Below are 57,671 nucleotides of genomic sequence, written 5' to 3'. Positions count from 1 at the left end.
GGGCTCGCCGGCCTTCCATGGCGACTGTCACGCACGTGCCGGGCACCGGCTCGGCGTACCGCGTGAGGAACAGGCCGGAGGGGTCGGGGAGGCTGGCGATGCCGCCCTCGTGCATCTCGAAGCAGCCGACCTCGTCGGCGGCGCCGAACCGGTTCTTGACGCCGCGCACGAGGCGCAGCGACGAATGCTTGTCGCCCTCGAAGTGCAGCACCACGTCGACCAGGTGTTCCAGCACGCGGGGGCCGGCGACCTGGCCGTCCTTGGTGACGTGGCCGACCAGGACGGTGGCGATGCCGCGTTCCTTGGCCACGCCGACCAGGGCGGCGGTGACCGCGCGGACCTGGGTGACACCGCCGGGCACGCCCTCGGTGCCGGGAGCGGAGATGGTCTGCACCGAGTCGAGCACGAGGAGGCCGGGCTTGACCGCGTCGAGATGGCCCATGACCGCCGACAGGTCGCTCTCGGAGGCCAGGTAAAGCTTCTCGTGGAGCGCGCCGAGCCGTTCGGCCCGCAGCCGGACCTGGCTGACCGATTCCTCGCCGCTGACCACGAGGGACGCCGAACCCGAATGGGCGGCCCACTGCTGGGCCACGTCGAGCAGCAGTGTGGACTTGCCCACACCGGGCTCGCCGGCCAGCAGCACCACCGCACCGGGCACGAGGCCGCCGCCGAGCACCCGGTCGAGCTCGCCCACGTTCGTCGGCACGGCCTTGGCCGGGGCCGCGCTGATCTGGGCGATGGGGCGGGCCGGCTCGGCCGGCATGCGGGAGCTGACCACCCGGCCGGCGCCGAGCGGTGTGGTCACCGTGGACTCGATGACCGAGCCCCACTCGCCGCACTCCGGGCACCGGCCGAGCCATTTCGGCGGCTGGTGCCCGCAGGCGTCGCAGACGAAAGCCGGTCGAGCGGCCTTGGATGCCGAGCGGGTAGAGGAAGTCACCCCGCCAAGTTAGCTGGCGGGTATGACATTTACTCCTCGGTGTTCTCGTGCTCGGTCAGCGCCGGGCCCCGCGAGGCCGGCGACAGCGGCACCTGGAACGGCGCCTGCACCTGCAGCGGCTGCGAGACGCCGCTGACCTCGAAGGTCAGGGCCAGCGAGGTGCCCGGGGCGAGCTTGTCGCTGAGGCCGACGGCCAGCACCTTCTGCTCGTCCTCGGGGAGGAAGGTGGCGCTGCTGAGCGCCGGGATGGTGATCTGGGCCGGCTCGACCTGCTGCTGCTCCTGCTCGCTGGGCGCGCTCGGCACGGTGCCGGAGGCGGGCGACGGGGCGCTGGCGTCGGCCGACGGCACGCCGCCGGGCTGCTCGTCCTGCGACGGGCGGCTGCCGGAGGGCTCCGGGGCCGGGCCGGGCGAGGCCGCCGCGGCGCCGCCGGTCAGGCCGATCTGCCGCGCCGAGACGACGTTGTTCGTCGTGCCCTGCGCCGGCGCGCTGCTGATCGAGACCTGGATCGACGAGGTGGTGGTGTTGTACAGACTCAGCTCGAGCTGAGCCGTCTCACCGGCCGCGTAACCCTCGGGGCTTTTGTAGACCACCTGGAGATTGCGGATCTCCAGACGCCCGTCAGGGCTGGAAGTGTTGAGGCCCGAAATGGGCGTCTTCAGAATGGCGGTCTCGGCGACCTGGCCGGCCGAGCAGCCGGTCAGCGCCATCACGGCGACCGTGGCGACACCCGCGGCCAGTGCGACGCGGCGGGTTCCCAGCGAGCGCATCACGATCCTCCAAGAAAAGAACACCAAAGGGCGTAAGCCCCAGCCTAGAGGTCGGCGATCCGCCACGTGCGCCGACCCGTCCATTCACACCACCCGGCCGCTGAAGATCAGCAGCAGAACGTCGATCAGGGCGACCACGATGACCGCTCGGAACATGGCCACCGCGCGCCCGGAGGAGCGCGTCATGGCGTACCACCCAAGCGGCAGAACCACGACGGAAGCGCAGGCCGCCGCCCAGCCCGCCCACGACGGAGGCCCGGCGGGCCCGAAGACCAGCGTGAGAGTCGCGGCGAGAAGGAGCACCGCCGCCGCGATCGACGAACCGGTGGCGCCTAGCACATGTGGCAGCCCTCGCACCCCCGTTTCGGCGTCGTCGGCCAGATCGGGCAGCACGTTGGCGAAGTGCGCACCCCCGCCGAGCAGCGCTCCCGCCGCCACCAGCCAGGCCGGCGGCGCCGGATGGCCCGGCAGCGCGACCACCACGAAGGCCGGCAGCAGCCCGAACGCCACCAGATAGGGCACCACCGAGAACACCGTGGACTTCAGCGGCCAGTCGTACAGCAGCGCGAAGATCCCCACCAGCGAGATGAGGATCGCCGGCGCGAGCCCGAACGGCAGGCCCAGGAAGGGGATGGCCAGAGAGGCGATCAAACCCGCGGTTCCCACGGTACGGCGGCTGACCGCACCCGACGCCACCGGTTTGTCCCCCCGGCCGGCGCGCCGGTCCCGGTCGGCGTCGAGCCAGTCGTTCACCCAGCCGACGGAGAGCTGGGTGGCCCCCACCGCGAGGAACACGCCGAGGATCGCCCAGCCGCGATGACCAGCGCCGATCGCCAGCAGAGTCATGGCCACGGTGACGGCCCCGCCCGGTTCCGGATGGGACGATTTGATCAACGCGAGAGCGCGGGACATGAAAGCAGTGTGGTGGTTGTGCCGGATGCGTGCCACGCTCGATCACATGCCGCCGATGCCGCGTAACGATCCGCGTCAGTACGACGACCTCGCCGGCGAGTGGTGGCGGCCCGGCGGCGGCTTCGAGCTCCTGCACTGGCTGGCCGCGGCCCGAGCGTCCTTGATCCCGCCGGCCGTGAAGGAAGGCGCCGTCCTGGTCGACGCCGGCTGCGGCGGCGGGCTGCTCGCGCCTCATCTGGCCGGCAAGGGATACCGCCACGTCGGCGTGGACCTGCGCGTCTCGGGACTGGCCCTCGCGGCCGAGCGCGGAGTCACGCCGGTCCGCGGCGACGTGCTGGCCCTGCCGCTGGCCACCGGGTCGGCCGACGTGGTGGCCGCCGGCGAGATCCTCGAGCACGTCACCGACCTGCCGGCCGCCGTGGCCGAGCTGTCCCGGGTGCTGCGGCCGGGCGGGCTGCTGGTGCTCGACACGGTCAACTCCGGCGCGCTCAGCCGTTTCGTCACGGTCACCCTGGGCGAGTGGATCGGCGTGGCCCCGATCGGCCTGCACGATCCCGCCCTCTTCGTCGATCCGCGCCGGCTCACCGCCGAGTTCGCTTCGCATGGCGTACGCCTCGAGGTGCGCGGCCTGCGGCCCAGCGCGGCCGGCCTGTTCCGCTGGCTGGCGTTCGGCCAGGGCGCCGGCGGCCGCATCGTGCCCACCCGTTCGACCGCCGTGCTCTATCAGGGGCGCGGCCGCAAGGAGGCCACCCCGTGATCGAAGAGGCCCGGCGGCTGGCGCCCCGGTTCGCGGCCCGCGCGGCCGCGCACGACCGCGACGGTTCCTTCCCCGCCGACGACTTCGCCGACCTGCGCGCCGCCGGCTTCTTCGGCCTGATGGCGCCGAAGCGGCTCGGCGGGGCCGGCGCGAGCTTCGCCGACTACGCGGCCGTCGCGTACGAGCTGGCCCGCGGCAACGGCGCCACCGCCCTGATCTTCAACATGCACGCCTCGGTCACGGGCGCCCTGGCCGGGGTGAGCGACGAGCTGGCCGAGGCCCTGGGCCTGGCCGACGAGGCGCTGCGGGCCCGCGACGACCACCTTCGGGCGGCCGCCGCCGGCTCCTGGTACGCGGTGGCGATGAGCGAGCGCGGCGCCGGCTCCCGCCTCTCCAAGATCACCACGTCGTACGAGCACGTGAACGGCGGCTACCGGATCACCGGCGCCAAGACCTTCTGCTCCGGCGCCGGACACGCCGACGCCTACCTGGTCGCGGCCCGCAGCGCCGACGATCCCGACCAGGTGTCGCAGTTCCTGGTCCCGGCCGGCGCCGGCCTGCGGGTCGAGCCGACCTGGGACGCCCTCGGCATGCGCGCGACCGGCTCCCACGACCTGCACGTCGACGTGACAGTCCCGTCCGGCGCCCTGCTCGGCGGCGTCGAAGGCCTCGCGCTGGTGATCGCCCAGCTCGCCCCGCACTGGATGGTGGCCAGCTACGCCGCCGTCTACGTGGGCGTCGCCCGCGCCGCCGTCGACGCCGCGGTGGAGCACGTCAACCAGCGCAAGCTCGGCCACCTGCCGGCCGTGCGGGCCCGGATCGGCCGGGCCGACGCGGCGGTCGCCGCCGCCCACCTGGCGGTGATGGAAGCGGCCCGCCGGGTCGACGAGCAGCCCGGCGAGGCCGAGACCACGCGCTGGGTGTGGCGGGCCAAACTGCTCGCCGGCACCACCGCGGCCGAGGTGGCGGCGTCGATGCTCGAGGCCGCCGGCACGTCGGCCATGCGCCGCGGGCACCCGCTGGAACGCCTCTACCGCGACGCCCGGGCCGGATCACTCCAGCCGGCCACCAGCGACGTGTGCGCCGACTGGCTCGGCGTCGACGCGCTCGGCGGTGATCCCGACTCGGACGGATCGGCGCCACGTTGGTGACGGCGTTCGCGGGGTAAGAGTGGCCTGGGGAGGCGTAAGTGAATAACGACGCGACCATCGCCGGGGTAGGAATCTCTCTGCCGCCGTCCGTGGTGCAGGACGAACTGTGGGACGGCTACTTCGAACGGCACTACCCACCCGAGCGGCGGGCACTGGTGCGGCGGATCTTCGCGAACTCCGGGGTGCGTACCCGGCAGGCCGCGGTGAGTCCGCTGCTCGAGGACGTCTCGGACTGGTCCACCGAGCGGCGGATGCGCCGCTACCAGGCCGAGGCGATCCCGCTCGGCAAGGAAGCGGTGAGCCGGGCCCTGACCGACGCCGGGCTCGCCGCGGACGAGTTGGGGCTCTTCGCGGTCTGCTCCTGCACCGGGTACGCGACGCCCGGGCTGGACATCCTGCTCGCCCGCGACCTGGGCATGTCGCCGAGCGTGCGGCGGCTGTTCGTCGGGCACATGGGCTGCTACGCGGCGCTGCCCGGGCTGGGCTCGGTGGCCGACTACGTGGTCGCCCAGGGCAAGCCGGCCCTGCTGCTCTGCGCGGAGCTGACCAGCCTTCATCTCCAGCCTCCGGCGGCGCGGCTGGACATGCAGCAGATCGTGTCGCACGCGCTCTTCGCGGACGCGGCGGCTGCCGTCGTGGTCACTCCGGGTTCCCGGGGGTACGCCGTCCGGGAGGTGGCCGCCGTCACGGACACCACGACGGCCGACCACATGACGTGGGAGGTGACCGACCTCGGGTTCCGGATGGGGCTGTCCCCACGGGTGCCGGCGGTCCTGAAACTGCACGTCCGCGAGCTGGTCGACAGCATGCTGGCCCGGCACGGGCTGACCGTGGCCGAGGTGGACGGCTGGGCGGTCCACCCCGGCGGCCCCAAGATCCTCAACGTCGTCCAGGAGCAACTGGAACTCGACGACGAGGCCATGGCCGCCTCGCGGGAGGTGCTCGCCGCGTACGGGAACTGCTCCTCACCGACTGTGCTCCTGGTCCTGGACGCCCTCCGCCGTCGTGCGGCGCCACCCCGGCGGATCATGATGCTGGCGTTCGGGCCGGGTCTGACGCTCTACGGAACGCTGCTGGAGACCTCTACAGTCACAGGGTGACGTCCGAGCGGGTCCGGGGTGCGGTGCTGTACTCGATGGCGGCTGTACTGCTGGCCGCCGGCGCCACATGGTGGCTGGTGGCGGCGCCCGACGACACCGAGCCGACCAGCCCGGCCCAGCAGTGGCGGCAGGCGGCGGAGCGGTTGCTGCCCGATGTCGGCACCCAGGAGGACGGGGCCACGCTGACCTTGACGCCGGGCGCCGCGCAGCAGATCTCCACCGAGGTGCCGTCGGGCCAGTACTCGGTGGCGATGGTCTGCGTGGGCGGCTCGGGCAGCACGGTGCGGGTCTCCCTCGACAGCGCCGAGAGCGGCTTCGGCGACTTCAGCGGCGTCGGCGGCGACTCGGGCCTCGGCATGAGTTGTGAGCAGGAGCGTTCCCCGGAGACCTTCCCCGTGCAGCTGACCGACGCCCTCCGCATGACGGTCACCGCCGGCCAGGACAGCGAGGTGGTCTTCCGCTACTCCCTGGTCCACATCGGCTGACCCGCACCCCGCGGCGCGGTCTCGTCAGAGGCCGGCGAGGAAGGGGCGCATGTCCTCGACCGAGGCGATGCGGGGGAAGAGGCGCACGATCTTGGAAGCGTCGTCGACGAGCAGGGCGGCGGCGACGCCGTCGGGCGGCGGCAGCTTCAGGTGGGTGCGCAGGGTGCCGGTCGGATCGTGCAAGGGACGTACGGTCTTGCCCTGGGCCTGGGGTGTCGTGTTGGTCGGCGGGGTGAGCGCGGTGCTCGCGGTGGCGGCCGACGACACGGTGACCACGGCGATGTCGGGACGGACGGCGCCGATGGTGTCGGAAACCAGCCTCGCGCAGGCGCAGCCGTCGATGAGCAGGATGACAGCGGGTAGCTGTCTGTTCAGCGGCACCGTGTCGCCGTCGGCGCCGAGAAGCTCGAGCGCGGGCAGTGTGGTGGCGCTGTCGCTGGGGGTGGCGGCCGTGCGCTGGGCGGCGGGCTGGCGCGGCGGGCCCGGCCAGGCCGAGGCGAACAGGCTGGCCACGGTGACGAGCACGGCCATCGAAATGATCAGGACCGGGGCCCGCATGGCCTTGCCGCCGAGCCGGCGCAGGCGGCGGACCGCGGGGCGGCGGGCGAAACGCTGCCAGCGAGTGGGCGGGCCGGTGAGCCGCAGTTCCTCGCGAACCGCCTCGACCTCGTCGGACAGCTCCGAGAGATCGTCGGGGATGACGATGACGCCCCACTCCTCGGGCAGGTCGGGCAGGCCGTCCGGCGAACCGCCATCCGACGACCATCCGCCGTTGTCGCTCGCACCAGCCATGACTCACCCTCCCCTCAAGCCGAGGAGTATTTCTTCGGTACGGGGACCTTGCCTCCCACCCTTCCTCACCCGGCGCTCCACCGCCAGTAGTGCGTGCTTCCGGACCTTAGCGATAAGCTTGACCTCACAAACGCCATAGGTACGAAATATCCGACCCCTGGGTCAAAGCGGTCACCCTTTCGTCACTTTGAGTTACGAAGGCAGCTCGCGGCGCTTCTGTCAAGCCGTAGAAAGGCCCGTCACAGGGCCTCTGAGCTGCACTAACAGTCACCGGCAGGGTGGGACATCGCTGCGTGAGCGTGTTACCCTAGACACAGCGAAAGGGGCTTCGAACCTATGGTTTTCAGTGTCGGCGAGACCGTTGTTTACCCCCACCACGGGGCCGCACTCATCGAGGCAATCGAAACTAGGGTCATCAAGGGCGAGCCAAAGCAGTACTTGGTCCTGCGTGTCGCCCAGGGCGACCTGACTGTTCGGGTGCCCGCTGAGAATGCCGAAATCGTCGGCGTGCGCGAAGTGGTTGGCGAGGAAGGCCTGGGTAAGGTCTTCGACGTCCTCCGCGCTCCGCACACCGAGGAGCCGACCAACTGGTCGCGGCGTTACAAGGCCAATCTCGAGAAGCTTGCCTCCGGTAACCCCCTGAAGGTTGCCGAGGTCGTTCGCGACCTCTGGCGTCGTGAGCGTGAGCGCGGCCTCTCGGCCGGCGAGAAGCGCATGCTCGCGAAGGCTCGTGACATTCTGGTCGGTGAGGTCGCTCTTGCGGAGAAGAGCACCAAGGACGAGGCCGAGGTTCTCCTCGACAAGGTCCTCACCGAGGCCTGATCTACCCACAGACACAACATCAAAACTTGTGTTCTCAGGACCGCGACGTGACCGCGCAGCTTAGTGCTCGGGGTGACGTCGCGGTCCTGGTTCCGGCAGCAGGTGCCGGCCTGCGGCTCGGCCCGGGCGGGCCCAAGGCTTTGCGCCTGCTCGCCGGCGAGCCGCTACTCGTGCACGCGATCCGCCGCGTCGCGGCGGCGCCGTCGGTGCGCCTCATCGTGGTCGCCGCTCCAGCGGCCGAGGTCGAGGCGGTTCGAGAACTACTGGCGCCGGTCGCGCCGGTCACCGTGGTGGCCGGCGGGGCCGAGCGGCAGGAGTCGGTGGCCCGGGCACTGGCCGAGGTTCCATCCGACGTCGCCATCGTGCTCGTCCACGACGCCGCCCGCGCCCTCACCCCACCCGAGCTGATCGAGTCGGTGGCGGCCGCGGTCCGCGACGGCCATCCCGCGGTGATCCCCGCCCTTCCCGTGGTGGACACCATCAAGGAAGTCGACCCGGGCGAGACCGTCCTGGGCACTGTCGACCGCTCCGTGCTCCGCAGCGTGCAGACCCCGCAGGGCTTCCGCCACGACATCCTGGCCGCGGCCCACGCCTCCGCCGCCGACCACTTGACCGACGACGCCGGCCTGGTCGAAAAGGCGGGCCTCCCGGTGATCTGCGTACCCGGCTCCGAGCTGGCCATGAAAATCACCCGCCCCCTGGACCTGATCCTGGCCGAGGCGCTACTCAACCTCCCCTGACCCGGGCGGCTTGTCGCGGCTCAGCCCTGGCCTTCGGCTTTCTTCAGCGCGCGAGTGTCCTCCTGCGTCTCTTCCGCGCGCGACTGTCCTCCTGCGTCTCTTCCGCGCGCCGGTGTCCTCCTGACCCTCTCGGCGCGTTCGCTTTGCCCCCTACTGCCCGGACTTGGGTGGTTGCCGCGCTTCGCGGCCTCTCGGCGTGCCTGCTTTGCGTCGTCGGGCGTGAGGCTGTGGCGTCCTCCGGCCTGAAGTTTCGGTGGACGCACCCCTCGATGTTTGCCCACCCTGATCCGGCTGCCCCGGTGGTTCTGGCGCGCGCGGAGCTGCCATTGGGGCCTGAATTTGTGGCGGTTTCCTTGGCGGTGCTCGCCCGGGCGCCTCGCTCGGTGGCTGAGATCTTCGGCGGTGATGGGCTGGTGGGGAGGCGTTGTGCCCGGCGCGGCGTGGGGCGGGAAGGCGTCGGTAGCCTGAGCCGGTGATCAATCAGCGGGTCGGTATCGGGACGGATGTGCACGCCTTCGAGGCGGGGCGGCCCTGCTGGGTGGCGGGTCTGTTCTGGCCGGACGTCATCGGGCTGGCCGGGCACTCCGACGCTGACGTGGCCGCCCATGCCGCCTGCGACGCGCTCTTCGGTGCGGCCGGGCTGGGCGACCTGGGCAGCAATTTCGGCACTTCGCGGCCGGAATGGGCGGGCGCGTCCGGTTCGGCCCTGCTCGCCGAGACGGCGCGTCTGGTCCGGGAGGCGTCGTTCCAGGTGGTCAACGTGTCGATCCAGGTGATCGGCAACCATCCCAAGATCGGCAAGCGCCGGGCCGAGGCGCAGGAGGCCCTGTCCGCCGCGGTAGGCGCGCCGGTGACGGTCTCGGGCACCACCACCGACGGTTTGGGCCTGACCGGTCGCGGCGAGGGGCTGGCCGCCATGGCCGTCGCCCTGATCGCCTCCGTCTGACCGCTCGCCGGTCGCGCGTCTGACCGCTCGCCGCTCGCCGGTCGTGCGTCTCGCCGCTCGCCGCTCGCCGCTCGCCGGTCTCGAGTCTCGCCGCACGCCGCTCGGTGCTCGGCGGTCACCGGTCACCGGTCACCGGTCGCGAGTCTCGCCGCTCGGCGGTCGCAGGTCGCCGGTCGCCGGTCTCGCCGCTCGGGGCTGGGCTTCTCGCCGCTCGGTGGGCGGGTGTTTCGGCGGTTGTCGCGGTGGGTGGTGGTGGGTTGTCCGCGCAGCGTGCGACCCCACAGGGTGACGTTAGGTGGGAGCGCCTACCCTCGACTCGTGGCCGCGCCCCTAGATCCCGAGACCACGCCCGAGGAGTATCGGCAACGGGCTCTGCTTCTTGCTGACCTCGGCCGCTATGACGAAGCGGCCGGGGAGATCGCGGCCGGCCTCACCGTGGCGCCCGACGATGCCAGTCTGCTGGCCACCCTGGCGCGTGTTCATCTGGCCGCGGAGCAGCCGGCCGAGGCCCTGGTCGCCGCGGAGCGGGCGGCCACGGCGGCGCCCGAGGAGATCACCGCCCTGGTGGTGCGGGCCATGGCGTTGTCCGACAGCCGGAAGTTCGGGGAGGCGGCCCGGGTCGCGGGGGACATTCTGCGGCAGTGGCCCGCCGACGCGTACGCGCAGCGGACCGGGGCCGCGCTCCTCAGTGAGTCGCGTAACGGCCAGGAGGCGCTGAACGCCGCGTGGAACGCCGTGCGGGTCGCGCCGGCCGAGGCGGAGGCCCACCTGGTGCTGGCGGTGGTGGCCGCGCGGCTGCGGCTCTTCGATCTGGCGCAACGGGCGTACGCGCAAGCCTTGGATCTCGATCCGGCGATCGGTGAGGCGCAGCGCGACATGGGCATCGTGCGGTTCGAGCGGCGGCGCTGGGCGAAAGCGCTGGAGGAGCTGGCCGACGAGGCGACGCTGCCGGTGGCGCCGGACGCCGAGGGTGACTATCCGTCGCCGTTCCCGCGGGCCTATCAGGCGCCGGACCGGCCCGATGAGCCTGAGCCGGCGGGGACCACACACTGGACCGAGGTGCCGGCGGTGAGCCGGCCGGCGGGGCCCGTTCTCGACGTGTCGGGGAGTTCGGCCGGGCAGGTGCGGCGGTTCGCCCTCTACGGTGCGAACGCCACCCAGGTCGCGGCGGTGCTGGCGGGGCTGATGACCCTGGCCAGTGACGGCATTTCGCGGATGTGGGCGGGGCTGATCGGCCTGCTGATCTTCGTGGGTGTCATCGTCGCGCTCAACCGGAATGTTCCGGAGCCGCTCGCCGTCGCGTTGACCCGGCTGCGTGCCACCGATCGGCGGTTGGCCGCGGCGGCGTACGTGGGCTTCGTCGCTCCTCTGCTCTTGTTCGTCTATGCCCTGGCCGGCGGCATCGTGGCGCTGGTGTCGGCCATGGTGCTGGCCGCGGTCGCCGAGCTTTTGATCCTGACGAGGCGCTAGGCGGTGTCGTCACAGGACCATAGCCATTGCCGGAGTGCGGCGATGGTGACGGTATCGGTCTGCTTGTAGCGGCGAATCACGCCGTACCTCACCCACCGTCATGATCCTTTGAAGAGATCGAAGAGATCAGGCCTTCCCGTACGGCGGTGAGGCCGGCGTCGAGCGCGCCGAGCAGCACCGCGTCGTCGTCGATGGCGGTCAGGGCGATGGGGCTCTCCAGCGGCGCGGCCCGCCGCATCGCGCCGGTCACGGCGGAGAGCAGGACTTCGCCGCCGGCCTGGGCGATCGGGCCGGCCAGCACCACCAGGTACGGGTCGAGGACCGCGACGACCGCGGCCAGGCCGACCACGATGCGGTCGGCCAGTCCGGTCAGGAAGTCGCCCGAGGTGGCCGGGTCGTTCGCGGCCGCGGTCACCACCTCGGCCGGTGTGCGGCCCGGAACGCCGTTGTCCCGGGCCAACTCCAGGATGGCCTCGCCGCCGAACAGGTGTTGCAGGTCGAGCTTGCGGTCGGCCGAGTCGGGCGAGTAGAGCGGCATGTAGCCGATCTCGCCCGCCCCGCCCCGGGCGCCGCGCATCAGTGTGCCGGCCATGTCGATGGCCAGGCCCAGGCCTTCCTGGCCCAGCCAGAGCAGGGCGAAACCCTCGGCGTCGCGGCCGACTCCGCGCCGGCGTTCGGCGACCGCGGCCAGGTTGACGTCGTTGTCGACGCCCACCTCGGTGCCGAGTTCCGCCGCGATGCGCGGCACCAACCCCGTACGGCCGAAGCCCGGAAGATGCACGTGCCGGATCGTCGCCGCCCGGGCGTCGTAGGAGCCGGCCACGCCGATGCGCACGTGGCGCACGCGTTCGGCCGGGACGCCGGCCTCGTCGCGCAGCCGGGCCACCACGTCGGCCAGCGCCCGCATCGGGTCGCTGGTGAGAAAGTCCACACGTGACTCGACGCGTCCGCGGATCTCGCCGGTGAGGTCGCACAGCGCGGCCACCACCGAGGGGGCGCCGCTGGGGCCGATGTCGCGCACGGAGACCGCGGCCGCGTACGCCGCCTCGGGGTTGGCCGCGTAGATCTCGGCGTTCGGGCCGGGGCGGCCGCTGTTGTGACCGACCACTGTGACCAGTCCGGCTTCGGTGAGCCGGCGGAGGACTTCGGAGATCGTCGGCGTCGACAGCGCGGTGAGTTTGCGGAGGTCGGAACGCGTCAGCCGGCCCGGGTCGAGCAGGTGGGCCAGGGCCGCGCTCTCGTTCATGGCTCGGAGCAGCTTGGAGGAGCCGGCCAGACGGGTCACCCGCCGGACGTTAAGCGGGGTCGTCTACGCATGTCAAGGTTCATCGAGCCTTATTGATAAAGTTGGTTAACTGTTCTAACGTCTCTGCCGCGCGCGCCAACCCCTCATCCCCCGTCTCGAGGAGCGCCATGATCCGCGCAAGAAGAGTCGTTTACGCCGGTGTCGCCGTGGCTGTCCCCGCCGCGGCCGTGATCTACGGATTGCTTCCGGCCAGTGCCGCGACCGCCGGCCCCATCACCGGCATCGGCGGCAAATGCGTCGATGTCGCCAACGCCAGCTCGGCCAACGGCGCCGCCGTGCAGCTCTACGACTGCAACGGCACCGGCGCACAGACCTGGACCGTCGGCAACAGCGACGGCACCATCCGGGCCCTCGGCAAGTGCCTCGACGTGACCAGCGCGTCGACCGCCAGCGGAGCCAAGATCCAGCTCTGGGACTGCAACGCCAGCGGCGCCCAGAAGTGGTCGGTCAGCGGCGGCGCCCTGGTCAACACGGGCTCCGGCAAGTGCCTGGACGCCACCGGGCAGAGCTCGGCCAACGGCACCCGGCTGCAGATCTGGACGTGTACCGGCACGGCCAACCAGACTTGGGTGACGCCCGGCGGCTCCACGACGCCGCCGACCACGCCACCTGCCACTGGGGTTAACTTGGACAATCCGGCCAAGAAAGACGTCGCGATGCAGCTCGTCTCGGCGGCGGAGAACTCGTCGCTCGACTGGCGGGCCCAGTTCGCCTACATCGAGGACATCAAGGACGGCCGCGGCTACACCGCCGGCATCATCGGCTTCTGCTCCGGCACCGGCGACATGCTGGAGCTGGTCCAGGCGTACACGAACGCCGTGCCCGGCAACGTGCTGGCCAAGTATCTGCCGGCCCTGCGCTCGGTGAACGGCACGGCCTCGCACTCCGGCCTCGACCCCAACTTCACCCGAGACTGGCGTACGGCCGCGGCCGACCCCGCCTTCCAGGCCGCCCAGGAAGCCGAGCGCGACCGGGTCTACTTCAACCCCTCGGTCCGCGACGGCAAGTCCGACGGCGTACGGGCCCTCGGGCAGTTCGCCTACTACGACGCGGCCGTCATGCACGGCTACGAGGGCATGCGCCAGATCCGCAGCGCGGCCCTGAAGCGGGCCAAGCCGCCGGCCCAGGGCGGTGACGAGCGCACCTGGCTCAACGTCTTCCTGGACGAGCGCGTGATCGAGATGAAGAAGGAGGCCGCGCACGACGACACCACCCGGGTCGACACCGCGCAGCGGCGCTTCCTGAACAACAGCAACTTCGACCTCAACACGCCGCTGGACTTCGCTGTCTACGGCCAGAACTTCCACATCGGCTGATTTCGGTACGGGGCCGGGGCTGATCATCAGCGCCGGCCCCACTAGTTTGTCGGCATGGTCGATCTCGTCATCGCCGGTGTGGCGGTCCTGCTGCTGATCGCGGTCACCGTCGCGGTGGCCCGCAGCGAGCGGCTCACCCGCGGGCGGCTGGCGACCGCCCTGGCCGTGGCGGTCCTGGCCGCGGGCACGTTCGCGGTGACTCTCTACCGGAGCCAGACCGGCCACGAGCCGGAGCCGGAAGCCGCGCCGGTCGTCGTCGCCTCGACCCCGCCCCGGCAAGCCTTCGGTACGGCGGTGCTGCCGGTCACCGTTCCCATGGGCTCGGGCGACAAATACCCGCAGGGTGCCCTGTGGCTCTCGCCGCCGCGAGCCGGGACGAACGCCTACACCGGCGACATCTCGCTGCTCTGCTCGACGCCCGGCAAGGACGAGAAGGTGCAGAACTGCACCGGCGCCGACAAGCGGGTCTGGAGCGCTGAGCCGCTGGAGAAGCGGGCGACGATCGGGCCGGCGACCGGCGATCCGTTCACCGACCCGAACGCCTGCGACGAGGACAACGGCGTCACCTACGGACCCGAGTACGTGGAACTCACCGTGGGCCGGGGCTACTGCCTGCGCCGCGGTGACAACGTCATGGCGATGCGGGTTCCGGCCTTCCCCTCCGGCCAGCCGCTCCCCGAATCAATCACGGTCGAGGTCTCGGTCCTTCACTGAGGGCGGTTCCAGGTCCAGGCGTACGCGGTGTCCTCCACCGCCAGGCCGGCATCGCACAGGTCGAGCGGGCGGAACGTGTCGACCATGACGGCGAGCTCGTCGAACGCCTCGGCGCCGATGGCCCGCTCGACCGCGCCCGGCTGCGGGCCGTGGGTGAAGCCCGACGGGTGCAGCGAGATCGAGCCCTGCTCGATGCCGGAGCCGCGGCGGGCCTCGTAGTTGCCGCCGGTGTAGAACATCATCTCGTCGGAGTCGACGTTGTGGTGGTTGTACGGCACCGGGATGGCCAGCGGGTGGTAGTCGACCTTGCGCGGCACGAACGAGCACACCACGAAGTTGGGCCCCTCGAACGTCTGGTGCACCGGCGGCGGCTGGTGCACGCGCCCGGTGATCGGCTCGAAGTCGTGAATCGAGAACGCCCACGGGTACAGGCAGCCGTCCCAGCCGACCACGTCGAACGGGTGGTGCGCGTAGACGTGCCGGGTCCAGCCGGCCCGGTGCTTCACGTACACCTCGACGTCGGTCCCCTCGGCCTGCAACGGCTCGCCGGGCCCGCGCAGGTCACGCTCGCAGTAGGGGGCGTGCTCGAGGAACTGGCCGCGCACCGAGAGGTAGCGCTTCGGTGGTCCGATGTGGCCGGTCGCCTCGATGGTCAGCAGCCGTACGGGCCCGTCCTGCGGCACGATCCGGTGCACCACCGAGGTCGGGATGATGACGTAGTCGCCGGCGCCGACCTCCAGCGCGCCGAAGGTGGTCTCGACGACGGCGCGGCCGTCCTCGACGTACAGGCACTCGTCGCCGATCGCGTCGCGGTAGAGCGGCGACGGGCGGTCGGCCACCACGTACCCGATGCGGACGTCGTTGTTGGCCAGCAGCGGCCGGCGGCCGAGAACCGCGTCGGCCGGACCGGCGTCGAGTTTGTGAGTTCGCAGATGGCGCGGTTTCAGGGGCAGGTTGGGCGACTGCGTGGTCGCCGGTGGTTCGTACGTCTCGGCCGAGACGATCGCGGTGGGCGCGTGCCGGTGATAGAGCAGCGACGAGTCGGAGGAGAAGCCCTCCTGGCCCATCAGTTCCTCGGCGTAGAGCCCGCCGTCGGGGCGCCGGAACTGCGTGTGCCGTTTGTGCGGCACCTCGCCGACGGTGCGGTAGTACGGCATCGTTGCCTCCTCGGCGTTGGCCTGTTTGGCAAAACCGACATAGCGGACGTGGTTGTCCGCTTCTCGAAGCGTCCATTAGGTTCGGATTCGTGTCAACGCTGGTGCCTCCGCTCTTCGCCGGGCTGGTGGACGACGCGTCCCTGATGCCGCCGAGCCCGGTCAGCGTGACCGACGCCGTCGCCAAGCACGCCGAACATCGCGACGGCTGGTTCGCCGGTCTGCTCGGGTCGCTGCTCGTCCCCGCCTCGCTGATCGGCGCCGATCTGAGCGCCGGCCAGCTGCCGGTCGCCCTGGTCGGCGACGTCCCGTTCACCGCCGTGCCGGTCGCCGTCGAGAAACTGCGCGCCGCCGGCGCCGTGGTCCTGCACCTCGAGGCGGCGGTGGCCCGCCGCGGCGAGGATCCGCAGCCCGGCCTGGCCAACCTGCGGGCGCTGGCCGGCGAGGATCAGAGCCTCGAGGTGTACGCCGAGATCCCGCTCAGCTGGGGTCTGCTGGCCGCCCTGGACGCGGTCGCCGAGGCGCGCGCGGCCGGGCTGCGCATCGCGCCCAAGTTCCGGGTCGGCGGGCTGGCCGCCGAGCTCTTCCCGACACCCGTCGAGCTGGCCGCGGTGCTCTGCGCCTGCCGCGACCGCCGGCTCCCGTTCCGTCTCGCGGCCGGCCTGCGCCACGCCATCCGGCACACCGACCCCGAGACCGGCTTCACCCACCACGGCTTCCTCAACGTGCTGACCGCCTCGATCTCGGCGGACCGGGGTGCCGAGGTGGCCGAGGTGGCCGAGCTGCTGGCGGCGACCCACCCCGTGCCGCTGGTCGAGTCCTGCCGGGCCCAGCGCGACGGGCCACGGCCGCTGTTCGCCGGCTTCGGGGTGGCCAACGTGGTGGAGCCACTCACCGAGCTGGTCCGGCTCGGCCTGATCAACGGGGGTTATTCATGACGGGCTACGGCCTCGACAATTTGCCGTACGGAGTGTTCAGCGTGCCGCAAGGGGAGCGGCGACTCGGCGTACGGCTGGGAAACGACGTCGTCGATCTGTCGGGCCTCGGCGGGTTCTTCGCCGCGCCGTCGCTCAACCCGCTGCTGGCGGCCGGGCGTCCGGAGTGGACGGCGGCGCGGGAGGCCGTCCTCGACTACGTCGCGTCGGGGCCGCCTACGAGCCCGTTGCACGGTGTGACGATGCATCTGCCGTTCGAGGTGGCCGACTACACCGACTTCTACTCGTCCGAGGCGCACGCGCTCAACGTGGGACGGATCCTGCGGCCGTCGTCGCCCGGGCTGCCGCCGCAGTGGCGTCACCTGCCGATCGGCTATCACGGCCGGTCGTCGACGGTCGTCGTCTCGGGCACGCCGATCCGGCGACCGTACGGCCAGCTCGCTGCCGGTTCATATGGTGCGACGCGGCGTCTCGACGTCGAGGCCGAAGTCGGTTTCGTGGTCGGCACGCCGGGCCGGCGGATCACCACCGGCTCGTTCGAAGACCACGTGTTCGGGATCGTGCTCGTGAACGACTGGTCCGCTCGCGATCTGCAAGCCTGGGAATACCGGCCACTTGGCCCGTTCTTGGGCAAATCGTTCGCCACCTCTGTCTCGCCGTGGGTGGTGCCGCTCTCCGTTCTCGCTCCGGTGCCCGCGCCGGCCCAGGATCCGGAGCCGCTCGACTACCTGCGGCCGGCCGGACCGGCGTACGACCTCAAGCTCTCGATCGCCTGGAACGGGACCCTGGTGAGCTCACCGCCGTTCGCCTCGATGTACTGGACGGCGGCGCAGCAGCTGGCCCACCTGACCAGCAACGGGGCGTCGGTCCGGACCGGCGACCTGTACGCGTCGGGCACCGTCTCCGGGCCGTCGCCGGACCAGGTCGGCTCGTTCCTCGAGCTGACCGCCGACGGCGCCTCCCCGGTGACGCTGGCCGACGGCTCGCAGCGAGGTTTCCTGCTCGACGGCGACGAGGTCGTGATCAGCGGAACCTCGGCCGACGGCAAGATCGGTCTTGGATCGGTCAGCGGGATCGTGGTCGGATAGTTACTGTCTGATGGCGTGGGAGGTGACGCTATGTCGACGGTTGTGGTGACCCGCCCGATCGACGCGCCGGTCGCGGTGGTCTGGCAGGTCTTCACCGATCTGAGCCGCCGCCGGGAATGGCTCTCGGCGGTCACCCGGGTCGAGGTGCGCAGCCACGGCGAGTTCGGCGCGGGCACCGTCTGGCGCGAAACCCGGCAAATGGCCGACGGCGGCGAGGTCACCGAGGAGTTCCGGGTGCTCGAGTGCGTCGTGCCGGACCGCTTCGTGGTCACATCGCCCGGCATCGGCGCCGACTACCGGATGACCTACTCGTTCCAGCCGGTGGTCTCCGGCCGGCATCGCGGCGGCACGATGGTGACAGTGGTGCAGAACGGCAGCCCGACCGCTCCGGCCGGGCGGATCCTCGCGCTGATCTTCGGGGGCCTCGCCGCCGAGACCGCCGAGGGCGCCCTGCGGCGCGACCTGGACGATCTAGCGGCGGCCGCCTGACATAACCTTCACTGGTGCTCCGAGTGCTGATCCGTACATCCTTGGCGCTCGTCATAGCCCTCGTGGCCGCCGTGATCGGCTGGCGGGTCCTCAAGCCGGCCGAGGTGGCCTCCGCCGCGTCCCCGCCCTACCCGGTGCCCGTGACCCGCGCGCCGCAGGTCACCGGCCGAACCAACCAGGCGCCGCTGATCGTGGCCGACGCCGTCCGGGTGTATGCGTCCAAGCGCCAGGTGCGGGCCGACCCGGTCTGGGCCAAGGGCGTGATGACCGCGATCTGGTCGCTGCGGCGCTGGCCCGAGCAGCTCTCCGGCGTCGTGGCGGTCGGCGACACGGTGATCAGCCGCTGGGCCGACGGCACCCTGATCGGAATCTCCGCCCTCGACGGCAAGGAGATCTGGCGGGTCGCCACCGGCGTCAAGGCGCCGGCCTTCGACGGGCACCGCACCGGCGCGGCGACCGTGTGGGCGCCGGCCGGGCTCTACACCGGCGCCGGGGCGGTCCTGGTCAGCGACAGCAGCCGGGTGAACGCCTACGACGCCACCACGGGCGCCCCGCGCTGGTCGGCGCCGATCTCATGCCAGGACGCCTTCACCACCACCGGCGGCCAGTTCGTGTGCACCGAACAGGCGTTCTCGCTGGCCACCGGCGAAGCCGTCGCCGGCTGGCCGGCCGGTCCGCACACGCCACTGGGCTGCGGTGTCGCCTCCTCCGGCTGCGGCGGCCTGCGCGACGCGGACGGCCGGGGCTGGCTGGCCACCGGCGCCCGCCCGCAACGCTCGACCGTGCTCGACCAGCCGGGCAGCACGGTGGCCGGCGGCCGGGCGATCCCGCCGCAGCCCGGAGCCCAGGTCCTGGGCGCCTCGAACGGCCGTCTGGTGCTGCTCACCGACGACCGCCACCTCAAGGTCGGCGCCGTGGAGTTCCCGCTCGCCGTCGAAAAAGAGAAGCTGACCTGGAAGCCCGGGCTGTGGCAGGTCACCGACCACTGGGTGGCCATCGAACGCCTCGACGACGACGGGCCCACCAACCCCGAGAAGCCCGGCCACTACTTCACCGTCGACACGGTCATCATCGCCGCGATCTGACCGCCACCGTTCGCCGGCGCCGGCGTTGAACCACAGATGCGCATCGTGGTCCTGGACGGCCTCCGGCTGTTCGCCGCCGTCATGGTCGCCTTCTACCACTTCGCCGGCCGCAACGACGTCACCGGCGCCTGGGGCGCCCCACCCGCGGTGGCGGTCTCCCGCGTCCACGAGGCCGCCCAGTACGGCTGGCTCGGCGTCGAACTGTTCTTCATGATCAGCGGCTTCGTCATCTGCATGAGCGCCTGGGGCCGCGACACCGGGGCGTTCGTCCGCTCCCGGTTCCTGCGCCTGTTCCCCGCCTACTGGCCCTGCGTACTGATCACGGCCACGGTCGTGGGCCTGTGGCCGGTGGTGGCCCAGCCGCTGCGCCTCAGCGACGTGCTGCTCAACCTGACGATGCTCCAGTGGCCGCTGGGAGTCCACGGCGTCGAGGGCGTCTACTGGACGCTCTGGGCCGAGGCGCGGTTCTACCTGCTCTTCGCCGTGCTGCTGTGGCGCGGCCTGAACCGCCAGAGCGCCATGTGGTTCGGCTACGGCTGGCTGACGGCGGCGGTCATCGCCCACACGAGCCGCGAGAAGCTGCTGATCGTCGCCCTGCAGCCGGACTACGCGCCGCTGTTCGTGGCCGGGATGGCGTTCTACCTGATCCACCGCTTCGGCAGCGACCTGAGACTGTGGGGCCTGGTCGCGGCGTCGTACCTGATGGCCCAGCACAACGTCATCGCCCGGGTGGCCCAGACGGAGAAGGCGAACATCAAGGCGCCGCTCTCCGACACCACGGCCATCCTGATCGTCACGGCGTTCTTCGCGGTGATGGCGGTGGTCGCCCTGGGCTGGACGGCGCGGGTGCGGTGGCGCTCCCTGACCACGGCGGGCCTGCTGACATACCCGTTCTACCTGCTCCACCAGAACATCGGCTGGCTGATCATCCGGGCCACCCACGACCGGGCCCCACACTGGCTGGTCCTGATCGGCACCATCGCCGTCATGCTGCTGGTCGCCTGGATGGTGCACCGCTGGCTCGAACGCCCGCTGGCGGCCTACCTGCGCCGCCGCCTTCAAGCGACGCGGGAACTCCCGATCCCCACCAACGTCCGCCCGTCGCCGCGCCGATGGGCCGAAGAGAACCGGGTGCGAACTCCAGGCCAGCGATGACAGGCGAACGCTCGGCGCGCCACCGATGTGCCGTGCGTCCGCCCTGGCCACGATCCGAGTCTCCAAGGCCCGGCCATCCCTGTCCTTCCCGCCGCCCCGGACTAGAAGTACCGGCCCCATCCCGTCGCGTCCCGAACTGCCGGCATGCGAGGCGCGGGACAAGACTCGTCGACGCCGGCAATCGGGTCGTTCGCGCCCCGGGCAGCCGCATCGGAACGGAGCGATCAGCGCATTCTGGCTGGCTCTGCGGTCTACGAAGGGCCGGCGCCGATGCGGAGGAGCGGGTTGGGGCGGGTCACGTCGGCGAAGAAGTCGTTGCCCTTGTCGTCGACGACGATGAAGGCGGGGAAGTCCTCGACCTCGATGCGCCAGACGGCCTCCATGCCGAGTTCGGGGTATTCGAGGACCTCGACGTGGCGGATGCAGTCCTGGGCCAGGCGAGCCGCCGGGCCGCCGATCGAGCCCAGGTAGAAGCCGCCGTACGACTGGCAGGCCTTCGTCACCTGGGCTGAACGGTTGCCCTTGGCCAGCATGATCAGGGAGCCGCCGGCGGCCTGGAACTTCTCCACGTACGAGTCCATCCGGCCGGCCGTCGTGGGGCCGAACGAGCCCGACGCGTACCCCTCGGGGGTCTTGGCCGGGCCCGCGTAGTAGACCGCGTGGTCGCGCAGGTACTGCGGCATGGGCTCGCCCGCGTCGAGGCGTTCGGCGATTTTGGCGTGGGCGATGTCGCGGGCCACGACCAGGGGGCCGGTCAGCGAGAGGCGAGTCTTGACCGGGTAGCGGGACAGCTCGGCCCGGATCTCGGCCATCGGGCGGTTGAGGTCGACCTTGACCACGGGCTCGTTGCTGACGTCGACGTCGGGCAGGAAGCGGGCCGGGTCGGTTTCGAGGCGTTCCAGCCAGACGCCCGACGGCGTGATCTTGGCCAGGGCCTGGCGGTCGGCCGAGCAGCTGACCGCGATCGCCACCGGGCAGGACGCGCCGTGCCGGGGCAGGCGGATCACCCGTACGTCGTGGCAGAAGTAACGCCCGCCGAACTGGGCGCCGATGCCGAAGTCGCGGGTCAGTTCGAGGACCGCGGCCTCCAGCTCGACGTCGCGGAAGCCGTGGCCGGCCATCGTGCCGTGCCGGGGGAGGTTGTCCAGGTATTTGGCGCTGGCCAGCTTGGCCGTCTTCAGCGCGTGCTCGGCGCTGGTGCCGCCGATGACCACGGCCAGGTGGTAGGGCGGGCAGGCCGACGTGCCGATCAGGCGGAGCTTCTCGTCGAGGAACTCCATCATGCGCGCCGGGTTCAGCAGCGCCTTGGTCTCCTGGTAGAGGTACGACTTGTTGGCCGAGCCGCCGCCCTTGGCCATGAACAGGAACTTGTACGCGTCCGGCTGGCCGCCCGGGTCCTCCGCGTACAGCTCGATCTGGGCCGGAAGATTCGATCCCGTGTTGCGCTCGTCCCACATGGTGAGCGGCGCCAGCTGCGAGTAGCGGAGATTCAAGCGGGTGTACGCCTGGTAGACGCCCTGGGCGATGGCTTCCTCATCGGTGCCGTCGGTCAGCACGTGCCGCCCGCGCTTGCCCATCACGATCGCCGTGCCGGTGTCCTGGCACATCGGCAGCACGCCGCCGGCCGCGATGTTGGCGTTGCGCAGCAGGTCGAGGGCGACGAAGCGGTCGTTGGCCGAGGCCCGCGGGTCGTCGATGATCGAACGGAGCTGCGACAGGTGGGCCGGGCGCAGGTAGTGGGCGATGTCGTGCATCGCTTCCGCGGTGAGCTGCGTGATGGCCGACGGCTCGACGGTCAGGAACTGCCGCCCGCCCGGTCCCGCGACGACATCCACGCCCTCGTCGGTGACCAGTCGGTACTCGGTCAGGTCGTCGCCGGTGGGCAACAGCGGCGAGTACGTGAATGCGGCGCCTCTGCTCATGAGCGGCAAGCCTAGGACAGCCGCCGGGCGGTATGCGAACCGCTCCGCCCCTTGCCCACATACCAGTTAGGTCAAGCCCACGGGAGGTACGCCATGTCGCGCCCCGAGACAGCGATCATTCCGCCTGGTCCGACGGCGAAGACCTCGGCGCCGGTACGCACGTCGGCCAGCAGCCGTCCGGATCCGGGAGCGATCGCCACGACCCGGTCCGGTTTCCGGCTGACGACCACGGCGGCGTACGGGGTGAGGGCCGTCGACGGGTTCGCGCCCACCGGCCGGGACCACACAGTGTGATTACCGCGGAAGGCGTAGCCACGGAACGTGTTCTTCGCGGCGTTACGGATCACCGCGTAGTTGTCGTTCACCGCGAGCACGTTCTCGCCCTTGGCCCCGTGCCACAGGACCCGCCCGTCGTGCCCGGCCAGCAGCTCCTCCCGGCCGACCGGGTCGACCCCCAGCAGCACGTCCTCGCCGCCGGCCGGGTCGCGTTCCTGCTTGCAGTTGGAGCCGTTCTCGGCCGTACGCAAATTGAGCCCGTCTTTTTTCCAGACCGGCGCCGACGAGGGGGGATCCGTCGCCACGACGCTGTAGTAGCAGGTCCCGTCGCCGGGTGTGCCGGTGATCGTCAGAACCCGCCCGCCGGCGATGGCCACCCGCTGGTCCGGTCCGGGCTCGACGGTCTGCGCGACCCGGCCGGTCGCCGTGTCCACCACCCGGATCTTCCCGTCGTCCGGCAGTCCGATCAGGCTGGGCATCTGCCGCGGCCGCGCCACGTCGTCGTCGACCCGGTCGGCGGTCAACTGCCGGGTGTCGGGCAGGTCGGGATTGGCGGCGTTGAGGACGAACCCGATACCGCCCGTGTCGACCGTCCACAGCGGCTTGCTGCCGCGTGGCGCCCACGCCGTCAACTGACAGTCACTGCCCTTGGCGCAATGCAGATCTAGAAGCGCGTTCTTGTACGTCCACACGGCGGTGGCCGCGGTGTCGGCCCGCAGCACGGCACCGCTGCGCGGATCGAGCACCTGGTAGCCCTTGGTGAGCAGTCGGCCGGTGGCGACCACGGCGTCGTTGCCGTCCCCGGCGATCGAGGCCCAGTCGGCGTCGCTGTCCCAGAGCTTCACCCCGGCGGTGATGCCGTACGCCTCGACGGAGGTCCGGTACTCGACGACCACCGCGTCGCCGACTATCGCCACGCTCTGCGGGCTGCCGCCGATCCGCTGCTGCCACTGGGCCGCGTCGCCGGCGATCGGCTTGCTGGTGTTGACCCAGTTCCAGACGTTCGGCCAGGGGTTCCACACGCCGGTGGTGGCGAGCACGACCACGATCACGATCGCGACCAGCGCGTAGCCCTTCCAGGGGCGGCCACCCGACGCCATGCGCGACACGCTAGCCAGGTCAATCACCCGGACGATGGATCTCGATCCGCCCGTGTCGAGCGCTTATGTCCTGAAGATCACCTATGGCGGGGCGTGAACTGTGCAAGTTGCACTGTGAGGAAGAGGTTACGGCGAGTGGATCGCGCAGACTGCCCAACGCCGGGAACAACTGTTGCCCCACCCCTGTGAGCTGCGACAACCTCGGCCAATGACGCAGACGATGGAACACGGGACCCGCACCGCCGACGTCTTTCCGGTCAAGGGCGTCGATCATCTTCAGTTTCTCGTGGGCAACGCCAAACAGGCCGCCCACTATTACTCCACGGCCTTCGGCATGAAGCTCGTCGCCTACCGCGGACCCGAGCAGGGCTACCGCGACCACGCCGAGTACGTACTCGTCAGCGGCTCCGCCCGGTTCGTGCTGACCGGCTGCGTGCACGCCGGCGCGCCCGGCGCCGACCACGTCACCAAGCACGGCGACGGCATCCGCGACATCGCGCTCGAGGTGCCCGACGTCGACGCCGCCTACAAGCACGCCACCGGCGCCGGCGCGCGCGGCGTCACCGAGCCGTACGACCTGAAGGACGAGAACGGCACCGTCCGGGTCGCCGTGATCGCCACCTACGGCGACACCGTCCACACGCTGATCGACCGTTCCGGCTACGACGGTCCGTTCCTGCCTGGTTTCGTGGCCCGCGAGCCGATCGTCGACCGGCAGCCCGCCATCGACGCCGGCCTGCAGCCCAAGCGCTTCTTCCAGGCCGTCGACCACGTGGTCGGCAACGTCGAGCTGGGCCGCATGGACGAGTGGGTCGAGTTCTACCGCCGGGTCATGGGCTTCACCAACATGGCCGAGTTCATCGGCGACGACATCGCCACCGACTACTCGGCGCTGATGTCGAAGGTCGTCGCCGACGGCACCCGCAAGGTCAAGTTCCCGCTCAACGAGCCGGCCGTCTCGCAGCGCAAGTCGCAGATCGACGAATACCTCGAGTTCTACGGCGGCCCGGGCGCCCAGCACGTCGCGGTGGCCACCAACGACATCATCAACGCGGTCGACGCCATGCGGCAGGCCGGCGTCGAGTTCCTCAAGACCCCCGACTCGTACTACGACGACCCCGAGCTGCGCGCCCGGATCGGTGAGGTGCGGGCGCCGATCGAGGAGCTGAAGAAGCGCGGCATCCTGGTCGACCGGGACGAGGACGGCTACCTGCTCCAGATCTTCACGGCCCCGGTGCAGGACCGGCCCACGGTGTTCTTCGAGCTCATCGAGCGGCACGGCTCGCTCGGCTTCGGCAAGGGCAACTTCAAGGCGCTCTTCGAGGCCATCGAGCGGGAGCAGGAGCTGCGCGGCAATCTGTGACACCGACCTGGTCGCCGCACACAGAAATCCTCCAGGCCCAGGTCGCTAAGGTTCTTCCATGAGTTCGCTGCCCGCCGGTTGGTACAAGGACCCGGCCGACCCCGACACCCAGCGCTACTGGGACGGTGACGGCTGGCTCGGCAAGGCCATTCCGGCCGACGCGACGCCGCCCGACGGCCCGCCGCCGGTCGAGGAGGAGCCGCCCGCGGCGGCGCCTCCCGCGACCGCGGCCGCCCCCGGCGACTCACCGGCCGGTCCGCCGCCGAGCTGGCAGCAGGCTCCGCCGCCGGGTCCGGGAGCTCCGGGTTCAGGCGTTCCGAGTTCAGGCGTTCCGAGTTCGAGCGTGCCGGGTTCGGGCGCTCCCGGTTGGGGTGCGCCGCCGCCGGGCTGGCAGCAGGGGCCGCCGTCGGGGCCGGGCTGGCAGCAGCCGCCCGCCTGGCAGCAGCCCGGGCCGGCGGGGCAGCAGCCTGGACCGCCGCCCGGATGGCAGCCCCCTCCGGGGTGGCAGCCGCCACCCGGGTGGGAGCGGATGCCGCCCGGCATGCGCGCGGCCATGTATCCCGTACAGGCCCGGCCGCACGGCTACGCGCTGGCCGGGCTCGGGCCACGCCTGGTGGCCCGGCTCCTCGACATCCTGGCCGTGCTGCTGCTGAACGTGGTGGTGAACGGCTGGTTCGCGTACCAGTGGGCCCAAGAGTTCGTGCCCATGTACCGCGCCACCCTCGACGAGATGGCGAACGGCGGCAGCGCGTTCGACGTGCAGGCCTCGGGCCGGATGGACGGACTGCTCTGGGCCATGCTGATCGTCGCCACGCTGCTCTGGCTGGCGTACGAGGCGCCGGCCATCGCCGGCAGCGGGCAGACCCTCGGCAAGAAGCTCATGCGCATCAAGGTGGTCGCGGTCGAGAACACCGAGCCGCTCGGCTTCGGCCGCGCGTTCGGGCGCTGGGCCCGGCTCGGTCTCTGGACCCCGGCCTGGGGCTGCGCCGGCATCGGCTTCGTGCTCCAACTGATCGACTGCATCTCGCCCGTCTTCGACCAGCAGCTCAGGCAGGCATTTCATGACAAGACCGCCCGTACGGTCGTGATCGCCCTGCCCCCGGACAACCACCACCCGGTCGACGCCACCACGAGCGGCACCAATGGAAATGGAGAGGGACGATGACTCGCCTCACCCGCGCTGACCTGGACGGTCTCCCGGCCTACGTTCCCGGTCGCAACCTGGCCGACCTGACCCGCGAGCTCGGCATCGCCGAGGCGATCAAACTGGCCAGCAACGAGGTTCCGTACGGCCCGCTGCCCGGCGTGGCCGAGGCGGTCTCCGAGGCCATGCTGTCGTCGCACCGCTACCCCGACATGGGGTCGGTCGAGCTGCGTGCGGCCCTGGCTCGGCGCCTCGGCGTCGACGCCGACCGCATCGTCACCGGCTGCGGCTCGGTGGCGCTGGCCGAGATCCTGGTCAAGGCGACCGCCCTGCCCGGCGACGAGGTCGTCTACGCGTGGCGCTCGTTCGAGGCGTACCCGATCATCTCGGCCGGTGTCGGCGCGACCAGCGTCCGCGTCCCGAACACGCCGGGGCACGGCCACGACCTCGACGCGATGGCCGAGGCGATCACCGACCGGACCCGCTTGGTCTTCGTCTGCAACCCGAACAATCCGACCGGCACGGCCATCCGCAAGGCGGACCTCGACCGGTTCCTCGCCGCGGTGCCGTCGGACGTGCTGGTGGTGCTCGACGAGGCGTACCGCGAACTGGTCACCGACCCGGACGTGCCGGACGGCGTCGAGACGTACGCGGACCGGCCCAACGTCGTCGTGCTCCGCACGATGTCGAAGGCGTGGGGGCTGGCCGGCCTGCGGATGGGCTACCTGGTCGCGCAGCCCGGCGAGGCGACCGCGATCCGCAAGGTCCTCACCCCGTTCTCGACGAGCATCGTGGCCCAGGCGGCGGCGCTGGCCGCGCTGAAGCAGGAGGACGAGGTGAACCGGCGCTGCGCGCTCGTCGTCGCCGAGCGTGAGCGGGTCACCGAGGCGCTGCGCAAGCTCTCGATCGACGTGCCGGCGAGCCAGGCCAACTTCGTCTGGCTGCCGCTGGGCGACCGCTCGATCGCCTTCGGCCAGGCCTGCGAGAGCCGGGGCGTGATCGTGCGCCCGTTCCAGACCGACGGCGTCCGCGTCACGATCGGCACCCCGGAGGAGAACGACCTGTTCCTGGCCGCCGCGGAAGCGGCCCTGGAAGGTTAGGGGCCTAAGCGGCGAGTTGGGCCTCGACCCGGTGGTGGTCCTCGTCGCTGAGCCGGGCGGGGAAGACCCGGCGGCCCAGGGTGACGACGAGCAGGACGGCGACGACGGCCAGGGCGCCGGTCACCAGCGGCAGTGTGCCGAGGTGGCCGGCGCGGACCAGGCGTTCGCCGAGGAAGGCGCCGCCGCCGATGCCGATCTGGAAAGCGACCACGTACAGGGCGGAGGCGGCGTCGCGGGCGCGGGGCGCGATCCGCAGCACCGAGCTGGCCAGGAAGACCGGGATGGCGGTGAAGGCGCCGCCCCACAGCAGCGCCGCGAGCACGGTCGGCACGACCCCGAGCACGGGTGCCAGCGCGGCCGCGGCGACCGCCAGCACGATCAGCAGGCCGACGACGATCTGGCCGGGCCGCCGGTCCGAGTGGCGGCCCAGCACAAAGTTCGTGACCAGCCCGACCGCCCCGTACCCCAGAAGGAGCGCGCTCAGCGCGACGCCCTCGAGCCCGGCGTCTCGCCGGACGAGCGGGGCGATGTACGTGTAAGCGGCGAAATGCCCGATGACCAGCACCGTCGTGATCAGGCAGAGCGCGGCGACCTGCCGGTCACGGATGATCCCGACGGCGGCGCGCAGCTGCGCCCCGGCCCGGACGTTCAGATCGTGCGGAAGCGGCGGCAACGTCGGAAGAACACGGGCGAGCAGCAGTACGCAGAAGGCGCCGCCGACGGCCATCACGCCCACCGCGACCCGCCAGCCCAGCCACTGCCCGAGCGCCGTACCCAGCGGCACGCCGAGCACGATGGCCAGCGAGTTGCCCACGAAGACCAGCGCGGTGGCCCGCCCCGCCTGCCCCGGCGGCGCGAGCCGCGCGGTGACCGGCCCGATCACCGACCAGAAGACCCCGTGCGCCAGCGCGCAGACCAGCCGCGCGAGCGTCAGCACCGGAAAGGTCGGCGCGAACGCGGCCGCCGCCTGCGACACCACGAAGATCCCCATCGTGATCGCGATCAGCGTGTGCCGGGGCACCCGCATGGTCAGCGCCGTCAACGGGATCGTGCTGACCGCCGCCACCACGGCATAGCTGGTCAGCAGCAGGCCGACGTCCGCCTCGTCCACCGAGAGCCCGTCGGCGATCTGCGGCAGCAGCCCGACCGGCAAAGTCTCCGCGGTCACGTAGAAGAAGGTGGAGGCTCCGAGAACGGCGAGTCCCGGACGGTTCATGGTCACCGCCGAAGAATATGCTCTAGGAACGAGTAAAAGGAGTGGTTGCCCTGTGACGACGCGCTCAAACCAGCTGCTCGGCGTCGTGCACGCCCACCCGGGCGTCACCCGAGCCGACGCCGCCCGCCTGCTCGGCATCGGCACCGGCGCCACCACCGAGCTGGTAGCCCGCCTGTCACAGGCCCACCTGCTGGCCGAGGTGCCCGCCCGCCCGAGCGGCAGCCGAGGCCGCCCGACAACGGTCCTGGTCCCTCACTCGGAGGGCCCCCTGGTCCTGGCCGCCGAAATCACCCACGAGGGCTGGCGCCTCCAGGTAACCGAACTGGGCGGAGCCGTCCTGACCACGATCGCCGCCGGCCACGCCCCCGCCGACCGCCCGCCGGCCTGGCCGGAGGTGGTCGCCGCCGTGCACGCCGCGATCGGCCGGTTGCGTGAGCAGTACCCCGGCCGCCTGCGCGCCCTCGGGGTCTCGGTTCCCGGCACGGTCTCGCGCAGCCTGCGCCTGGACGCCACGAACGTCGGCTGGCACGACGTCGACCTGACCAGCCTCTGGCCCCCGGCCGCCGACGCCGGCCCCACGCCGGTGTTCGTGGCCGGCAACGACGCCAGCCTGGCCGCCGCCGCCGAATCGGCCCGAGGCGCCGCCACCGGCGCCCGCGTCGCCCTCCACCTGCTCATCGCCGGCGGCCTCGGCGGCGCGGTAGTCGACCAGGGCCGCCTCCTGAACGGCGCCTCCGGCTTCGCCGGCGAATTCGGCCACATGCCCTTCGGCGACCCGGCCATTCCCTGCCCCTGCGGAGCCCACGGCTGCTGGGGAACCGCCGTCGACGGCACAGCACTGGCCCGTCACCTGGGCCACCGCCCTCCCCGAGACCCGGTCACCTACGCCCGCCGCGTCATCGCCACCGCCGCCGACCCGGATGCCAGGGCTGGGGGTGACGGCGGAGCTGAGCGGGTTGCCGTTCGAGCGGTTGCGGCGACGCTTGGGCGGGGCATAGCCGGCCTGGTCAACGCTCTGGACGCTGACCTGGTCACCCTGGGTGGCGTGGGCGCGCAGCTTCTGGCCGCGGCCGAGAGGGAGATACAGACTTCCTACCGAGCCGGGTTGATGGAGATCCGCCGGAGCAGCCCGCCGCCGATCGTCGCGGCAGCCCTGGGCGCGGACGGCCCGATCGCCGGCGCCGCCGAGGAAGCATGGTCAAGCCTCCTCCCGCGCCTCGCGTGACGGCAGGTCATGGCACGCGAGGCAGTGGTGCGTCTCAGCTGGGGGCGCAGTAGCCGGCGACGGGGCTGAGCCACTCCGTGAACTGGGCCTCGATCGTGCTGTTGAGGTCCTTCAAGGTCTTGATTTTGGTGATGTATTTGCGGTCGACCGCGCTGGCGTCGACCTTGGCGGCCGATGTCTGGCCGGCGGCCATGAACTCGGGGTCCTCGGCAGTGGCGGTGTCGGTGCGGATCTTGGTGGCTACGGCCTTCAGTTTGGCGGTGGCGGCGTCCTCGGCCTTCTTGGCGTCGGCGGCCTGCTTCGCCTCCCGGTAGGTGATCAGCTTGCCCATGGCGGCGCCGAAGTCCTTGAGCTCGGCGGAGTACAGCTTCTGCAAATTGCCGCAGACCAGCGCGGTGTTGGCCGAGTAGTCCGGCTCGGGCGAGGCGCTCGGTGAGGCGCTCGGCGTGGGGGCGGCGGCCGCGTCGGAGCTGTTCGCGTCGCTGTCGCAGGCGGCGCCGGTCAGCAGGGTGCCGGCGGCGATCACGGCCAGGAGGGCGCGTCGCATGAGAGGGGATCCTGTTCGTCCGGGGGCGTAGGCCCCGCCGACGTTACGTTCCGCTCGGCGCATCGTCCAACCGACAGTGATCACCGAGGTACCCGGACCGTACCCACAGCCCGTCCGCGTTTGCCGCCGCGGACGGGCTGTCGGTCCCCCGTCGAGCCGACGCCGCCGCATCGGGCTGGGGCGATGGGTTACATCCCCGATGCGGCGGCGAAGCCCAGATTGCCGGACGCCGCTGTTGTTCCACTGTCGTTCCGCTCTCGTCGCTCAACTAAGCTCGATGTCTCGACCGGAGGGGCGAATAGACCGGAGGGGCTGGGAGACCGGCATGCGGTATCGCATTCTCGGGCCACTGTCCGTCACCGTGGACGGACACGAAGTCACCATTACGGCGGGCCGTGATCGCATCGTGCTGGCCATGCTGTTGCTTCACCCTGGTCGGGTACTCGGCGCCGGCGTGCTGGCCGAGGCGGTGTGGGGCGCCGATCCGCCGGTCACGGCCCGAGGTCAGCTTCAGAGCTGCGTGTCCCGTCTGCGCCGGATTCTGCCGCCGGGCACGATCCGTACCGATCCGGCCGGCTACCGGATCGACGCCGGCTCCGGCGATCTCGATGTGGCCGCCTTCGACCTTCTGGTGGCCGAGGCCAGGTCGGCCGAGGATTCGGGTGCCGCTCGCCGTGCGTACCGTCAAGCGCTTGATTTTTGGCGTGGCCCCTCGCTCGCCGAGACCGAGAGCGAGGCCGTCCGCGGGGCGGGCGCGATGCTCGACGAGCGTTGTGTGGCCGCGACCGAGGAGTGGGTCGACCTCGAACTCGACGCCGGTCGTGGCCGGGAGCTGGCCGGTGTCCTGGCCGAGCTGGTCGAGCGCTATCCGCTGCGCGAACGGCTGCGCGGGCAACTGATGACCGCGCTCCACCGGTCCGGGCGGCAGGCCGACGCGCTGGCCGGGTTCCGGCGTGCGCGCCGGGTGCTGCGTGACGAACTGGGCATTGAGCCCGGTGCCGAACTTCAGCGGCTGCACCAGGGAATGCTGGCCGGGGATCTTCCGGTGGCTCCGAACAGAGCGGAGCCGGTCCGCTGCCTGCCGCGAACGGTCGGCGACTTCACCGGCCGCGACGCTACGGTGCGGAGCCTGGTGGCGGCGATCGGGGCCGCGGCCGGCGATCAGCCGGCGGTGGCGGTGATCGACGGCATGGCCGGCAGCGGCAAGACCACCCTGGCCCTGCACGTGGCCGCCCTGGTCGGCGAGCGCTACCCGGACGCGCACCTGTTCGTCGACCTGCACGGCCACAGCGCCGAACGGCCGCTCGAGCCGGGCGCGGCGCTGCTCGTGCTGCTGCGGCAGCTCGGTGTCGACGCCGAGCGGGTCCCGCCGGATCTCGTCGACCGGATCGGCCTGTGGCGTACCGAGCTGGCCAAGCGGCGGGTGCTGGTGCTGTTCGACAACGCCGCCTCCAGCGTCCAGGTGGCCGACCTGCTGCCGACCGCGCCGGACAGTCTGGCCCTGGTCACCAGCCGCCGGCGGCTGGTCGGCCTGGACGGCGTGCATCCGGAATCGCTGGCCGTCCTCCCGCACGACGAGGCGATCGCGCTGCTGGCCCGGATCGTCGGCGGCCGGGTGTCCAGGGAACCTGAGGCGGCGGCCGAGGTGGTCCGGCGCTGCGGAGGCCTGCCCCTGGCCGTACGGCTGGCCGGTGCGCGGCTGGCCCACCGTGCACGGTGGCGGGTGGCCGACCTGGTCCGCCGGCTGGGCGAGTCGGCGCTGCCCGAGCTGGCGGCGGAGGACCGTTCGGTGGCCAGCGCCTTCGCGGTGTCGTACAGCCAGTTGCCCGATGCCGTCAAAAGGGTGTTCCGGCTGCTGGGCATCTGTCCCGGCAACGGATTCGACGCGCTCGCGGTGGCCGCGCTGAGCGGTCTTCCCCTGAACGGCGCGCAGGACGTCCTCGACGACCTGGTCGATGTTCACCTGGTCGACGAGCCCGAGCCCGGCGTCTACCGGATGCACGACCTGCTGCGCGAGTTTGCGGCGGCGCTCGCCGCCGAGCTGGCGCCGGCCGAACGGACCGAGGCGCTGCGCGGAGTGCTCGACCAGCAGCTGCACGCGGTGGTGGCGACCTGCCTGCCCGCGTACCGGGACGCTCTGGACCGGGACATCGGCTCGCCCGAGCCGTTGCGGCCCGATCTGCGGAACGCGCTCGACGGCCCGGAGGCGCGCCTCGACCGGGAGCGGATCAACCTCGAGGCCTACGTCGTTGCCGCCGCCGGCGATCCGGCACTGCTTCCCTACGCCTGGCGGCTGGCCCGTTCCGCATGGCGGTACCTGTGGTTCCACGGCTACCTCGACGACGTGCACAGCCTGAACTCGCGGGCGCTGCGGTCGGTCGAGCAGAGCGGTGACCGTTCGGCGATCGCGACCGTGCTCAACTATCTGGCCTCCGCGCATTACCGCCGGGCCGAGACCGACGAGGCCGTACGACTTCTGGAACGGTGCATCGCCATCCGCGAGGAGCTGGGCGAACGGCGGGCCGCGGTGCGCTCGATGGTCAACCTGGGCGGGGTGCTGCACTCGGCCGGCCAGTGGGAGAAGGCGATCGCCACCGCGCAATCCGTACGCCGGCGGAACGTGGCCGAGCAGGCCCGCGACGAGCTCAACCTCCTGGCCCTGAGCTATCAGCGCCTCGGGCGCTACAGCGAGGCGATACGCCATCACCGCCTGCGCCTTCTGACCTATCTGGACAGTGGCGATCCGGCCCGGATCGGCGACGCCCTGATCAACCTGGCCGTGCTCAAGCACCGGACGGGCCGGGTCGGCCCGGCGGCGGCGCGACGGCAGGTGACGGCCGCGCTGCGCCTGTACGAGCGGACCGGCTATCCGATCGGCGTCGCCGAGGCCAACCACGAACTCGCGATGCTGCTCGGCGTCGAGGGCCGCACGAAAGAGGCGGTGGCGGCCCATCGCCGGGCCATCGAGATCTCCCAGCGGCTGCACGACCCGATGCAGGAGTCGAAGCTGTGCCACGGCCTGGGTACGACGTACCTGCGAGCCGGTGACGGCCCGGCGGCGCGGGCGATGTTCGAGCGGGCGCTGCGGCTGGCCCTGCGGTCACGGCTTCCGTACCCGATCGCGTGCGCGCGCGCCGGACTCGGCGAGTCCCTGATGACCACGGATCGGGTCGAGGCCCTGCGCCTGCTTGAGCAGGCCCGGGCACAACTGGCCGCGCTGTCGGCGCCCGAGGTGCGCGACGTCGAGAAGTCCCTGGCGGCGCTCGGAGCGCTGGGGTGACCGGCGTGCGGTACGGCGTCCTCGGCCCCCTCTCGGTCGAGGTCGACGGTCGCCCGGTCACGATCACGGCCGGCCGCGATCGCATCGTGCTGGCCATGCTGCTGCTGCATCCCGGCCGCGTGCTGAGCGTCGCCACGCTGGCCGACGCGGTGTGGGGCGCCGGCCCACCGGCTACCGCGCGCGGGCAGTTGCAGACTTGCGTCTCCCGCCTGCGCCGGTCGTTGCCGCCGGGCGCGATCCGCAGTGACCCGGCGGGCTACCAGCTCGATCCGGGCCCGGGCGAGCTCGACGCCGCCGAGTTCGCCCGGCTCGTGGCCGCCGGGCGTGAGCGCCGCGACCTCACCCCGTTGCGCGAAGGTCTGGCCTTGTGGCGTGGCGACGCGCTGGCCGGCATCGAGAGCCATGCCGTTCAGCTCGCCGCCGCGGTCCTCGACCAGCAGCGTGTCGCGGCGGTGCAGGACTGGGCTCAGCTGGAGCTCGAGACCGGCGGCGATCAGGATCTGATCGGGGAGTTGACCGCCGCCGTCGACCGGTGGCCGTTGCAGGAGAAGCTGAGCGGGCAGTTGATGCTGGCCCTGCACCACGCCGGCCGGCCGGCCGAGGCGCTGGCCGAGTATCAGCGTGCTCGGACGGCGTTGCGGGACGAGCTCGGTGTGGATCCCGGCCCGGAGCTGCAGGACCTGCACGCGGGAATGCTCAAGGGCAGCCTGCCCCGGCGGGCCGAGGCCGTACGCTGCCTGCCCAGGACGGTCGGCGATTTCGTCGGGCGCGAGGCGACGGTACGCCGTCTGGTGACCGCGATCGAGGCGGCGGCCGGAGACCAGCCGGTGGTGGCGGTGATCGACGGCATGGCCGGTAGCGGCAAGACCACGCTGGCCCTGCACGTGGCCGCCCTGCTCGGCGAGCGCTACCCGGACGCGCACCTGTTCGTCGACCTGCACGGCCACAGCGCCGAGCGCCCGGTGCAACCGGCGGCCGCCCTGCTGGTGCTGCTGCGGCAGCTCGGTGTCGACGCCGAGCGGATCCCGCCGGATCTCGTCGACCGGATCGGCCTGTGGCGTACCGAACTGGCCAAGCGGCGGGTGCTGGTGCTGTTCGACAACGCGGCCTCCAGCGCCCAGGTGGCCGACCTGCTGCCGACCGCGCCGGGCAGTCTGGCCGTGATCACCGGGCGGCGGCGCCTGATCGGGCTGGACGGTGTGCATCCCGAGTCGCTCACTGTGCTTCCGCAAGCCGAGGCGGTGGCGATGCTGGCCCGGATCGTCGGCGGTGGGCGGGTCGGCGCCGAACCGGAGGCGGCGGCGGAGGTGGTCCGGCGCTGTGGCGGCCTGCCGCTGGCCCTCCGGCTCGCCGGGTCCCGGCTGGCCCACCGTCCACGATGGCGGGTCGCCGACCTGGCCCGACGGCTGGGTGAGTCGGCGCTGCCCGAGCTGGCGGCCGAGGACCGGTCCGTGGCCGGCGCCTTCGCCATGTCGTACCAGCAGCTGCCCGACCACGTCCGGCGGGTGTTCCGGGTGCTCGGGCTCTGCCCGGGTACGGAGTTCGACGCGCTCGCCGCGGCCGCGTTGACCGGTTTGACGCTGGACGGCGCGCGGGACGTTCTCGACGACCTGGTCGACGTGCACCTGGTCGACGAGCCCGAGCCCGGCGTCTACCGGATGCACGACCTGCTGCGCGAGTTCGCGGCGGCGCTCGCGGCCGAGATCCCGGCCGGCGAGCGGACCGAGGCGCTGCGCGGAGTGCTCGACCAGCAGCTGCAGGCCGCGGCGGCGACCAATCTGCCCGCGTACCGGGAAGGGGTCGAACGCGACATCGGCGTGCTCACACCGCTGCGACCGGACCTGCTCGCGGCGGTGACCGATCCCGCCGCCCGGCTCGACCGGGAGCGGCCCCAGCTCGGCCGGTACGCCGGTGCGGCGGCCGCCGTGCCGGAACTGGCCCATTACGCCTGGCAGCTGCCCCGCGCGGCCTGGCGTCACCTTTACATGCGGGCCTATCTCGACGACGTCCACAGCCTGCTCGAACGGAGTCTGGCGATGCTGGAGCGGGGCGGGGACCGCGCCGCGACCGCGACCGTGCTGAACTACCTGGCCTCGGTGCACTGCCGCCGGTCCCGCAACGACGAGGCGGTCCCGCTGCTGCAGCGCTGCATCGCCATCCGCCGCGAGCTCGGCGACCGGGACGCGCTCACCCAGGCCATGGCGAACCTGGCCGTGGTGCACCACGAGTCGGGACGGTGGGTCGAAAGCATCGAAACCGCTTTGGAGGTACGCCGGTTGGCCGCGGCCCGGCACGGTCGCGACGAGCTCAACACGCTGGGCAACGGATACCGGCGCCTCGGCCGTCCGCGGGAGGCGCTGCGCTATTTCCGGCTCCGCCTGCTGGCGCGGCTGGAGATCGGCGACACCACCCGGATCGGTGCCAGCCTCATCTACATCGCCGTGCTCAAGCACCAGCTCGGCGACGTCGGCGCGGCCGCGGCCGTTCGCCAGGTGCGCGCGGCGCTGCGGCTGATCCAGCGGGCCGGATATCCGCACGGCGAGGCCGAGGCGCACCACGAGTTGGGGCTGTTGCTGGCGGCCGACGGGCGGCTGGCCGAGGCGATCGGCGTGCAACGGCGGGCCGTCGACTTCGCCGAGCAGGTGCACAACCGCGAGCAGGAGTCCCGGTTCTGTCACGGATTGGGTACGACGTTCCGGCTGGCCGGCGACGACCTGGCCGCGCGCGAGATGTTCGGGCGGTCGCTGCGCCTCGGCGGGCAGGCCCGGATGCCGTACCGCATCGCGGTGGCGCGGGCCGCGCTCGGCGACTGCCTGGCCGGCGAGGATCCGGCCGAGGCCCGGCGGCTGCTGGGCCTGGCCCGCGCCGAGTTCGCCGCCCTGGCGGCGCCCGAACTGCGCGACGTCGAGAAATCGCTGGCCGCGCTATGAGATATCGCATCCTCGGCCCACTCAGCGTCACCGACGGGACTGTGTCGGCGGGCCGTGATCGGGTCGTGCTGGCCATGCTGTTGCTGCATCCGGGGCGGGTGGTGGGTGTCGGCGTGCTGGCCGACGCGGTGTGGGGCGCCGACCCGCCGGCCACCGCGCGCGGGCAGTTGCAGACCTGCGTCTCGCGCCTGCGCCGGGTGTTGCCGGCCGGCGCCATCCGCAGCGACCCGGCCGGTTACCGGCTGGACCCGGCGCCCGGTGAGCTCGACGCGGCGGAGTTCGGCCGGCTGGCGAAGGCCGGCCGGGAGGAACGCGACCCGGCGAAGTTGCGTCAGGGCCTCGATCTGTGGCGCGGTGACGCGCTGGCCGGCATCGAGAGCCATGCCGTTCAGCTCGCCGCCGCGGTCCTCGACCAGCAGCGTGTCGCGGCGGTGCAGGACTGGGCCCAGCTGGAGCTCGAGACCGGCGGCGATCAGGATCTGATCGGGGAGTTGACCGCCGCCGTCGACCGGTGGCCGTTGCAGGAGAAGCTGAGCGGGCAGTTGATGCTGGCCCTGCACCACGCCGGTCGCCCGGCCGAGGCGCTGGCCGAGTATCAGCGTGCTCGGACGGCGTTGCGGGACGAGCTCGGTGTGGATCCCGGCCCGGAGCTGCAGGACCTGCACGCGGGAATGCTCAAGGGCAGCCTGCCCCGGCGGGCCGAGGCCGTGCGCTGCCTGCCCAGGACGGTCGGCGACTTCGTCGGGCGTGCGGTCGTGGTCGCCCGGCTGATCGCCCGGATCGAGCAGGGCGGCCCGGCCCCGGCGGTGGCGGTGATCGACGGCATGGCCGGCAGCGGCAAGACCACCCTGGCGCTGCACGTGGCGGCGCTCATCGGCGACCGCTACCCCGACGCGCATCTCTTCGTCGACCTGCACGGCCACAGCGCCGAGCGCCCGGTCGAACCGGCGGCCGCCCTGCTCGTGCTGCTGCGCCAGCTCGGTGTGGAGGCCGAGCGGATTCCCTCGGCCCTGGTCGACCGGATCGGCCTGTGGCGTACCGAACTGGCCAAGCGGCGGGTGCTGGTGCTGTTCGACAACGCGGCCTCCAGCGCGCAGGTGGCCGACCTGCTGCCGACCGATCCGGGCAGTCTGGCGCTGGTCACCGGGCGGCGCCGGCTGTTCGGCCTGGACGGTGTGCACACCGAGTCCCTGCCCGTGCTGGCGCCCGGTGAGGGGGTCGCGCTGCTGGCCCGGATAGCGGGCGAGCGGGTCGGCGCCGAACCGGAGGCGGCGGCCGAGGTGGTGCGCCGCTGCGGTGGGCTGCCGCTGGCCATCCGGCTGGCCGGGGCCCGCCTGGCCCACCGCCCGCGCTGGCGGGTGGCCGACCTCTTACGGCGGTTACGGGAATCGGCCCTGCCCGAACTCGCGGCCGAGGAGAGGTCGGTGGTCAGCGCCTTCGCCCTCTCGTTCGATCACCTCACCGCCCCCGCCCGGCAGGTCTTCCGTCTTCTCGGTGTGTGTCCCGGCGCCGACGCCGACATCCTCACCGTGGCCGCGCTCAGCGGCCTGCCGCTCGACGCCGCGCAGGAGGCCGTCGACGATCTCATCGATGTCCACCTGCTGGAGGAGCGCGAGCCGGAGGTCTACCGGCTGCACGATCTGCTGCGCGAGTTCGCGACCGTGCTGGCGGGCGAGCTGGCGCCCGAGGAGCGCATCGAGGCGCTGCGCGGCGCCCTCGACCAGCAGTTGCACGCCGCGGCGGCGACCAACGTAGGGGCGTTCCGGCAGCGGCTCGACCGTGACATCGGAAGTCCGGCGCCGCTGCGGCCCGACCTCCTGGCGGCCGTGACCGATCCGGCCGCCCGGCTCGAACGGGAACGGCCCGCGCTGCTGAGATACATCGACGCGGCGGCCGGGGAGCCCGAGCTCGCCCGGTACGCGTGGCAGCTGGCCCGGGCCTCGTGGCTGCATCTGTTCCGCCGCGGCTACCCCGACGACATCCGCGCCACCCACCAGCGGGCCCTCGAGGTGACCGAGCGCATCGGCGACCGGGCGGCCACGGCCGCCGTGCTGAACTACATGGCGTCGGCTCATTTCCGGCGGGCCGAGGTGGACGAGGCGACGCGGCTCCTGGAGCGGTCCCTCGCCCTCCGCCGCGAACTCGGCGACCAGGAGGCGATCCGATTCTCGCTGGTCAACCTCGCGAACGTGTACCACAACGCCGGCCGGTGGACGAACAGCGTCGAGCTCGCGCTCGAGGTGCGGCGGATGCCCTCGCCGCGGATGGGCCGGGGCTCGGAGACCGACGAGCTGAACGCGATAGCCCTCGGCTGTCAGCGACTCGGGCGTTACGCCGAGGCGCTGCGATACGAGCGGCTGCGCCTTCTGAAGCAGGTGGAGACCGGTGATCGCGTCCGGATCGGCGACTGCCTGGCCAGCATCGCCGTCGTGAAGTACCGGCTGGGGCTGATCGGCGGCGCCGCCGCGCGCCGGCAGCTGATGGCCGGTCTGCGGCAGATCCAGCGGGGCAACTCGCCGTACGCGGAGGCCGAGGCGTACCACGACCTGGCCTTGATCGTGGCCCGCGAGGGCGACCTCGAGGAGGCCATCGCCCTGCACCACCACGCCCTCGAGATCGCCCTGCCGTTGGCCGACCCCCGGCAGGGATCACGTCTGCACCACGGCCTGGGTACGACGCTCCTGCTGGCCGGTGACCGCGAGAACGCGCGGGTGGCGTTCGAGGAGGCGTTGCGGCTCGGGTGGCGGTTCCGGCTGGCGCACGGGGTCGCGGTGGCCGAGGCGGGCCTGGCCGAGTGCCTGATCGACGAGGACCCGGCCGAGGCCCGGCGGCTGTTCGCCCGGGCCGCGACGGCGCTGGCGGCCATCGAGGCCCCCGAGTTGACGGACGTCGAGAAGTTTCTGGCGGAACTCGGTGGCGAGGATCATCGGCGCGCCGGGGCCGGGGGAGAGACGATAAGGACGTGACGACTACTGACGAGAGCGGTTACCGGGTCGAGAAGGACACGATGGGCGAGGTCCGGGTGCCGGCCGACGCCCTGTGGCGGGCGCAGACGCAGCGGGCGGTGGAGAACTTCCCCATCTCCGGGCGCGGGCTGGAATCGGCCCACATCAAGGCACTGGCTCAGATCAAAGGGGCGGCCGCGCAGGTGAACGCGGCGCTGGGCGTGCTCGACGACGATCTGGCGAAGGCGATCGCGACGGCCGCGGCGCACGTGGCCGAGGGCGGTTACGACGACCAGTTCCCGATCGACGTGTTCCAGACCGGGTCGGGCACCTCGTCCAACATGAACGCCAACGAGGTCATCGCCACCCTCGCGTCGCGGGAGCTGGGCCGGCCCGTACACCCGAACGACCACGTCAACGCCTCGCAGTCGAGCAACGACGTCTTCCCGTCCTCGATCCACCTGGCCGCGACCGAGGCCGTGACCTCGACCCTCATCCCGGCCCTGGAGCACCTGCACTCGGCCCTGCGGGCCAAGGCCGCGGACTGGGACGACGTGGTCAAGAGCGGGCGTACGCATCTGATGGACGCCACGCCGGTCACGCTCGGCCAGGAGTTCTCGGGGTACGCGCAGCAGGTCGCCAACGGCATCGAACGGCTCCGCGCGACCCTGCCCCGGCTGGCCGAACTGCCGCTGGGCGGCACCGCGGTCGGTACCGGCGTGAACACCCCTCCCGGCTTCGCCCCGAAGGTCATCGACCGGCTCCGTGAGGTCACCGGCCTGCCGCTGAGCGAGGCCCGCGACCACTTCGAGGCGCAGGGCGCGCGCGACGGCCTGGTCGAGGCGTCCGGTCAGCTCCGGACGATCGCCGTCGGGCTCTACAAGATCGTGAACGACATCCGCTGGATGGGCTCCGGACCGCGGGCCGGACTGCGCGAGCTGCGCCTGCCCGACCTGCAGCCGGGCTCGTCGATCATGCCGGGCAAGGTGAACCCGGTCGTGCCCGAGGCGGTGCGCCAGGTGGCGGCCCAGGTGATCGGCAACGACGCCACGGTGGCCTTCGCCGGCACCCAGGGCGACTTCGAGCTCAACGTGATGCTGCCGGTGATGGCCCGCAACATCCTCGAGTCCATCCGCCTGCTGGCCAACGCGTCCCGCCTGCTGGCCGACCGCTGCGTCGACGGCCTGCAGCCCAACGTCGAGATCGCTTTGGCGTACGCCGAGGGGTCGCCCTCGATCGTCACCCCGCTCAACCGCTACCTCGGCTACGACGAGGCGGCCGCGATCGCGAAGACCGCCCTCGCGACGAACCAGTCGATCCGCGACGTGGTGATCGAGCGCGGCCACCTCAAATCCGGCAAGTTGACCGAGGAGCAGCTGGACGAGGCCCTCGACGTGCTGAGGATGACCCGTCCCTAGGCCCTGTGGATAACGTGTGGAAAACCGCCCCGCCCCGTCCCTCGGGCGGGGCGGTTACCCGCTTGGCGGGGCCGGTACCCTTGTCAGGTGAGTTTGCGCTTGTACGACACCGCGACCCGATCCGTCCGGGACTTCGTCCCGCTGACGCCCGGTCAGGTCGGTATCTACCTGTGTGGTCTCACCGTGCAGTCAGTGCCGCACATCGGTCACCTCCGCTCGGCGGTGAACTACGACGTGCTGCGCCGCTGGCTGCTGCACACCAACTACGAGGTCACCTTCGTCCGTAACGTCACCGACGTCGACGACAAGATCCTCGACAAGGCGAACGCGCAGGGCCGCCCGTTCTGGTCGATCGCGTACGCCAACAAGCTCGTGCTCGACGCGAACTACCGCGACCTCAACGTGCTGCCGCCGACCTACGAGCCGCTGGCCACCGCGCACATCCCCGAGATGCACGAGCTCATCACCACGCTGATCGAGCGCGACCGGGCCTACCCGGCGGCCGGCGGCAACGGCGACGTCTACTTCGACGTGCCCTCGTACGCGGAGTACGGCGCCCTCTCCGGCCAGAACCCGGACGACATGCGCCCGCCGTCCGACGGCGGCGAGCCCGACAAGCGCGACTACCGCGACTTCGCCCTGTGGAAAGGCGTCAAGGCCGACGAGCCGGCCGACGCGTCCTGGCCGTCGCCGTGGGGCCGCGGCCGCCCGGGCTGGCACATCGAGTGCTCCGCGATGGCCCGGCGCTACCTGGGCGACGAGTTCGACATCCACGGTGGCGGCGTCGACCTGACCTTCCCCCACCACGAGAACGAGATCGCCCAGTCCCGTTCGGCCGGGCTGCCGTTCGCGCGGTACTGGGTGCACCACGCGCTGCTCAACCTCGGCGAGGCCAAGATGAGCAAGTCGCTGGGCAACGTGATCGACCTCGACGCGGTGCGCGCCCTGGGCATCCGCGAGGTCGAGGTGCGCTACTACCTCGCCACGCCGCACTACCGCTCGCGCATCGACTACTCCGATGACGCGCTTCGTGAGGCCGCCACCGCGTACCGCCGCATCGAAGGTTTCGTCCAGCGCGCCGCCGAGATCGTCGGGCCCGGCCGTCCCAAAGACGTGCCCCCGCCGTTCGCCGCGGCGATGAACGACGACCTCAACACGTCGGCCGCGCTGGCGATCGTGCACGACACCATCCGCGAGGGCAACACGGCCCTCACGGCCAACGACGAAGCCGGCATCCGCGGGGCGCTCACCGCCGTCCGCGCGATGCTGGGTGTGCTCGGCCTCGACCCGCTCGACGAGAAATGGACCGGTGGCTCCACCCAGAGCGACCTCAAGCCGGTCGTCGACGCGCTGGTCAAGCTCGCGCTGGAACAGCGCGCGCAGGCACGGGCACGGAAGGACTGGGCGGCCGCCGACTCGGTGCGCGACCAGCTCAAGAACGCGGGAATTCAGGTGGAGGACACTCCGGCCGGGCCGCGATGGACGGTAGGAGAGCACTGATGCCGGGAAATTCGCAGAACGCGAGCAAGCGGGCCACCGCCAAGAAGGGCGCCTCGATGGGTTCGGGCGGCAAGAACCGCTCGAGCCTCAAGGGCAAGGGACGCACCCTGCCCGCCGACGAGCGCCCATGGCACAAGGGGTACTCGGGCACCGAGAAACTGCCCGACAAGACCGCCCGTAAGCAGGACAAGGAGCGCCGCGCGGCGGCCGCCGAGGGCCGCGCGCCCAAGGTCGGCGTCCCCGGCAGCAAGGACACCACCTGGGGCCGCGGCGGCGGCCGCGGCGTCCCGGCGCGAGGGCCGCAGCAGCGCGGCAAGTTCAACTCGCGTGGCGGCCCGCGGGTCGCGCCCGGGCGCCGCTCCAACCCGACCAAGGAAGGCCCCGAGCTGCTGCTCGGCCGCAACCCGGTGGTCGAGGCGCTGCGCGCCGCGGTGCCGGCCACGGCGCTGTACGTCGCGCAGGGCATCGACATCGACGAGCGGGTCACCGAGATCGTCCGTACCGCCGGCGACCGGGGCATCCCGATCCTCGAGATCGGCCGCAACGAGCTCGACCGGATGACCGGTGGCGTCCTCCACCAGGGCATCGGCCTGCAGGTGCCGCCGTTCGCGTACGAGGAATTCGACGACCTGATCGCCGCCGCCCTCGAACAGACGGCGCCGCTGCTGGTCGCGCTCGACGGCATCACCGACCCGCGCAACGTCGGCGCGGTCATCCGCTCGGTGGCGGCCTTCGGCGGCCACGGCGTCTTCATGACCGAGCGCCGCGCCGCCGGCATCACCGCGACCGCGTGGCGCACCAGCGCCGGCGCGGCCGCCCGGGTGCCGGTCTCCCAGGTGGTCAACCTGACCCGCGCGGTCAAGGCGGCGCAGAAAGCCGGCTTCACCGCGATCGGCCTCGACGCCGACGGCGAAACCGACCTCTACCAGCTCGAAGCCGCCATCGGCCCGCTGCTGGTGGTCGTCGGCTCCGAGGGCCGCGGCCTGTCCCGCCTCGTCGGCGAGACGTGCGACCTGCGCGTCAGCATCCCGATGGCCTCCGACGTCGAGTCGCTGAACGCCAGCGTCGCCGCCGCGGTCACCCTGGCCGAGGTCACCCGCCGCCGTACGCAGGGTCAGTAATAGGCCTTCAAACGATCGTTCTCGGTCACGTAGAGCCACCCGCCCGCGACAACGGGCGGGTGGTCGCGGTTTGTGGCGATCTTGGGCTGCTTGACCGCTGCGCCTGTGGCGGCGCTCGCCACGACGAGCCCGTCATCGGTCGGCGTGTACAGCAGGCCACCAGCGCGTGAGGTGCGGCCGGCGGCGCTCGAGGTGTGCACGGAGTAGAGCTTGCGGCCGGTCCGGGCGTCCAGGGCGGTGGCGCTGCGGTACTGGCTGTAGAAGACATGAGTGGAATCCGTGGTGACGTCGCTGACCGGCAGCCTCGTCGACCAGATCTTCTTGCCGGTCGCGGCGTCGACGGCAGTCAGCCCCTCGGCGCTGCCCACGTAGAACCGGGTGCCGGCCGGGTCGGTCCCACCGGCGTACCAGTTGTTCGTGGTCTCCCAAAGGGTTTTGCCGGTGGTCACGGCGACCGCCACGGCGCCGCCGCTCGCCTTGCGCAGCAGCAGGCGGCCGCCGGCCGAGACGAGGCCGTCACCGCGGTCACCGAGGCGTAGCCAACGCTGCTTGCCGTCCCCGACGGCGAAGGCGATGGTCGAGGCCAGGCCGTCCTGATTGCTGTCGAGGACGATGGTGCCCTGGTCGATCCGCATGTCGTAGCTGAACTTCTTCAGCCCGGTGGTCCAGAGCCGCTTGCCGTTCGCGGGGTCGTACGCGGTGAGATGGCTTTCGAAGTCGGCCGGGACGCGGCACTCGGAGGAGAGCATGAGCAGCTTGCCGTCGGCCACGGCCAGCCGGGAGACGGTGGTCTGCGGGAGGTCCACGTGCCAGCGGCGTTTCCCGGTTGTGGGGTCGTAGGCGCCGATGCCACCGGGGTCGTTGGAGAAGAGGCTCTTTCCGTCCAGAACGGGGCGGACGCCGGTGTCGCAGCGCGAAGTCCTGGTGGCCAGGGTCCAGCGCTGCTTGACCTGGGCGATCGTCGCGGCGTTGAGCCTTGATTCGGCGGGGCTGTAGTGGGTGTTGCCTGGTCCGTAGCCGGACTGCGGCCAGCCGTTCGCCGGAGCTGCTGCGGCTGGGGTCGGGACCATGACCAGGGCGGCTACCGCCGCGTACAACTTGATCTTCACCTGTTGATCAACGAGGGGAAGACCCTGGGGCTCCGCCCCAGCCCTCGGTCATCGCTGCTGGGATCAGGTTAGGAGCGGGAGCTTGGGTGATCCCGTCGCAACGCCCCGCACCCACCGCACCCACCGCACCCACCGCACCCACCGCACCGTGGGGGTCTGGGGGCTCGGCCCCCAGGTAGATACGCGAGCTGGCCCGGCTTGCGCTTTTTGCAAGCAGACTCCTGCTCCAGCGAGCCCCCGGTCGGGATCGAACCGACGACCTCCCGTTTACAAGACGGGTGCTCTGGCCATCTGAGCTACAGGGGCGTGTGTGCGGAGTCAGCATATCTGCTGTGGGCTTATGGGCTGCCCTTGGCATGACGTGTAAAAAGCTTTACGTTTACGGGGCTGTTTCCACTCGGATCGTCCGGCACGTTCCTGCCGGTGGAAAGGAAGTTGCTTCACCATGGCTACGGTTACCTATGACAAGGCCTCTCGTATCTACCCGGGGTCTGAGCGTCCCGCGGTGAACGAGCTCGATCTCGAGATCGGTGACGGGGAGTTCCTCGTACTGGTCGGTCCCTCCGGTTGTGGCAAGTCCACCTCGCTGCGCATGCTCGCGGGGCTCGAGGACGTCGACCGGGGCCGCATCCTCATCGAGGGCAAGGACGTCACGAACCTTCCTCCGAAGTCGCGCGACATCGCGATGGTCTTCCAGAACTACGCTCTCTACCCGCACATGTCGGTGTACGAGAACATGGCCTTCGCTCTGAAGCTGCGCAAGACCTCGAAGGCGGAGATCGACCGCCGAGTCAAGGAGGCCGCGGCTCTTCTGCAGCTCGACGAGTACCTGTCGCGTAAGCCGAAGGCGCTCTCCGGTGGTCAGCGTCAGCGTGTCGCCATGGGCCGCGCGATCGTGCGTGAGCCGCAGGTGTTCCTCATGGACGAGCCGCTGTCGAACCTCGACGCGAAGCTGCGTGTGCAGACGCGTTCGCAGATCGCCACGCTGCAGGCCAAGCTGGGCGTCACCACCGTGTACGTGACGCACGACCAGGTCGAGGCCATGACGATGGGCCACCGCGTGGCCGTCATGCTCGACGGTGTGCTCCAGCAGGTGGACACCCCGCGTGCGCTGTACGACACCCCCGGCAACGTCTTCGTCGCCGGCTTCATGGGCTCGCCCGCCATGAACATCAAGACCGTTCCGCTGACCGAGGCGGGTGGCCACTTCGGCACGCTGGCCGTGCCGCTGACCCGCGAGCAGGTGGCGGGCGCGCAGAACGGTGGCGGCAAGGTCACCATCGGCTTCCGCCCCGAGGCCGCCGACCTGGTGTCGGAGAACGAGGGTGGCTTCCCGATCGTCGTCGACCTCGTCGAGGACCTCGGCTCGGACGCGAACGTGTACGGCCACGCCGAGCTCGAGGGTGGTTCGGAGCGCTTCACGGTCCGTACCGACCGGCGCCACATGCCCAACATGGGCGAGACCGTCTACGTCAAGCCGCAGGCGAACGCGCTCCACGTGTTCAACGCCGAGACCGGCGTGCGCATCTGACGCTGTTTCAGTAAAAGGCGGCCTCCCGGTTGGGGGGCCGCCTTTCTGTTTCAGCCGGCTCGGTTTCTAGCCGGCTCGGTTTCTAGTCGGCTCGGTTTCTAGTCGGCGAAGCTGGTCACCACAAAATCCTCGTCGGCGACGCAGGCCAACAGCGACGTGTTCCAGGCGCAGGAGCTGGTGCGGACGCCCTGAAGGGGGCCGAGCTGCACCGGGTCGTCGCCGAGATGCCGGCCGGCGACGGCGGGGTCGTCGACGTAGCCGACGAGCGGCTTGCTGAACTCGAGGACGTTGGCGGCGTCCAGACGTACGGCGTCGGCCTTGCCCGTCCAGATCTGCTTGCCGGCGGCGTCGACGAGGGTGGTCTCCGGCGCCGTGGAACGGGCCAGAACGGCCTCGCCGACCGGAACGAGCGTGTCGGCCTTGGCGACCTTGCGTTCCCAGAGCTTCTCGCCCTTGGCCACGTCGAGGGCGACGACGGTGGCGTTCTCGTCGCCGTAGCCGGTCCCCTCGACCGCGCAGACCCGGTCGTCGCCGCAGGGAACGACGGCGCTGAGCCGGGCGGTGGCGCTGCGTGCGGTGTACGCGACGTCGGGCTCGCCGAGCTTGTCGAGCCGATAGGTGACGATGCGGTCGGCGGCCTCGTCCTCCCGGACGATCAGGCGACCGTTGTGGGCGACCACTTCGTCGTCGGGGCCGGCCACGCTCTGCCGGGAGGCGACCACCGCGCCGGTCCTGGCGTCGATGAGCCGGGCCTCACGATCGGGCGTGATCTGTACGAGCCGGGGGTTGTCGCCGAGGTCGGCGTCGAACGGGCGGCCGGTCAGCCCGGCCGGGCCGTCGAGGTCGCCGGAAGTGGTGACCAGGTGGACGGCGGTGGCCGAGGTGGAGTCGCCGGGATCGGGGCGGACCCAGTCCTCGCTGCCGTCTTCGAGCTTCAGGCCGACAAGGCGCCGCCCCGCCCGGTCGGCGACGACCGCGTGATCGCCCGCGAAGTAGACGAGATCATCGCGGCCGACCGTGCGCTGCCAGCGCTTATCGCCCTTGTCGGCGTCCAGGAGTACGACCTCGCGGGTGCCCTTGTCGAGGTCGGTGTCGCTGAAGAGGGCGACCCCGTCGGGGAGGGCGACCATCTGGCGCCAGCGCTGGGCGACGCCGGCCTGCTTCCGGCTCCAGGCGGCGGATTTCGCCCCGTCGTCGAAGGCAACGACACCGAGGTCCCCGTTGTCGTAATCGGTGCTGGCGAAATAAACGCGGTCGCCGATCACGGCGGCGTCCGACCAGGAGGAGCCGATCGGCACGGCGGCCGGCAGGTGCTGAAGGGCGGAGAGGGGGTGGTAGTCGAGGGCGGGGTAACGGGGCCACAGAGTCCAGGCCAGGGCCGAGCCGGCCGCAAGCACGACGGCGAGGGTCGCGGCCCCGGCGATGACCCACGTGCGGCGTCTCTTGCTCTTGGGGACGGGTGACGCTTCGGGGGCGTACGCGGGTGGCGGCGCCGGCGGCTGCCAGGGCGCGGCGGACGACGGCCCTGCGGTTGACGGCGTGAACGACGACGACCCTGCGTTTGACGGCCCGGAAGACGGCGGCGCGGACGACGGCCCTGCGGTTGACGGCGCGGACGAGGGCCCGGCGGCTGACGGCGCGGACCACGGCCCGGCGTTCGAAGGCCCGGGGCCTGACGGCCCGTTGTTTGACGACCCGGCGTTTGACGGCGCGGACCACGGCTGGGCGCTTGGCGGCGCGGACGGTGGCGGGGCTGATGACAGCGGCGCGGCTGATGAGGGCTGCATGTGACCGGCGGCGATCGCCTCGGCCTCGGCGGTGGCCCACGGGTCGACGGCCTCGATGTACTCGCGCTCGTCCGTTTTGTCGGTCGCAGCGTTGGGCGGGGCGGCGTTGGGCGGGGCGGCGTCGGGGGGTGGGGCGTCGGGGGGTGGAGCGTCGGGCGGCACGGCGGCGGGCGGCACGGCGGCGGGCGGTGTGGCGTCCGGCGGTGCGGCGTGAGGCGGTGTCGTGACGGGCGGCGCCGATGGCTGTGCGGTGTCCCGCGGCGCCGCCGGCCGTGTGGTGGCGGGCTGTGCGGCGTCCCGCGGTGCGGCGTCCGGTGGTGCGGCTGCAGGCGGTGTGGCGTCCGGTGGTGCGGCTGCAGGCGGTGCGGCGTCCGGTGGTGCGGCGGCAGGCGGTGTGGCGTCAGGCGGTGCGCCGTGAGGCGGTGTCGCGACGGGCGGCGCCGATGGCTGTGCGGTGACCTGCGGTGCCGTCGGCTGCGTGGCGGCGGGCGGTGTGGCGGCAGGCGGTGTGGCGGCGGCGGGCGATGTGGCGGCAGGGGGTGTGGCGGCGGGCGGTGTGGCGGCAGGCGGTGTGGCGGCGGCGGGCGGTGTGGCGGCAGGGGGTGTGGCGGCGGGCGCGGTGGCGGCAGGGGGTGTGGCGGCAGGCGGTGTGGCGGCGGGCGGTGTGGCGGCGGCGGGCGGTGTGGCGGTGGGTGGTGTGGCGGCGGCTGGGGAGATCGGGTCTACCGGGGTGTTGGCGATCTGGGTGTCGGTGATCGGGGGTGGGAAGTCCGGCGCGGTGGTCGGTGTGGGAGGCGGGGTGGCTTTGGTGGAGACGGCTGGGGCATAGCGCAGGGCGGCGGCCATGGTGGCGCCTTCGGCTACGGCTAGTTCGGGCTGTTCCAGGACTGTGGGGGCTATGCCGAGTTCGCTGTGCAGCAGGCGGGCCACCAACGGCACTCGGGAGGAGCCGCCGACCAGGAACAGGCCGGCCAGGTCGGTGGGGAACAAGCCGGCGGCGGCGATCACCGTGGCGGCCTCGGCCACGCCGCGGCGGATCAGAGGGGTGGCGGCCGCCTCCAGTTCGTCGCGGGTCAGGTGGGCGGCCTGTTCTACGCCGGGGACCGGGACGGGGGCGAAGGAGCTTCGGGACAGCATCTCCTTCGCGCCTCGGATGTCCTCCCAGAACTGGCGGCGGGCGCGCCACTGGGCCAGCGTCACCGGCTCGGTCAAGGACTGCCAGGCTGCGGGCTCGGCGCCGCTCAGGGACTTGCCCAGGTGGTCGGCCAGGGCCGCGTCGATGTCCAGGCCGCCCAGGTCGTCGGCTCCGCCGGAAGCTGCCACCGTGAACGAGGGGCCCTCTCGGCGGACCACTGCCACGTCCAGGGTGCCGCCGCCGAAGTCGAAGACGGCCAGGGACGACGTGTCGGGCAAGGGGCGGCGCAGGACTTCGGCGAAGTAGCGCGCGGCTGCCACCGGCTCGGTCACCAGCGTGGTCTTGGCGGGGGCGCCCAGCGTGTCGGACGGCCAGCCGGCCTGGCTGATGGCGCGGGTCAGGACGGCTCGGCGGCGGGCGCCCCACGACGCGGGGTAGGTGATCACCGCGGGCGGCAGGAAGCCGGCGGTGGCGACCGCCTCGCGGGCCACCGCCTCGAGCAGGGCGGCCAGCAGGGTGGCGACCGGGATCGTGGCGCCGTCGCCGAGCATGATCTCGTCAGCATCGATGTGGCGTTTCGGGTGGGGTTCGAGGCGGCCGGGGTCGGCCTGGCCCAGGCGCAGGGCGTCGGCGCCGACGTGCAGGCGGCCGGTGGGGTCGAGGAAGACCGCCGACGGCAGCGACGGGCGGCCGTCGGAGAGCAGCGGACGGGTCCGCGCGTCGGGGCGGCGCAGCATGGCCACCGTGTGCGACGTGCCGAGGTCGACACCGAGCACGAAGCCGTCGGTCATGCGCGTCATGCTACGACCTGGGTACGACGGGACCCGCCACCTATCGTGGTCGCCATGCGTATCGAGCGGATCATCGAAGCCGCGGCGGTGTACGCCGCCGCGGAGCTGTTCGACACGCCGCCGCTGCCGGGGGCGACCGAGCGGTTTCTCGCCAGCCCGGGACACCATCTGCTGCTGGCGTACGACCAGGACGGCGTACCCGTGGGAATGGTTTCGGGGGTGGAATTGACCCACCCGGACAAGGGCACCGAGATGTTCATCTACGAGCTCGGTGTGACCGAGGCGGCGCGCGGTCACGGAGTCGCCACCCGTCTGGTCGAAGAGTTGGCGGCGATCGCCCGGCGCGGCGGCTGCTACGGCATGTGGGTCGGCACCGAGCCGGAAAATGTCGCGGCCCGCGCCACGTACCGGCGGGCCGGCGCTTCCGAGGAGGCGCCGTTCACCCTCCTCAACTGGGATTTCATAGACGGAGAGCGCGAATGACGAGTCCGGTCCGCAACTTCCTGGCGCCGATGCGGGCGCGCTCGGCCGACGAGCCGCACCGCGTGTCGACGCCGCTGGAACTCTTCTTCGACCTCTGTTTCGTGGTGGCGGTGGCCCAGGCCGCCCTGCCGCTGCACCACAGCATCGCCGAACACCACGTCGGGCACGGGCTCTACGGCTACCTGACGGTGTTCTTCGCGATCTGGTGGGCGTGGATGAACTTCACCTGGTTCGCCTCGGCCTACGACACCGACGACGACGTCTACCGGATCACCACGCTGGTGCAGATCGCCGGCGCGCTGGTGTTGGCGGCCGGTGTCGAATCGGCCTTCGAACGGACCGACTTCCTGGTCATCACCATCGGGTATGTGGTCATGCGGCTCGCCCTGGTGTCGCAGTGGTTGCGGGCGGCCCGCTCCGACCCGCAGCGCCGGCCGACCGCCTACCGGTACGCGATCGGTGTGACCGTCGTCCAGGTGCTCTGGCTGCTGCGCCTGCTGATCCCGCACGACTCGCCGTGGATCACGCCCGCCTTCGTGGCGCTGGCCCTGCTGGAGCTGGCCGTGCCGGTGTGGGCCGAGGCGGCGCCGGGCGGGCCGACGACCTACCACCCGCATCACATCACCGAGCGGTACGGCCTGTTCACGATCATCGTGCTGGGTGAGGCCGTGCTGTCGGCGACGGTCGCGTTCCAGAGTGCCCTCAACGAGGGTGATGGCACCGATCAGACCGAACTGATCATGCTGGCGGTCTCCGGCATCGTGATCGTCTTCGCGCTGTGGTGGACGTACTTCGACCGGTCGGCGCACAACCTGATCACCCGGCTGCGGACGTCGCTGATGTGGGGTTACGGCCACTACTTCATCTTCGCGGCGGCGGCCGCGGTCGGCGCCGGCATCGGCGTCAACGTCGACTACGTGACCCACCACGCGGAGATCTCCCGGACCGTGGCCGCGTACGCGATCGCGGTGCCGGTGGCGGTCTACCTGTTCTTCGTCTGGCTGCTGCACATCCGCCCCCACCAGCGGGGGCTGCTGCTGGCCACGTACCCGGCCGGTGTCGTCTGCTGCCTGCTGACGCCGTTGGTGCCGGGCTCGATCGCGGTGCTCGCGGTGTTGCTGGTCGTCCTGGTCGCGGTCAACTCGGCCGGCGCCCGCCGGGTTCCCGACCCGATCGGCTGAGCCCGCGCAGCACGACGTCGAGGCCGCCCGCGAACTCCCGCTCGGGCGAGACGTCGCGGGCGGCGCGAGCGGTCTCCCGCATGATCGGGAAATCGGTCTGAGCGGCGATGGCCTCGGTACCGGGGCCATCGAGGGCGCCGAGCTGTTCCTGGAGCAGGGCGCCGTTGAGGTATCCGACCAGCGCCCGCAGCGCGATCACCCGGTCGGTGCCGGTGAAGCCGGCCCCGGCCAGGACCGTCACCACGGTCTCGGCCCAGCGCAGCAGCGGGCGGCTGCGCTGGCGATTGGCGATCAGAAGCGGCACCGCCCGCGGGCGGGCGCCGACCTGATCCCGTACCCGCAAGGAAAGGGTTTTGATCTGGTTCGTCCATTGCGGATCGGCGGGCGGGGACGTGTCGAGATCGCGCAGGCACCAGTCGGCCACGAGCAGTTCGAGCTCGTCGCGGTCGGCCACGTAGCGGTAGAGCGCCATGGTGCTCATCGCGAGCTCGGTGGCGACGGCGCGCATGGTCAGCCCGGCCAGGCCGTCGCGGTCGATGACGGCGAGCGCGGCCTCGGCGAGGCGGTCGGGGTGCAGGGTGTCCCATCTGCAATCTCCATCTCCAGTCGATCGTCCGGCGGCACGCCGAGATCGAGGCGGCCGGCATCCGCGAGATTGTCGTCTTCCATTCGCCGGCCGAGGAGCTTCGGCAGTACGACCTGCCGTTCGCCGTCATCCCCGATCCGGAGAAGAGGCTCTATCGGGAGTACGGGGTGCAGGCGTCGCCGCGGTCGCTGCTGCATCCGCGGGCGTGGTGGCCTCTGATACGGGCCGTCGCGCGCAGCTCGGTGATGATCGCGCGGCGGCGGGAAGCGGGCCCGGCCGGCACTCAGGCGCAGGGGCGGCTCGGGCTGCCGGCGGATTTCCTGATCGCGCCGGACGGGCGCACGGTGACGAGCAAGTTCGGGCATCATGCGTACGACCAATGGGATGTCGACGAGATCCTGCGGGTCGGGCAATTGGCTTCGCATGGGCCTATATCGATGGACCCATAGCGGGTGTTTCCCCTGGTAACCGGCCGGAAATCTGCTGGATTCCATGCGTCGAACGTAATGTCACGGGCTCGTCACGACGTTATCGACCGTAGTGACTTCTATTCCGATCGATCGGAAGATTCTCCAGATGCGCTCTGTGCACCCCCGCTGAGCGCCTTCCTTCCGGAGGACCCGTACGTGAGACAACAATCCACATGGGGCCGTCGAACGTTCATCTCGGTTCTGGCGGCCGGTCTGGCCACCGGCGCGGCGACGATGACCGGTTCGCTCCCGGCCGCGGCGGAGCCCGGCTCGGGCGTTCTGCCCGCCGCACAGCAGCGTGCTTCCGACACCCCCAAGGAGTCGCCGGCCGACACCCTCGGCTCGCACGACGCCGAACTGCTGGCCCAGGCCGAAGCGGCCAAGAAGAAGAACGTCACGGTCATCATCGCGGCCGAGGACGGCAAGTCGGCCGAGGTGGCCGCCAAGATCGAGGCCCTGGGCGGCGTCGTGGCGCGGCGCTTCGACCAGATCGGCTACGTGCTGGCCTCGGTGCCGACCGGCCGGGTCGTCGCCGCCGCCAAGCTCGCCGGCATTCAGGCCGTCGACCTGGACGAGACCATCAAGCTGCCCGAGGCCGACCTGGCCGGCACGCAGTCGGCCAAGCCGGCCGCGCCGCCGGCGCCTCCGGGCCCGCAGACGCCGGCCGCGAACCCGTACCTGCCGACCGACGAGACCGGCTCGGTGGACTTCAAGAAGAAGAACCCGAAGTACGACGGTCGCGGCATCACCATCGGCATCATGGACTCCGGTGTGGACATCGCGCACCCGGCCCTCCAGAAGACCACCACCGGCGAGCGCAAGATCGTCGACTGGGTCACCTCGACCGACCCGGTGCTCGAGGGCGACGGCTCGTGGCGGGCCATGATCACCTCGGTCGCCGGCCCCTCGTTCACCTTCGCGGGCGCGACCTGGAAAGCACCGGCCGGCAACTACCGGGTCAACCGCTTCAGCGAGTCGATCACCAAGGCCAGCGACGCCGCCGGTGACGTCAACCGCGACGGCGACACCACCGACACCTGGGGCATCCTCTACGACCCGGAGTCGCACGACATCCGTGTCGACGTCAACCAGAACTTCGACTTCACCGACGACGCCGTGATGCGGCCGTACAAGGAGAAGTACGACATCGGCTACTTCGGCACCGACAACCCGGCCACCGCGGTGGCCGAGCGGATGCCGTTCGTCGTCGAGTATCGCGAGGACGTCGACATCGAGCCGGCCGGCTACCCCGCGGGCACGGTCGCCGACTTCGTCAACATCGGCATCCCGGAGAGCCTGCACGCTTCGCACGTGGCCGGTATCGCCGCCGGTAACGACCTGCTCGGCAACGCCAACTTCGACGGCCAGGCCCCCGGCGCGAAGATCGTTTCGTCCCGGGCCTGCTCGTGGGGTGGCGGCTGCACCGCCGCCGCGCTGACCACCGGCATGTCCGACCTGGTCATCAACCGGCACGTCGACGTGATCAACATGTCGATCGGCGGCCTGCCCGCGCTCAACGACGGCAACAACGCGCGGGCCGACCTCTACAACGACCTGATCCGCAAGTACGGCGTGCAGATGTTCATCTCGGCCGGCAACAGCGGCCCGGGTGTCAACACGATCGGCGACCCGTCGGTGGCCACCGACGTGGTCAGCGTCGCCGCCAGCATCACCAAGGAAACCTGGCTCTCCAACTACGGCGCCGTCACCCGCAAGAACCAGCAGCTCATCCCGTTCTCCTCGCGGGGACCGCGGGAGGACGGCGGGTTCAAGCCGAACATCGCGGCGCCCGGTTCGGCCGTCTCGCTGAGCCCGACCTGGGAGGTCGTGCCCGGCCTGGCCACCGTGCCGTACACGCTGCCGCCCGGCTACTCGATGCAGAACGGCACCTCGATGGCCTCCCCGCAGGCCGCCGGTGGTGCGGCGCTGCTGCTCTCGGCGGCCAAGCAGAACGGCCTCAAGGTCTCGCCGGCGTCGCTGCGCCGGGCGATCTACTCGACCGCCGACACCATCGGAGGCGAGCAGGTCAACGAGCAGGGTTACGGCCAGCTCGACGTGCCCAGCGCGTGGACGCTGCTGAAGAAGAAGTCGGCGACCCGCGACTACACGTCGTCGGCGCCGGTCTGCACGCCGCTGGACGACCTGCTGGCCACCGACGGCCAGGGCGTCGGCCTCTACAACCGGTGCGCGGCCTCGGCCGGCGGTTTCAAGCCCGGGCAGACCAAGGTCGTCAACATCAAGCTGACCCGTACGTCGGGACCGAGCTACCCGGTGCTCCACAAGCTCAGCTGGAAGGGCGACCGGGGTAACTTCCTGTCGTCGCCGCTGGTCGTGCTGCCGCTGAAGAAGACGGTCACCGTGCCGGTCGTGGTCCGCGCCAACAACGGCGTCACGGCTGGTCTGCTCGAGGTCGACGACCCGAGCACCCCGGTCATCGACTTCGAGGTGCTGAACACGGTCGTGGCCGCTGTCGAGTCGCCGAAGCCGGCGTACTCCAACACCTTCAAGGGCGCGGTCGACCGCAGCTCGACGACCTCGTTCTACGTCAACGTGCCGGTCGGCACGAAGGCGCTGCAGGTCGACCTGTCCGGCCTCGCGGCCGGCTCGCAGACCCGGTGGATCGGCATCAACCCGTACGGTGTGCCGGTCGAGGACACCGCGTCGACGGCCTGCTACAGCAACTACAGCGACGAGGCGGCCTGCAAGCCGAGCGAGCGGGCGTACGAGAACCCGATCCCCGGCGTCTGGGAGCTCGAGGTCGAGTCGCGGCGCACCACCCCGGTGCTGAGCAACCCGTTCACGCTGACCGCCAAGGTGCAGGGTGTGACGGTCACGCCGGAGACCACGACGCTGTCGAACGTGACGGTCGGCGCGGCCAACCCGGTCACCTGGACCGTGAAGAACAACTTCGGCCCGGTGAAGGTCACCGCGCAGGGCGGCCCGCTCGGCAGCGCCAACCGGCAGCGGCCGACGATCGCCGAGGGCGAGAGCCAGGAGTTCACGTTCACGCTGCCGGCCGGCTCGGCCTCGCTGAACGTGGCGATCGGCAACCCGGCCGACGCGGCGGCCGACCTCGACCTGAGCCTGTACCGGGACGGCGAACTGGTCGGGCAGGACGCGGACGGCGACTCGGAGGAGTCGATCTCGCTGGCGAACCCGCCGGCGGGCGACTACCGGGTCGTGGTCGACGGCTATTCGGTGCCCGCGGGCTCGACGGCCTACGACTACCTGGACGTCTACTACAGCACCGCGCTGGGCACGGTGGACGTGCCGGGTGCGGCGACCACCCTGGCCAACGGGGCGAGCACCACGGTGACCGGCTCGGTCACGGTGGCCTCGACGCCGCCGGCGAACCGGGAGCTCTTCGGTGACCTGGCCATCGTGACGGACGAGGGCGCGGTCGTCGGCCGGGCCACGGTCGTCGTGGCGTCGATCGCCGGCTGAGCACGGCCGAAACAGGAAGGCCCGTCCCTGGTGGGGCGGGCCTTCCTGGGTGAGAGGACTACTTGTACTGCTGGTCGATCCCGGCGACCGGGCGGCCGTTCGGCGAGAACTGGCGGTGCTCGTCGACCGGCTCCTCGTGCAGGCGCGGGTCGTCAGGGGTCGCGGCGGGGGCCGGCTTGGGCCGCTTGTTCGGCTTCGGCTGGGCGGGCGCGGCGTCGGCGGCCGGGATGATGGCCATGCCGCCGGCCGGGAGGCCGCTGGTGTCGGGGGTGTTGCCGGCCGCCTTGCGGGCGATCGGCCGGTTCAGGCCGGGCGAGGGCCGGCCGTCGGGCATGAGCAGGCCGCCGACCAGCGGCAGACCGCCGCCGGACAGGCCACCGGAGTTGCCCAGCAGCGGCAGGTTCTGCAGCGGCAGCTGCCGCAGGGGGAGATCCTGGAGCGGGTTGTCCTGCAGCGGGACGTCGCGCAGCGGCCGGTCGAGGGCCTGCCCGCTGCGGGTGCGCTGGAGCGTGCCGCCGACCACGTCGGCCGCCGGGAGCTGCGGCTTCGGCTCGTTGGCGGCGTTGCCGGGCAGCAGCGGGTTCAGGTCGGGCGTGCCGGTCGGCGCCTTGAATCCCACGACGGGGTTCTGCGCGAGCGGGCTGTCGTTGAGCGAGCTGTAGCGCAGCGGATTGTCCACATTGACGCCGTTGCTCTGCCCGAGCAGGTCGGCGAGACGCTGGTCGAGCTGCTGCTCGGCGGTGTCGGTACCCGCGCCCGGGATCAGATCGGCCTGCGCGGGGGTGGCCCCGAACAGGAAGATCCCTCCGGCGAGCACCACTCCGGCGACGATCGTTTTGCGCACTGAACTCCTCCTGGCGACTGGGGGATGCTGACCATTAGCCCTAATTCGGACTAAAGGCTCGGATGGGGCAACGAGCGGCCCCGGTGGCGGGTTCCGGCTGGTTACGATCGCGGCGTGGCAACCGATCAAGGTAGATCCTTCATGGCGCGGCTGCGCGAGCGGACGAGCGACGCCCGTCCGCACCTGGTCGTCTGCGGATCGGACGCCCTGGTCTACACGCTGGCCGAGGAGCTGGCCCGGTCCGGCCACCGGGTCCGGCTCACCCTGATCACGCCGCCCGAGCTGAAGTCGGCCGTAACCGATCTGGGTGACCTACGGGCCCGGGGCGTCCGGGTGATCACCGCGACCCGGCTCGACGAGCGCACCTTTCGCGACGCCGGGCTGGCCGGGGCCGACGCGCTGGCCCTGGTGATGCCGGACGACATGGTCAACCTGCACGCCGCGCTCTGCGCCCGCGCGGTCGAGGGTGACCTGCGGCTCGTCATCCGCATGTTCAACACCGGTCTGGCGTACGGGGTGCGGCGGCTCTTCGCCGACTGCGCGGTGCTGTCGGACGCCGCGATGGCCGCGCCGGCCTTCGTCGCGGCCGCGCTCGGCGAGGTCGCGCCGACCCACTTCCGCTACGCGGCCCGCACGATGAACGTGGCCAAACGGGCCGACGTGCCGGACGACGCGGTCCTGCTCACACTGGCCACTTCGGACGGCAACGGGCGGACGACGGTGCTGCCGCCGGACTCGGAACCCCGCCCGGCCGATCTCGTACTGGCCGAGGCCGGGCGGCGCCCGGCCGCACAGGCGGTGACCGCCCGCCGGCTGTCCCGCGAGGGCCGGCGCCGGCGGCCGTGGCTGTCGATCGGCCGGGCCGTCCGGGTCGGCCTGAGCCGCAAGCTCGGCATCGCGGTGCTGGTCGCGCTGGGGCTCACCGTGGTGTCCGGCGCGCTGCTGACCCACTTCACCGGCGTGCAGGGATTCTGGAAGTCGATCTACGTCACGTTGCTGACCATGGTCGGCTCGTCCGATGTGGAGGAGAACCGGGATCCCGCGGCCCAGGCCGCGCAGCTGGTGCTGACCCTGGCCGGGGTGGCGCTGCTGCCGC

45 protein-coding genes and 1 tRNA gene (2 of these 46 only partly in view) are annotated in these 57,671 nt (G+C 71.6%); 31 read left to right on the top strand and 15 right to left on the bottom strand.

The features are described from left to right. The 3 genes from radA to ACGFJ7_RS06700 all read right to left on the bottom strand — a co-directional run. Positions 1 to 940 carry the 5' portion of a DNA repair protein RadA gene (gene radA, locus ACGFJ7_RS06710; protein ID WP_360247200.1) on the bottom strand. The gene continues 491 nt to the left of window position 1, outside the view, so the window shows 940 of its 1,431 coding nt (coding positions 1-940); the start codon lies at positions 938 to 940; its stop codon lies off the left edge, out of view. Positions 941 to 969: 29 nt separating this feature from the next. Then, on the bottom strand, positions 970 to 1,710 hold the full coding sequence (locus ACGFJ7_RS06705) for a hypothetical protein (protein ID WP_360247198.1): 741 nt from the start codon (positions 1,708 to 1,710) through the stop codon (positions 970 to 972). Between the two features lie 84 nt (positions 1,711 to 1,794). Next, complete coding sequence (locus tag ACGFJ7_RS06700; protein WP_360247196.1) at positions 1,795 to 2,622, bottom strand: UbiA family prenyltransferase; 828 nt, start codon at positions 2,620 to 2,622, stop codon at positions 1,795 to 1,797. Positions 2,623 to 2,668: 46 nt separating this feature from the next. On the opposite strand from ACGFJ7_RS06700, the gene ACGFJ7_RS06695 reads away from it, so the two are divergent. From ACGFJ7_RS06695 to ACGFJ7_RS06680, 4 genes are read left to right on the top strand one after another with little or no spacing between them, the layout of a single operon-like run. After that, entirely contained in the window at positions 2,669 to 3,379 is a 711-nt protein-coding gene (locus tag ACGFJ7_RS06695; protein WP_392641187.1) for a methyltransferase domain-containing protein, read from the top strand. Continuing rightward, entirely contained in the window at positions 3,376 to 4,530 is a 1,155-nt protein-coding gene (locus ACGFJ7_RS06690) for an acyl-CoA dehydrogenase family protein (RefSeq protein WP_360247192.1), read from the top strand. The genes ACGFJ7_RS06695 and ACGFJ7_RS06690 overlap by 4 nt, the downstream gene beginning before the upstream one ends. A gap of 38 nt (positions 4,531 to 4,568) precedes the next feature. Next, complete coding sequence (locus ACGFJ7_RS06685; RefSeq protein WP_360247190.1) at positions 4,569 to 5,630, top strand: type III polyketide synthase; 1,062 nt, start codon at positions 4,569 to 4,571, stop codon at positions 5,628 to 5,630. Next, a complete protein-coding gene (locus ACGFJ7_RS06680; protein WP_360247188.1) occupies positions 5,627 to 6,115 on the top strand; it encodes a DUF6023 family protein in 489 nt (162 codons plus the stop codon). The genes ACGFJ7_RS06685 and ACGFJ7_RS06680 overlap by 4 nt, the downstream gene beginning before the upstream one ends. Positions 6,116 to 6,139: 24 nt before the next feature. On the opposite strand, the gene ACGFJ7_RS06675 is transcribed toward ACGFJ7_RS06680, so the two are convergent. Further along, a complete protein-coding gene (locus ACGFJ7_RS06675) occupies positions 6,140 to 6,907 on the bottom strand; it encodes a hypothetical protein (protein WP_360247186.1) in 768 nt (255 codons plus the stop codon). 336 nt (positions 6,908 to 7,243) lie between these two features. Between ACGFJ7_RS06675 and ACGFJ7_RS06670 the strand changes: the two genes are divergently transcribed. The 4 genes from ACGFJ7_RS06670 to ACGFJ7_RS06655 all read left to right on the top strand — a co-directional run bounded on the left by ACGFJ7_RS06670 (position 7,244) and on the right by ACGFJ7_RS06655 (position 10,885). After that, on the top strand, positions 7,244 to 7,729 hold the full coding sequence (locus ACGFJ7_RS06670; RefSeq protein WP_026206027.1) for a CarD family transcriptional regulator: 486 nt from the start codon (positions 7,244 to 7,246) through the stop codon (positions 7,727 to 7,729). Between the two features lie 47 nt (positions 7,730 to 7,776). Beyond that, on the top strand, positions 7,777 to 8,469 hold the full coding sequence (gene ispD / locus ACGFJ7_RS06665; protein ID WP_360247183.1) for a 2-C-methyl-D-erythritol 4-phosphate cytidylyltransferase: 693 nt from the start codon (positions 7,777 to 7,779) through the stop codon (positions 8,467 to 8,469). Positions 8,470 to 8,941: 472 nt separating this feature from the next. Then, a complete protein-coding gene (ispF, locus tag ACGFJ7_RS06660) occupies positions 8,942 to 9,415 on the top strand; it encodes a 2-C-methyl-D-erythritol 2,4-cyclodiphosphate synthase (RefSeq protein WP_360247181.1) in 474 nt (157 codons plus the stop codon). 318 nt (positions 9,416 to 9,733) lie between these two features. After that, the gene (locus ACGFJ7_RS06655) at positions 9,734 to 10,885 is read left to right on the top strand and encodes a hypothetical protein (RefSeq protein ID WP_360247179.1); all 1,152 of its coding nucleotides are present in this window, start codon (positions 9,734 to 9,736) and stop codon (positions 10,883 to 10,885) included. Between the two features lie 88 nt (positions 10,886 to 10,973). Here ACGFJ7_RS06655 and ACGFJ7_RS06650 read toward each other — a convergent pair whose 3' ends face one another. After that, positions 10,974 to 12,170, bottom strand: coding sequence for an ROK family transcriptional regulator (locus ACGFJ7_RS06650; protein WP_360247177.1), 1,197 nt, complete (start codon positions 12,168 to 12,170; stop codon positions 10,974 to 10,976). A 167-nt stretch (positions 12,171 to 12,337) separates the two neighbouring features. On the opposite strand from ACGFJ7_RS06650, the gene ACGFJ7_RS06645 reads away from it, so the two are divergent. Continuing rightward, complete coding sequence (locus tag ACGFJ7_RS06645; protein ID WP_392641182.1) at positions 12,338 to 13,507, top strand: chitosanase; 1,170 nt, start codon at positions 12,338 to 12,340, stop codon at positions 13,505 to 13,507. A gap of 54 nt (positions 13,508 to 13,561) precedes the next feature. Continuing rightward, positions 13,562 to 14,221, top strand: coding sequence for a hypothetical protein (locus ACGFJ7_RS06640; RefSeq protein WP_360247173.1), 660 nt, complete (start codon positions 13,562 to 13,564; stop codon positions 14,219 to 14,221). On the opposite strand, the gene ACGFJ7_RS06635 is transcribed toward ACGFJ7_RS06640, so the two are convergent. After that, positions 14,215 to 15,378, bottom strand: coding sequence for a homogentisate 1,2-dioxygenase (locus tag ACGFJ7_RS06635; RefSeq protein ID WP_360247171.1), 1,164 nt, complete (start codon positions 15,376 to 15,378; stop codon positions 14,215 to 14,217). The two genes, ACGFJ7_RS06640 and ACGFJ7_RS06635, sit on opposite strands and share 7 nt — an antisense overlap. A gap of 89 nt (positions 15,379 to 15,467) precedes the next feature. Between ACGFJ7_RS06635 and ACGFJ7_RS06630 the strand changes: the two genes are divergently transcribed. Genes ACGFJ7_RS06630 through ACGFJ7_RS06610 form a run of 5 tightly spaced genes read left to right on the top strand, consistent with a single transcriptional unit; the run spans position 15,468 to position 20,127 of the window. Beyond that, positions 15,468 to 16,313 carry a hypothetical protein gene (locus ACGFJ7_RS06630; RefSeq protein WP_360247169.1) on the top strand — a complete coding sequence of 282 codons (846 nt, stop codon included), beginning with the start codon at positions 15,468 to 15,470 and terminating at the stop codon, positions 16,311 to 16,313. Then, a complete protein-coding gene (locus ACGFJ7_RS06625; protein ID WP_360247167.1) occupies positions 16,310 to 17,398 on the top strand; it encodes a fumarylacetoacetate hydrolase family protein in 1,089 nt (362 codons plus the stop codon). The genes ACGFJ7_RS06630 and ACGFJ7_RS06625 overlap by 4 nt, the downstream gene beginning before the upstream one ends. Positions 17,399 to 17,428: 30 nt before the next feature. Next, a complete protein-coding gene (locus ACGFJ7_RS06620; RefSeq protein WP_360247165.1) occupies positions 17,429 to 17,887 on the top strand; it encodes an SRPBCC family protein in 459 nt (152 codons plus the stop codon). 14 nt (positions 17,888 to 17,901) lie between these two features. After that, complete coding sequence (locus tag ACGFJ7_RS06615) at positions 17,902 to 18,972, top strand: PQQ-binding-like beta-propeller repeat protein (RefSeq protein ID WP_392641178.1); 1,071 nt, start codon at positions 17,902 to 17,904, stop codon at positions 18,970 to 18,972. A gap of 36 nt (positions 18,973 to 19,008) precedes the next feature. Beyond that, a complete protein-coding gene (locus tag ACGFJ7_RS06610) occupies positions 19,009 to 20,127 on the top strand; it encodes an acyltransferase family protein (protein ID WP_392641176.1) in 1,119 nt (372 codons plus the stop codon). 251 nt (positions 20,128 to 20,378) lie between these two features. On the opposite strand, the gene ACGFJ7_RS06605 is transcribed toward ACGFJ7_RS06610, so the two are convergent. Together ACGFJ7_RS06605 and ACGFJ7_RS06600 are read right to left on the bottom strand one after the other, a co-directional pair. Next, positions 20,379 to 22,049 carry a fumarate hydratase gene (locus ACGFJ7_RS06605; protein ID WP_360247159.1) on the bottom strand — a complete coding sequence of 557 codons (1,671 nt, stop codon included), beginning with the start codon at positions 22,047 to 22,049 and terminating at the stop codon, positions 20,379 to 20,381. Positions 22,050 to 22,120: 71 nt separating this feature from the next. Beyond that, entirely contained in the window at positions 22,121 to 23,425 is a 1,305-nt protein-coding gene (locus ACGFJ7_RS06600; protein ID WP_360247157.1) for a hypothetical protein, read from the bottom strand. Positions 23,426 to 23,633: 208 nt separating this feature from the next. Here ACGFJ7_RS06600 and hppD point away from each other — a divergent pair, with 208 nt between their 5' ends. Genes hppD through hisC form a run of 3 tightly spaced genes read left to right on the top strand, consistent with a single transcriptional unit; the run spans position 23,634 to position 27,032 of the window. Next, a complete protein-coding gene (gene hppD / locus ACGFJ7_RS06595) occupies positions 23,634 to 24,788 on the top strand; it encodes a 4-hydroxyphenylpyruvate dioxygenase (RefSeq protein ID WP_360247155.1) in 1,155 nt (384 codons plus the stop codon). Positions 24,789 to 24,846: 58 nt separating this feature from the next. Continuing rightward, positions 24,847 to 25,953 (top strand): RDD family protein, encoded by a 1,107-nt coding sequence (locus ACGFJ7_RS06590; protein ID WP_392641173.1) that lies wholly within the window; start codon positions 24,847 to 24,849, stop codon positions 25,951 to 25,953. Continuing rightward, positions 25,950 to 27,032, top strand: a complete 1,083-nt coding sequence (gene hisC, locus ACGFJ7_RS06585) for a histidinol-phosphate transaminase (RefSeq protein WP_360247151.1) — start codon at positions 25,950 to 25,952, stop codon at positions 27,030 to 27,032. The genes ACGFJ7_RS06590 and hisC overlap by 4 nt, the downstream gene beginning before the upstream one ends. 4 nt (positions 27,033 to 27,036) lie before the next feature. Here hisC and ACGFJ7_RS06580 read toward each other — a convergent pair whose 3' ends face one another. Then, on the bottom strand, positions 27,037 to 28,248 hold the full coding sequence (locus tag ACGFJ7_RS06580; protein ID WP_360248253.1) for an MFS transporter: 1,212 nt from the start codon (positions 28,246 to 28,248) through the stop codon (positions 27,037 to 27,039). 52 nt (positions 28,249 to 28,300) lie between these two features. Between ACGFJ7_RS06580 and ACGFJ7_RS06575 the strand changes: the two genes are divergently transcribed. After that, entirely contained in the window at positions 28,301 to 29,473 is a 1,173-nt protein-coding gene (locus ACGFJ7_RS06575; protein ID WP_392641171.1) for an ROK family protein, read from the top strand. 34 nt (positions 29,474 to 29,507) lie between these two features. Here ACGFJ7_RS06575 and ACGFJ7_RS06570 read toward each other — a convergent pair whose 3' ends face one another. Beyond that, on the bottom strand, positions 29,508 to 30,020 hold the full coding sequence (locus ACGFJ7_RS06570; protein ID WP_360247147.1) for a hypothetical protein: 513 nt from the start codon (positions 30,018 to 30,020) through the stop codon (positions 29,508 to 29,510). 277 nt (positions 30,021 to 30,297) lie between these two features. On the opposite strand from ACGFJ7_RS06570, the gene ACGFJ7_RS06565 reads away from it, so the two are divergent. The 6 genes from ACGFJ7_RS06565 (at position 30,298) to rlmB (ending at position 43,214) form a co-directional block, all read left to right on the top strand. Then, positions 30,298 to 33,300, top strand: coding sequence for a BTAD domain-containing putative transcriptional regulator (locus tag ACGFJ7_RS06565; protein ID WP_392641168.1), 3,003 nt, complete (start codon positions 30,298 to 30,300; stop codon positions 33,298 to 33,300). Between the two features lie 5 nt (positions 33,301 to 33,305). Beyond that, a complete protein-coding gene (locus ACGFJ7_RS06560) occupies positions 33,306 to 36,230 on the top strand; it encodes a BTAD domain-containing putative transcriptional regulator (RefSeq protein WP_360247143.1) in 2,925 nt (974 codons plus the stop codon). Next, entirely contained in the window at positions 36,227 to 39,196 is a 2,970-nt protein-coding gene (locus ACGFJ7_RS06555) for a BTAD domain-containing putative transcriptional regulator (protein ID WP_392641166.1), read from the top strand. Before ACGFJ7_RS06560 ends, ACGFJ7_RS06555 begins: the two co-directional genes overlap by 4 nt. A 41-nt stretch (positions 39,197 to 39,237) precedes the next feature. Then, entirely contained in the window at positions 39,238 to 40,593 is a 1,356-nt protein-coding gene (locus ACGFJ7_RS06550) for a class II fumarate hydratase (protein ID WP_392641321.1), read from the top strand. Positions 40,594 to 40,680: 87 nt separating this feature from the next. Next, a complete protein-coding gene (gene cysS, locus ACGFJ7_RS06545) occupies positions 40,681 to 42,093 on the top strand; it encodes a cysteine--tRNA ligase (protein ID WP_360247137.1) in 1,413 nt (470 codons plus the stop codon). Then, positions 42,093 to 43,214: a 23S rRNA (guanosine(2251)-2'-O)-methyltransferase RlmB gene (gene rlmB, locus ACGFJ7_RS06540; protein ID WP_360247135.1), complete on the top strand. Its 1,122-nt coding sequence runs from the start codon at positions 42,093 to 42,095 to the stop codon at positions 43,212 to 43,214. Before cysS ends, rlmB begins: the two co-directional genes overlap by 1 nt. Here the strand turns inward: rlmB and ACGFJ7_RS06535 are convergent. Together ACGFJ7_RS06535 and ACGFJ7_RS06530 are read right to left on the bottom strand one after the other, a co-directional pair. Further along, positions 43,208 to 44,323 carry a PQQ-binding-like beta-propeller repeat protein gene (locus ACGFJ7_RS06535; protein ID WP_392641163.1) on the bottom strand — a complete coding sequence of 372 codons (1,116 nt, stop codon included), beginning with the start codon at positions 44,321 to 44,323 and terminating at the stop codon, positions 43,208 to 43,210. The genes rlmB and ACGFJ7_RS06535 overlap by 7 nt on opposite strands. 232 nt (positions 44,324 to 44,555) lie before the next feature. Continuing rightward, positions 44,556 to 44,629: transfer RNA gene (locus ACGFJ7_RS06530), tRNA-Thr, on the bottom strand. Positions 44,630 to 44,768: 139 nt separating this feature from the next. Here ACGFJ7_RS06530 and ACGFJ7_RS06525 point away from each other — a divergent pair. Then, the gene (locus tag ACGFJ7_RS06525) at positions 44,769 to 45,854 is read left to right on the top strand and encodes a sn-glycerol-3-phosphate ABC transporter ATP-binding protein UgpC (RefSeq protein ID WP_360247131.1); all 1,086 of its coding nucleotides are present in this window, start codon (positions 44,769 to 44,771) and stop codon (positions 45,852 to 45,854) included. Between the two features lie 98 nt (positions 45,855 to 45,952). Here the strand turns inward: ACGFJ7_RS06525 and ACGFJ7_RS06520 are convergent, their stop codons facing one another. Next, positions 45,953 to 49,567, bottom strand: a complete 3,615-nt coding sequence (locus tag ACGFJ7_RS06520; RefSeq protein WP_392641161.1) for an Hsp70 family protein — start codon at positions 49,565 to 49,567, stop codon at positions 45,953 to 45,955. 54 nt (positions 49,568 to 49,621) lie between these two features. Between ACGFJ7_RS06520 and ACGFJ7_RS06515 the strand changes: the two genes are divergently transcribed. Further along, positions 49,622 to 50,050, top strand: coding sequence for a GNAT family N-acetyltransferase (locus tag ACGFJ7_RS06515; protein WP_360247127.1), 429 nt, complete (start codon positions 49,622 to 49,624; stop codon positions 50,048 to 50,050). Beyond that, positions 50,047 to 51,231 carry a low temperature requirement protein A gene (locus tag ACGFJ7_RS06510; RefSeq protein WP_360247125.1) on the top strand — a complete coding sequence of 395 codons (1,185 nt, stop codon included), beginning with the start codon at positions 50,047 to 50,049 and terminating at the stop codon, positions 51,229 to 51,231. The genes ACGFJ7_RS06515 and ACGFJ7_RS06510 overlap by 4 nt, the downstream gene beginning before the upstream one ends. Here ACGFJ7_RS06510 and ACGFJ7_RS06505 read toward each other — a convergent pair. Then, positions 51,188 to 51,808, bottom strand: coding sequence for a TetR/AcrR family transcriptional regulator (locus ACGFJ7_RS06505; protein ID WP_392641319.1), 621 nt, complete (start codon positions 51,806 to 51,808; stop codon positions 51,188 to 51,190). The two genes, ACGFJ7_RS06510 and ACGFJ7_RS06505, sit on opposite strands and share 44 nt — an antisense overlap. Positions 51,809 to 51,816: 8 nt before the next feature. Here ACGFJ7_RS06505 and ACGFJ7_RS06500 point away from each other — a divergent pair, with 8 nt between their 5' ends. Both ACGFJ7_RS06500 and ACGFJ7_RS06495 read left to right on the top strand, forming a co-directional pair. Next, positions 51,817 to 52,266, top strand: a complete 450-nt coding sequence (locus ACGFJ7_RS06500) for an AhpC/TSA family protein (RefSeq protein WP_360248249.1) — start codon at positions 51,817 to 51,819, stop codon at positions 52,264 to 52,266. A 255-nt stretch (positions 52,267 to 52,521) separates the two neighbouring features. Then, complete coding sequence (locus tag ACGFJ7_RS06495; protein WP_360248247.1) at positions 52,522 to 55,731, top strand: S8 family serine peptidase; 3,210 nt, start codon at positions 52,522 to 52,524, stop codon at positions 55,729 to 55,731. 58 nt (positions 55,732 to 55,789) lie between these two features. On the opposite strand, the gene ACGFJ7_RS06490 is transcribed toward ACGFJ7_RS06495, so the two are convergent. After that, entirely contained in the window at positions 55,790 to 56,575 is a 786-nt protein-coding gene (locus tag ACGFJ7_RS06490; RefSeq protein WP_392641158.1) for a hypothetical protein, read from the bottom strand. Between the two features lie 114 nt (positions 56,576 to 56,689). On the opposite strand from ACGFJ7_RS06490, the gene ACGFJ7_RS06485 reads away from it, so the two are divergent. Then, positions 56,690 to 57,671: the 5' portion of a TrkA family potassium uptake protein gene (locus ACGFJ7_RS06485; RefSeq protein ID WP_360247122.1), read on the top strand. The gene runs 782 nt beyond the window's last position; the window shows 982 of its 1,764 coding nt (coding positions 1-982); its start codon is at positions 56,690 to 56,692; its stop codon lies off the right edge, out of view.

The organism is Actinoplanes sp. NPDC048988, from assembly GCF_043197815.1.
GTDB lineage: Bacteria > Actinomycetota > Actinomycetes > Mycobacteriales > Micromonosporaceae > Actinoplanes.
The sequence above is the reverse complement of the archived record's forward strand: the minus strand, read 5'-3'. Positions and strand labels throughout refer to the sequence as shown.

Excerpts from the sequence above, each read along its gene's own strand:
- ACGFJ7_RS06550 (WP_392641321.1), top strand. The coding sequence starts at position 39,238 with ATGGGCGAGGTCCGGGTGCCGGCCGACGCCCTGTGGCGGGCGCAGACG.
- hppD (WP_360247155.1), top strand. The coding sequence starts at position 23,634 with ATGACGCAGACGATGGAACACGGGACCCGCACCGCCGACGTCTTTCCG.
- ACGFJ7_RS06700 (WP_360247196.1), bottom strand. The coding sequence starts at position 2,622 with ATGTCCCGCGCTCTCGCGTTGATCAAATCGTCCCATCCGGAACCGGGC.
- ACGFJ7_RS06670 (WP_026206027.1), top strand. The coding sequence starts at position 7,244 with ATGGTTTTCAGTGTCGGCGAGACCGTTGTTTACCCCCACCACGGGGCC.
- ACGFJ7_RS06525 (WP_360247131.1), top strand. The coding sequence starts at position 44,769 with ATGGCTACGGTTACCTATGACAAGGCCTCTCGTATCTACCCGGGGTCT.
- rlmB (WP_360247135.1), top strand. The coding sequence starts at position 42,093 with ATGCCGGGAAATTCGCAGAACGCGAGCAAGCGGGCCACCGCCAAGAAG.
- ACGFJ7_RS06635 (WP_360247171.1), bottom strand. The coding sequence starts at position 15,378 with ATGCCGTACTACCGCACCGTCGGCGAGGTGCCGCACAAACGGCACACG.
- ACGFJ7_RS06580 (WP_360248253.1), bottom strand. The coding sequence starts at position 28,248 with ATGAACCGTCCGGGACTCGCCGTTCTCGGAGCCTCCACCTTCTTCTAC.
- ACGFJ7_RS06555 (WP_392641166.1), top strand. The coding sequence starts at position 36,227 with ATGAGATATCGCATCCTCGGCCCACTCAGCGTCACCGACGGGACTGTG.
- ACGFJ7_RS06590 (WP_392641173.1), top strand. The coding sequence starts at position 24,847 with ATGAGTTCGCTGCCCGCCGGTTGGTACAAGGACCCGGCCGACCCCGAC.
- ACGFJ7_RS06625 (WP_360247167.1), top strand. The coding sequence starts at position 16,310 with ATGACGGGCTACGGCCTCGACAATTTGCCGTACGGAGTGTTCAGCGTG.
- hisC (WP_360247151.1), top strand. The coding sequence starts at position 25,950 with ATGACTCGCCTCACCCGCGCTGACCTGGACGGTCTCCCGGCCTACGTT.
- ACGFJ7_RS06570 (WP_360247147.1), bottom strand. The coding sequence starts at position 30,020 with ATGCGACGCGCCCTCCTGGCCGTGATCGCCGCCGGCACCCTGCTGACC.
- ACGFJ7_RS06605 (WP_360247159.1), bottom strand. The coding sequence starts at position 22,049 with ATGAGCAGAGGCGCCGCATTCACGTACTCGCCGCTGTTGCCCACCGGC.
- ACGFJ7_RS06620 (WP_360247165.1), top strand. The coding sequence starts at position 17,429 with ATGTCGACGGTTGTGGTGACCCGCCCGATCGACGCGCCGGTCGCGGTG.
- ACGFJ7_RS06705 (WP_360247198.1), bottom strand. The coding sequence starts at position 1,710 with ATGCGCTCGCTGGGAACCCGCCGCGTCGCACTGGCCGCGGGTGTCGCC.
- ACGFJ7_RS06565 (WP_392641168.1), top strand. The coding sequence starts at position 30,298 with ATGTCTCGACCGGAGGGGCGAATAGACCGGAGGGGCTGGGAGACCGGC.
- ACGFJ7_RS06695 (WP_392641187.1), top strand. The coding sequence starts at position 2,669 with ATGCCGCCGATGCCGCGTAACGATCCGCGTCAGTACGACGACCTCGCC.
- ACGFJ7_RS06510 (WP_360247125.1), top strand. The coding sequence starts at position 50,047 with ATGACGAGTCCGGTCCGCAACTTCCTGGCGCCGATGCGGGCGCGCTCG.
- ACGFJ7_RS06640 (WP_360247173.1), top strand. The coding sequence starts at position 13,562 with ATGGTCGATCTCGTCATCGCCGGTGTGGCGGTCCTGCTGCTGATCGCG.
- ACGFJ7_RS06515 (WP_360247127.1), top strand. The coding sequence starts at position 49,622 with ATGCGTATCGAGCGGATCATCGAAGCCGCGGCGGTGTACGCCGCCGCG.
- ACGFJ7_RS06600 (WP_360247157.1), bottom strand. The coding sequence starts at position 23,425 with ATGGCGTCGGGTGGCCGCCCCTGGAAGGGCTACGCGCTGGTCGCGATC.
- ACGFJ7_RS06495 (WP_360248247.1), top strand. The coding sequence starts at position 52,522 with ATGACCGGTTCGCTCCCGGCCGCGGCGGAGCCCGGCTCGGGCGTTCTG.
- ACGFJ7_RS06610 (WP_392641176.1), top strand. The coding sequence starts at position 19,009 with ATGCGCATCGTGGTCCTGGACGGCCTCCGGCTGTTCGCCGCCGTCATG.
- ACGFJ7_RS06520 (WP_392641161.1), bottom strand. The coding sequence starts at position 49,567 with ATGACCGACGGCTTCGTGCTCGGTGTCGACCTCGGCACGTCGCACACG.
- ACGFJ7_RS06675 (WP_360247186.1), bottom strand. The coding sequence starts at position 6,907 with ATGGCTGGTGCGAGCGACAACGGCGGATGGTCGTCGGATGGCGGTTCG.